Source organism: Pedobacter miscanthi (assembly GCF_003315595.1).
Classification (GTDB): Bacteria; Bacteroidota; Bacteroidia; order Sphingobacteriales; family Sphingobacteriaceae; genus Pedobacter; species Pedobacter miscanthi.
This window is the reverse complement of sequence record NZ_QNQU01000028.1, coordinates 1-57,671: the sequence shown is the minus strand read 5'-3', so window position 1 is coordinate 57,671 and position 57,671 is coordinate 1. Positions and strand designations below refer to the sequence as shown.

Annotated in this window: 44 protein-coding genes (1 of these 44 running past the window's edge); 28 read left to right on the top strand and 16 right to left on the bottom strand. The window is 39.1% G+C overall.

Translation table 11 applies throughout. The features are described from left to right. Positions 1-441: the 3' portion of a hypothetical protein gene (locus tag DRW42_RS24370; RefSeq protein WP_113951482.1), read on the top strand. Its footprint begins 426 nt before the window's first position; only the last 441 of its 867 coding nucleotides appear in the window; its start codon lies off the left edge, out of view; the stop codon is at positions 439-441. Positions 442-699: 258 nt separating this feature from the next. Here DRW42_RS24370 and DRW42_RS24365 read toward each other — a convergent pair whose 3' ends face one another. Both DRW42_RS24365 and DRW42_RS28880 read right to left on the bottom strand, forming a co-directional pair. Next, complete coding sequence (locus tag DRW42_RS24365; RefSeq protein ID WP_113951504.1) at positions 700-1,743, bottom strand: NAD(P)-dependent alcohol dehydrogenase; 1,044 nt, start codon at positions 1,741-1,743, stop codon at positions 700-702. A 146-nt stretch (positions 1,744-1,889) separates the two neighbouring features. Beyond that, positions 1,890-2,066 (bottom strand): hypothetical protein, encoded by a 177-nt coding sequence (locus tag DRW42_RS28880; protein WP_158544392.1) that lies wholly within the window; start codon positions 2,064-2,066, stop codon positions 1,890-1,892. 291 nt (positions 2,067-2,357) lie between these two features. Here DRW42_RS28880 and pyrE point away from each other — a divergent pair, with 291 nt between their 5' ends. The 7 genes from pyrE (at position 2,358) to DRW42_RS24330 (ending at position 12,600) form a co-directional block, all read left to right on the top strand. Further along, positions 2,358-3,023, top strand: a complete 666-nt coding sequence (pyrE, locus tag DRW42_RS24360) for an orotate phosphoribosyltransferase (protein WP_113951481.1) — start codon at positions 2,358-2,360, stop codon at positions 3,021-3,023. Between the two features lie 35 nt (positions 3,024-3,058). After that, positions 3,059-3,457 (top strand): SRPBCC family protein, encoded by a 399-nt coding sequence (locus DRW42_RS24355; protein ID WP_113951480.1) that lies wholly within the window; start codon positions 3,059-3,061, stop codon positions 3,455-3,457. A 141-nt stretch (positions 3,458-3,598) separates the two neighbouring features. Further along, a complete protein-coding gene (locus DRW42_RS24350) occupies positions 3,599-6,274 on the top strand; it encodes an alpha-L-rhamnosidase (protein WP_113951479.1) in 2,676 nt (891 codons plus the stop codon). 1,415 nt (positions 6,275-7,689) lie between these two features. After that, the gene (gene clpB / locus DRW42_RS24345; protein ID WP_113951478.1) at positions 7,690-10,290 is read left to right on the top strand and encodes an ATP-dependent chaperone ClpB; all 2,601 of its coding nucleotides are present in this window, start codon (positions 7,690-7,692) and stop codon (positions 10,288-10,290) included. A gap of 349 nt (positions 10,291-10,639) precedes the next feature. Continuing rightward, positions 10,640-11,293 (top strand): outer membrane beta-barrel protein, encoded by a 654-nt coding sequence (locus tag DRW42_RS24340; RefSeq protein WP_147243802.1) that lies wholly within the window; start codon positions 10,640-10,642, stop codon positions 11,291-11,293. Between the two features lie 11 nt (positions 11,294-11,304). After that, positions 11,305-11,802, top strand: a complete 498-nt coding sequence (locus DRW42_RS24335) for a hypothetical protein (protein WP_113951476.1) — start codon at positions 11,305-11,307, stop codon at positions 11,800-11,802. A gap of 150 nt (positions 11,803-11,952) precedes the next feature. After that, positions 11,953-12,600, top strand: coding sequence for a porin family protein (locus DRW42_RS24330; RefSeq protein WP_158544391.1), 648 nt, complete (start codon positions 11,953-11,955; stop codon positions 12,598-12,600). A 52-nt stretch (positions 12,601-12,652) separates the two neighbouring features. Here the strand turns inward: DRW42_RS24330 and DRW42_RS24325 are convergent, their stop codons facing one another. Beyond that, positions 12,653-13,855, bottom strand: a complete 1,203-nt coding sequence (locus tag DRW42_RS24325) for an MFS transporter (RefSeq protein WP_113951474.1) — start codon at positions 13,853-13,855, stop codon at positions 12,653-12,655. 103 nt (positions 13,856-13,958) lie between these two features. On the opposite strand from DRW42_RS24325, the gene DRW42_RS24320 reads away from it, so the two are divergent. Together DRW42_RS24320 and DRW42_RS24315 are read left to right on the top strand one after the other, a co-directional pair. Further along, positions 13,959-14,516, top strand: coding sequence for an NADPH-dependent FMN reductase (locus tag DRW42_RS24320; protein ID WP_113951473.1), 558 nt, complete (start codon positions 13,959-13,961; stop codon positions 14,514-14,516). Positions 14,517-14,835: 319 nt separating this feature from the next. Continuing rightward, positions 14,836-15,438 carry an outer membrane beta-barrel protein gene (locus DRW42_RS24315; RefSeq protein ID WP_113951472.1) on the top strand — a complete coding sequence of 201 codons (603 nt, stop codon included), beginning with the start codon at positions 14,836-14,838 and terminating at the stop codon, positions 15,436-15,438. Positions 15,439-15,519: 81 nt separating this feature from the next. Here the strand turns inward: DRW42_RS24315 and DRW42_RS24310 are convergent, their stop codons facing one another. Next, complete coding sequence (locus tag DRW42_RS24310; RefSeq protein ID WP_113951471.1) at positions 15,520-17,172, bottom strand: M28 family metallopeptidase; 1,653 nt, start codon at positions 17,170-17,172, stop codon at positions 15,520-15,522. A 318-nt stretch (positions 17,173-17,490) separates the two neighbouring features. Continuing rightward, on the bottom strand, positions 17,491-20,322 hold the full coding sequence (locus DRW42_RS24305) for a S8 family serine peptidase (RefSeq protein ID WP_113951470.1): 2,832 nt from the start codon (positions 20,320-20,322) through the stop codon (positions 17,491-17,493). Between the two features lie 122 nt (positions 20,323-20,444). On the opposite strand from DRW42_RS24305, the gene DRW42_RS24300 reads away from it, so the two are divergent. Continuing rightward, positions 20,445-21,281 carry a M57 family metalloprotease gene (locus DRW42_RS24300; RefSeq protein WP_113951469.1) on the top strand — a complete coding sequence of 279 codons (837 nt, stop codon included), beginning with the start codon at positions 20,445-20,447 and terminating at the stop codon, positions 21,279-21,281. Positions 21,282-21,535: 254 nt separating this feature from the next. Here the strand turns inward: DRW42_RS24300 and DRW42_RS24295 are convergent, their stop codons facing one another. Then, positions 21,536-22,216 (bottom strand): hypothetical protein, encoded by a 681-nt coding sequence (locus tag DRW42_RS24295; RefSeq protein WP_113951468.1) that lies wholly within the window; start codon positions 22,214-22,216, stop codon positions 21,536-21,538. Between the two features lie 283 nt (positions 22,217-22,499). On the opposite strand from DRW42_RS24295, the gene DRW42_RS24290 reads away from it, so the two are divergent. The 5 genes from DRW42_RS24290 (at position 22,500) to DRW42_RS24270 (ending at position 27,594) form a co-directional block, all read left to right on the top strand. After that, positions 22,500-24,122 carry an ABC-F family ATP-binding cassette domain-containing protein gene (locus DRW42_RS24290; RefSeq protein ID WP_113951467.1) on the top strand — a complete coding sequence of 541 codons (1,623 nt, stop codon included), beginning with the start codon at positions 22,500-22,502 and terminating at the stop codon, positions 24,120-24,122. A 168-nt stretch (positions 24,123-24,290) separates the two neighbouring features. Next, positions 24,291-24,986 (top strand): DUF4397 domain-containing protein, encoded by a 696-nt coding sequence (locus DRW42_RS24285; RefSeq protein WP_147243801.1) that lies wholly within the window; start codon positions 24,291-24,293, stop codon positions 24,984-24,986. Positions 24,987-25,107: 121 nt separating this feature from the next. Then, entirely contained in the window at positions 25,108-25,692 is a 585-nt protein-coding gene (locus DRW42_RS24280; protein ID WP_113951465.1) for an RNA polymerase sigma factor, read from the top strand. Then, positions 25,685-26,923, top strand: a complete 1,239-nt coding sequence (locus DRW42_RS24275; protein ID WP_113951464.1) for a hypothetical protein — start codon at positions 25,685-25,687, stop codon at positions 26,921-26,923. Before DRW42_RS24280 ends, DRW42_RS24275 begins: the two co-directional genes overlap by 8 nt. Positions 26,924-26,964: 41 nt before the next feature. Continuing rightward, positions 26,965-27,594 carry a Uma2 family endonuclease gene (locus DRW42_RS24270; RefSeq protein WP_113951463.1) on the top strand — a complete coding sequence of 210 codons (630 nt, stop codon included), beginning with the start codon at positions 26,965-26,967 and terminating at the stop codon, positions 27,592-27,594. Between the two features lie 69 nt (positions 27,595-27,663). Here the strand turns inward: DRW42_RS24270 and DRW42_RS24265 are convergent, their stop codons facing one another. After that, the gene (locus DRW42_RS24265) at positions 27,664-28,170 is read right to left on the bottom strand and encodes an FKBP-type peptidyl-prolyl cis-trans isomerase (protein WP_113951462.1); all 507 of its coding nucleotides are present in this window, start codon (positions 28,168-28,170) and stop codon (positions 27,664-27,666) included. 10 nt (positions 28,171-28,180) lie between these two features. Beyond that, positions 28,181-30,190, bottom strand: coding sequence for a thioredoxin domain-containing protein (locus DRW42_RS24260; RefSeq protein WP_113951461.1), 2,010 nt, complete (start codon positions 30,188-30,190; stop codon positions 28,181-28,183). Between the two features lie 127 nt (positions 30,191-30,317). Here DRW42_RS24260 and DRW42_RS24255 point away from each other — a divergent pair, with 127 nt between their 5' ends. Further along, a complete protein-coding gene (locus tag DRW42_RS24255) occupies positions 30,318-31,301 on the top strand; it encodes a PDDEXK nuclease domain-containing protein (protein WP_113951460.1) in 984 nt (327 codons plus the stop codon). Positions 31,302-31,346: 45 nt separating this feature from the next. Next, positions 31,347-32,444 (top strand): mandelate racemase/muconate lactonizing enzyme family protein, encoded by a 1,098-nt coding sequence (locus DRW42_RS24250; protein ID WP_113951459.1) that lies wholly within the window; start codon positions 31,347-31,349, stop codon positions 32,442-32,444. A gap of 593 nt (positions 32,445-33,037) precedes the next feature. On the opposite strand, the gene DRW42_RS24245 is transcribed toward DRW42_RS24250, so the two are convergent. Genes DRW42_RS24245 through DRW42_RS24235 form a run of 3 tightly spaced genes read right to left on the bottom strand, consistent with a single transcriptional unit; the run spans position 33,038 to position 36,002 of the window. Then, complete coding sequence (locus DRW42_RS24245; RefSeq protein WP_244215364.1) at positions 33,038-34,006, bottom strand: glycoside hydrolase family 25 protein; 969 nt, start codon at positions 34,004-34,006, stop codon at positions 33,038-33,040. Positions 34,007-34,055: 49 nt separating this feature from the next. Continuing rightward, positions 34,056-35,018 (bottom strand): SAM-dependent methyltransferase, encoded by a 963-nt coding sequence (locus DRW42_RS24240; RefSeq protein ID WP_113951457.1) that lies wholly within the window; start codon positions 35,016-35,018, stop codon positions 34,056-34,058. 21 nt (positions 35,019-35,039) lie between these two features. Beyond that, on the bottom strand, positions 35,040-36,002 hold the full coding sequence (locus DRW42_RS24235; protein WP_113951456.1) for a phytanoyl-CoA dioxygenase family protein: 963 nt from the start codon (positions 36,000-36,002) through the stop codon (positions 35,040-35,042). 144 nt (positions 36,003-36,146) lie between these two features. On the opposite strand from DRW42_RS24235, the gene DRW42_RS24230 reads away from it, so the two are divergent. Next, a complete protein-coding gene (locus DRW42_RS24230) occupies positions 36,147-37,394 on the top strand; it encodes an MFS transporter (RefSeq protein WP_113951455.1) in 1,248 nt (415 codons plus the stop codon). Between the two features lie 18 nt (positions 37,395-37,412). On the opposite strand, the gene DRW42_RS24225 is transcribed toward DRW42_RS24230, so the two are convergent. Together DRW42_RS24225 and DRW42_RS24220 are read right to left on the bottom strand one after the other, a co-directional pair. Then, positions 37,413-38,393 carry a glycoside hydrolase family 43 protein gene (locus DRW42_RS24225; RefSeq protein WP_113951454.1) on the bottom strand — a complete coding sequence of 327 codons (981 nt, stop codon included), beginning with the start codon at positions 38,391-38,393 and terminating at the stop codon, positions 37,413-37,415. 734 nt (positions 38,394-39,127) lie between these two features. Beyond that, on the bottom strand, positions 39,128-39,382 hold the full coding sequence (locus DRW42_RS24220) for a hypothetical protein (protein WP_113951453.1): 255 nt from the start codon (positions 39,380-39,382) through the stop codon (positions 39,128-39,130). 298 nt (positions 39,383-39,680) lie between these two features. Here DRW42_RS24220 and DRW42_RS24215 point away from each other — a divergent pair, with 298 nt between their 5' ends. Further along, positions 39,681-40,043, top strand: a complete 363-nt coding sequence (locus DRW42_RS24215) for a response regulator (protein WP_113951452.1) — start codon at positions 39,681-39,683, stop codon at positions 40,041-40,043. Here DRW42_RS24215 and DRW42_RS24210 read toward each other — a convergent pair. After that, positions 40,040-40,855, bottom strand: coding sequence for an alpha/beta hydrolase (locus DRW42_RS24210; RefSeq protein WP_113951451.1), 816 nt, complete (start codon positions 40,853-40,855; stop codon positions 40,040-40,042). The genes DRW42_RS24215 and DRW42_RS24210 overlap by 4 nt on opposite strands. Positions 40,856-41,030: 175 nt before the next feature. Here DRW42_RS24210 and DRW42_RS24205 point away from each other — a divergent pair, with 175 nt between their 5' ends. The 8 genes from DRW42_RS24205 (at position 41,031) to DRW42_RS24170 (ending at position 52,537) form a co-directional block, all read left to right on the top strand. After that, positions 41,031-42,119, top strand: a complete 1,089-nt coding sequence (locus tag DRW42_RS24205) for an AI-2E family transporter (RefSeq protein WP_113951503.1) — start codon at positions 41,031-41,033, stop codon at positions 42,117-42,119. A gap of 848 nt (positions 42,120-42,967) precedes the next feature. Continuing rightward, entirely contained in the window at positions 42,968-44,161 is a 1,194-nt protein-coding gene (locus DRW42_RS24200; protein ID WP_113951450.1) for an SGNH/GDSL hydrolase family protein, read from the top strand. A gap of 160 nt (positions 44,162-44,321) precedes the next feature. Further along, positions 44,322-44,837, top strand: coding sequence for a protease (locus tag DRW42_RS24195; RefSeq protein WP_113951449.1), 516 nt, complete (start codon positions 44,322-44,324; stop codon positions 44,835-44,837). Positions 44,838-45,023: 186 nt separating this feature from the next. After that, complete coding sequence (locus DRW42_RS24190; RefSeq protein WP_113951448.1) at positions 45,024-45,443, top strand: SRPBCC family protein; 420 nt, start codon at positions 45,024-45,026, stop codon at positions 45,441-45,443. A 324-nt stretch (positions 45,444-45,767) separates the two neighbouring features. Further along, positions 45,768-47,159, top strand: a complete 1,392-nt coding sequence (locus tag DRW42_RS24185; RefSeq protein WP_113951447.1) for a TolC family protein — start codon at positions 45,768-45,770, stop codon at positions 47,157-47,159. A 13-nt stretch (positions 47,160-47,172) separates the two neighbouring features. After that, a complete protein-coding gene (locus tag DRW42_RS24180) occupies positions 47,173-50,457 on the top strand; it encodes an efflux RND transporter permease subunit (RefSeq protein WP_113951446.1) in 3,285 nt (1,094 codons plus the stop codon). 14 nt (positions 50,458-50,471) lie between these two features. Then, complete coding sequence (locus DRW42_RS24175) at positions 50,472-51,572, top strand: efflux RND transporter periplasmic adaptor subunit (RefSeq protein ID WP_113951445.1); 1,101 nt, start codon at positions 50,472-50,474, stop codon at positions 51,570-51,572. Positions 51,573-51,595: 23 nt separating this feature from the next. Then, positions 51,596-52,537, top strand: coding sequence for a helix-turn-helix domain-containing protein (locus DRW42_RS24170; protein WP_113951444.1), 942 nt, complete (start codon positions 51,596-51,598; stop codon positions 52,535-52,537). A gap of 575 nt (positions 52,538-53,112) precedes the next feature. On the opposite strand, the gene DRW42_RS24165 is transcribed toward DRW42_RS24170, so the two are convergent. Both DRW42_RS24165 and DRW42_RS24160 read right to left on the bottom strand, forming a co-directional pair. Continuing rightward, a complete protein-coding gene (locus tag DRW42_RS24165) occupies positions 53,113-56,628 on the bottom strand; it encodes an ABC transporter permease/M1 family aminopeptidase (RefSeq protein WP_113951443.1) in 3,516 nt (1,171 codons plus the stop codon). Continuing rightward, positions 56,625-57,524, bottom strand: a complete 900-nt coding sequence (locus tag DRW42_RS24160) for an ABC transporter ATP-binding protein (RefSeq protein WP_113951442.1) — start codon at positions 57,522-57,524, stop codon at positions 56,625-56,627. The genes DRW42_RS24165 and DRW42_RS24160 overlap by 4 nt, the downstream gene beginning before the upstream one ends. Positions 57,525-57,671: the final 147 nt, after the last annotated feature.

The window sequence follows — 57,671 nt, the reverse complement described above, 5'->3', positions numbered from 1 at the left end:
GATCTTCAAAAATTAGAGCAACAACAAAATAACAGGGAAGTTCCTTTTAAAAGTAAGTTTTCGGCCTTTAATGAACAAATTGCTAATGCTGAGAAAGGTATAACCTTTAAAGTAACTGGTTTTTCAATCCTGGCAATTGTTGGTATTCCATTAATAATAGATTTATTTTTTACCAGGATGGGCCTTCCCGCTTTCGCTAAGAATACCAATAACATTATTTTCAACCATTACCTTTTCCTGATCACCTTAATACTGATGGAAATATTCCTTGCTGATAAGATCAGGAACAGGATTTCGAGGATGTTATCCATATCTTACCTTAAAGATTCATTGAATACACTGGATCACCTTTTTAGCGAAAATGAAAAACAGATTGCCAGAGTTGAAGCAGAACATCATATTCCACTGGCCGAATTTATCAAAGGAAAAGAAACACTATAGATTACTAGGGTAAATTTATTTAGTAGTCAATCTTTTTTACATATTTCAAGTCTGTCCGTCACCCTGAATTTATTTCAGGGTCTATCTTGCAAAAAGATGCTGAAATAAATTCAGCATGACGATCGCATCAATAAAAGTGGCTAAAAATGGCCATTACTAATAATTATTAATCAAACTTGTGGTCAACAGAGGTCTAAAAAAAGGGATTTAGAAACCTTCTGTTCCCAAATCCCCATCATTTTATTGGTTAAATATGAACTACAAAGTAGCCATATCAATTACGAACCTGTAACGTACATCACCTTTTTCCATACGTTCGTAGGCGTGGTGAATGTCTTTCATATCAATCAGTTCGATATCCGAAACGATATTGTTTTCTGCACAGAAATCCAACATTTCCTGAGTTTCGGCAATACCTCCGATACCCGATCCGGCAAGGCTTTTCCTACCTCCCAATAAACTGAAAGCTGCAATTTCTGCCGGTTTTGGTGGAACACCCACGCAGATGTGCGTACCATCTGTTCTCAATAGAGATAGATACATGTTAAAATCATGCTCAGCAGATACCGTATCCAAAATAAAATCGAATGTACCTTTAGCTGCTTTAACCTGTTCATGATCGGTGGTTACCACAAAATGATGCGCACCCAGTTTTTTGGCATCTTCTTCTTTTTTAGGCGAAGTGCTTAATACCGTAACTTCGGCACCAAACGCTACACCGAATTTCACTGCCATGTGGCCTAAACCACCTAAACCCAATACAGCCAGTTTATGGCCTTTTCCAACTTTCCAGTGCCTTAAAGGCGAATAAGTAGTAATACCAGCACATAAAAGTGGAGCAACAGCAGCAAGGTTCAGTTTATCAGATACATGCAGTACAAACTCTTCCCTAACTACTATTGTATCAGAATAGCCACCATAAGTTGGTGTTTTTCCGTCTCTTTCTAAACCATTGTATGTTTGCGTATTGCCTTCTAAACAGTACTGTTCAAGATCGCGTTTGCAGTTTTCGCACTCCTGGCACGAATCTACCATACAACCTGTACCGGCCAGATCGCCCACCTTGAATTTCTTAACATGGTCGCCAACTTTTACTACCCTGCCCACAATCTCATGACCCGGAACCATTGGGAATATCCCGGGGAACCAATCGTTTTTAATCTGGTGCAGATCTGAGTGACAAACCCCACAGAAAAGTATTTCGAACTGCACATCGTGGGGTCCCACTTCCCGGCGCTCAAAATTCCAGGGTGCAAGATCCGTTTCGGCATTTTGTGCCGCATATCCTTTTGTTGCTATCATAAAATTTATATTAATTAGTACCATAACAAATGTAAACAGTGCTTTGTTACGATTGCTTACGCAAATCAAATAATTCATTGCAAAATTCAAACAATGAATACCATCACAATATAAATTTTACCCGTTAGCAATAGGTTAATGTGCCGTTAAGAAAATAAACCGTGGGTAATTTGTTCAACGGCATCATCCGCATAAAAAAAGATGGTAAAAAAGCTTGGAGCCTGTGTAATGGCTAAAATATCTTCCCGTTTAATGTGGTTTTCGTTGATAAAGCGGGTAAGGCGTTCGTGCGAAGAGAAATAATCAGATTTTAAAACTATCATAACTATGAAATATAAATTATGACGGCCAACTTTATCAATTGTTACATCACCGAAAGCTTAAAGCCAATGATAAGTTAATTATAGTCTGTTTTTAGCGCAATTATTCTTTATCCTGCTGATTTACAGCAAGTGGTAAGAAATACCTTTTAGCATCCATCAAAATTTCCGATATTTGTAGTATTGGATTGTCGAAACCAAATCCCGATTTCTACAATTTTCTTTTCCCCGATGTAAAACAAAGGGGTTTAATAAACGTTATGACAAACACAAATAAATCTGTAATTTTGAGCCATGTATAATAAAAGTGATATTGAATTAAAGGTAGCGGAATTTTTATTACAGATAAAAGCAATCAAATTACAGCCAAACAACCCTTTTACATGGGCGTCAGGCTGGAAATCGCCTATTTATTGCGATAACAGGATTACCCTTTCCCACCCTCAGGTTAGAACTTACATCCGTCAGAAACTTGCCCAGGCTATACAGGAAGAATTTGGCTCTGTAGATGTGATTGCTGGTGTTGCAACTGCCGGTATCCCTCAAGGTGTTTTGGTAGCACAGGAACTTGGTTTACCATTTATTTATGTAAGGGCCAAAGCCAAAGAACACGGTACCGGAAGTTTAATCGAAGGCGAAGTGATAGAAGGTCAGCGTGTAGTGGTAATAGAAGATCTAATCTCCACCGGAAAAAGCAGCTTACAGGCTGTTGAAGCTTTAAGGGCTGCAGGTTTGTCAGTTGCCGGTTTAGCTGCTATATTTACATATGGTTTCGAAAAAGCAGACGAAAATTTTGCTGCTGCAAAATGCCGTTACCTTACCTTATCAAATTATGCTGCTTTAATTGATTATGCTGCCGAGCACAGCATTATTGCCAAAAGCGATATGGAATTACTGGGTAAATGGCGTTTAAACCCTTCAGAATGGGGACAGGGACAAGTTTTGAGTTCAGAATCCTAAGTTTGGAGTAAAAACAAAATCTATAAAAATATATAATGACTGTTATTGAAAGCACAGTAGAAGTAAATAAACCCGTTGCCGAGGTTTATGCTTTTCTAACCAATATGAACAATCATCAGCAATTGATGCCAGAAAATATTTACAACTGGGAATCAACTGAAGATGATGCAAGGTTTACCATCCAGAATATGGCTAAATTGGCCATCAAAATCTCTAACCGGGTGGAAAACCAGGAAATAACAGCAATTCCTAGTGAGAAAGCCCCTTTTGATGTAGAGTTAAAATGGACGGTTGCAGATAACGGAAACGGAACAACCACTGCTAAACACATTATTTCAGCAGACCTGAATATGATGATGAAAATGCTCGCATCAGGCCCTTTGCAAAAACTGGCTGATCATCAGACAGAAAAACTGAAAGAAATATTAGGTTAAAAAAAAATTCACCGATTTGAGTGATGACACCGATAAATGAGACGAGTTAAAGCTCGTCTTTTTTTATGCGTAAAAATTCCAGTGAGGTTCTTTTATCAGCATATTATTTTAATACCTTAGTTTTTGGATAAGCCCTAAACTATGAACCAAAGATTTTTACAAATTACCACTTTACTTTTTGCCCTTTCTCCACTTTCCAAATCTTTTGCCCAATCGGGTACCGCTTTAAAAACCGAATATTTGGTTAACCCTATTGGCCTGGATAGCACAAACCCTCGTTTTACCTGGCAAATGGACGATGCCGGCCAGGGTGCCAAACAAAGCGCTTACCGTATTCTGGTTGATACAGATTCTGCCTCATTAATAAAAGCTAACGCAAAACTATGGAATACAGGCTGGGTGAAGTCAGATCAAAATCTGATCGTTTATTCTGGCCAACTACTAAAACCTTTTACCAAGTACTATTGGCGGGTAGATATCGCAAATGGAAATAATAAAAAATCAAATAAAGCCAACATCGCCAGTTTTGAAACAGGCATGATGAAAATGGAAAACTGGCAGGGCTCATGGATTTCGGATACCGAAAACACCAAACTTAAACCTGCCCCCTATTTCCGCAATACCTTTAACGCCAATAAAAAAATTAAATCGGCAAGGGCCTACATCGCTGCAGCGGGATTATATGAACTTTCAATTAACGGAAAGAAAATCGGCAACCACCGCATGGATCCGATGTATACCCGCTTCGATAGAAGAACATTGTACTTAACTTACGATGTAACAAATGCCATTAACCAGGGAAAAAATGCCATCGGCGTACTATTGGGCAATGGCTGGTACAACCACCAATCTATCGCTGTTTGGTATTTCGACCGTGCTCCATGGCGTAACAGACCCACTTTTTGTCTCGATATACGTCTAACTTACGAAGATGGTACCACCGAAACCATTAAATCGGGCAAGGACTGGAAAACTGCTTTAAGTCCTATTATTTTCAACAGCATTTATACGGCCGAACATTACGACGCACGACTGGAAAAAACAGGCTGGAATACTCCTAACTTTGATGATAAAGGCTGGAAAGACGTGATGTTCCGCTCTGCACCATCCAAAAATATTGTGGCACAGGCATTACATCCAATCCGCGATGTAGAAGAAATTGCCAGTAAAAGCATCAGAAAATTTAATGATACCACTTACCTGTTCGATTTGGGCAGGAATATCTCGGGGGTAAGCAAAATCACTGTAAATGGCCCTGCCGGAACAGTGATTAAACTAAAACACGGCGAGCGTTTATACCCTAACGGACATGTAGATATCTCGAACATCGATGCCCATTACCGCCCAACGGATAATACAGATCCTTTTCAGACCGATATTTTAATTTTAAATGGAAAAGGTGCGCAAAGTTTTATGCCACATTTTAACTATAAAGGTTTTCAATATGTGGAGGTAACCAGCTCTGCCCCTATTCAATTGCAAAAAGAAGATTTGGTAGGTTATTTTATGCACAGCGACGTGCCGGTTGTGGGCGATGTTAAATCGTCGGAACCGATTATCAATAAAATCTATTATGCCACCAATAATTCGTACCTGTCCAATCTTTTCGGTTACCCAACGGATTGTCCGCAAAGAGAGAAAAACGGCTGGACAGGTGATGCGCAGATTGCCATAGAAACAGGTTTGTATGGCTTTGATGGTATTACGATTTACGAAAAATGGCTGGCCGACCATCGTGATGAACAACAGCCAAACGGTGTGCTGCCTTCTATTATCCCTACCGATGGCTGGGGTTACGAATGGGGAAACGGACCTGATTGGACGAGCACCATAGCCATCATCCCATGGAATGTGTACCTGTTTTATGGTGATCAAAAATTGCTTGCTGATTGTTACGAAAATATCAGGAAATACGTAAACCATATTGATGAAACCTACCCTACGGGTTTAACTACCTGGGGCCTGGGCGATTGGATCCCGGTGAAATCAAAATCTCCGGTAGAGCTTACTTCTACCTGTTATTATTATGCAGATGTGATGATTTTAGCCAAAGCAGCAAAAATATTAGGTAAAAATGATGATTATATAAAATATACAGCGCTCGCTAAAAAAATAAAAGATGCTTTTAATGCCAAATACCTGAACAAAGAAAAAGGGATTTATAACACCGGCATACAAACTGAAATGAGTGTTCCGCTTTACTGGAAAATTGTTCCCGAAGAATCAGTTGCCCTGGTTGCCAAAAATTTAGCCAAGCGTGTAGAAGCTGATGGTTTCCATTTAGATGTTGGTTTGTTGGGCACCAAAGCCATTTTAAATGCTTTAAGCGAAAATGGTTACAGCGATGTTGCCTATAAAGTTGCCGCCCAGAAAACTTATCCAAGCTGGGGCTGGTGGATGGAAAACGGAGCGACTACTTTGTACGAAAACTGGCCGATTGATGCCAAATCAGACATCTCGATGAACCACATCATGTTCGGTGAAATCGGAGCATGGTTATATAAATCGCCCGGAGGAATTAAACCTGATGAAAAACATCCGGGCTTTAAACATATCATCCTTAATCCACATATTATGGAAGGTCTGGATAATTTCGAAGCGAGCCACATTGGCCCTTATGGAAAAATTACCAGCGCCTGGAAAAGGATTAATAACGGGATCAGGTATGATATTACCATTCCGGCCAACTCTACAGCTAGCATTAATTTGCCGGTAAATTCCGGCGTAAGTATTTCTGTTAATGGTAAAACTACTGGTGGTAACAAAATAGATTTAGCGGCTGGTAAGTACGTTATTGAGCAAAAAGTTGGGAAATAATTAAGATGCTACTATCTAGACCTCGCAGGTTTCAAAAACCTGCGAGGTCTGAAATAGAAAATGCTAGCGCACGTTTCCAAACGAGTGCATAAATAGTGAAACGATTCTATCGTTTGAAACGATAAATTATTCAACGCTCGTTAGAAACAAGCGTTAGCTAAAATCAGGTACAATATTACCATTCCGGCCAACTCTACTGCCAGCATTAATTTACTGGTAAATTCCGTCGCAAGTATTTCTGTTAATGGTAAAATTACTGGTAGTACTAAAATAGATTTAGCGGCAGGTAAGTATGTAATTAAGCAAAAAGTTGGGAAATAATTAACTTGCTACTGTCCAGACCTCGCAGGTTTCAAAACCTGCGAGGTCTGAAATAGAAAAATGCTTGCGCTCGTTTCCAAACGAGTGCATAAATAGTGAAACGATAAATTATTCAACGCTCATTAGAAACGAGCGTTAGCTAAAACGATATTACCATTCCGGCCAACTCTACTGCCACCATAAATTTAACGGTAAATTCCGGCGCAAGTATTTCTGTCAATGGTAAAATTACTGGTGGTAACAAAATAAATTTAGCGGCAGGTAAGCATATAATTGAGCAAAAAGTTGGGAAATAATTAAGATGCCACTGTCCAGACCTCGCAGGTTTCAAAAATCTGGGAAGTCTGAAATAAAAAATGCTTGCGCTCGTTTCCAAACGAGCGCATAAATAGCGAAACGATTCTATCGTTTGAAACGATAAATTATTCAACGCTCGTTAGAAACGAGCGTTAGCTAAAACGATATTACCATTCCGGCCAACTCTACTGCCAGCATTAGTTTACCGGTAAATTCCGTCTCAAGTATTTCTGTTAATGGTAAACCTGGTAGTAAAAAAATAGATTTAGCGGCTGGTCAGTATGTTATTGAGCAAAAAGTTAGGAAATAATTCAGATGCCACTGTCCAGACCTCGCAGGTTTCAAAAACCTGCGAGGTCTACCTAAATAAGGAAATCTATCGAGATAGATCTCTCCCCGCCTGTACGGGCAGGCATTTCGCTGTGCTTCAGTCGAGAGGATGGATTTATTTTTAAACCTGCGAGGTCTACTTGCGATACTCCCGCGTTAGGGATTGTAAGGGTTCAGTACCGATCCTTCATCGGTACCGGAGCGAAGCGCAGCCCTGAAAAGCCTGACCCTTTCCCGATTTTTCATCGGGAAAGGGTAACGCCCTAATCAGTTAACAGTTACCAATTATCAATACAAACCCCGCACGTTTCGAAAACCTGAGAGGCTCAACACTTACGACACGACAAATTTTCAGCACAAAATACTATAAATCAGTAATTTAGTCATTAAAAATAAAATCTTACCGACAAAATTTCCGATTCTAAAATCAAAATAACAGTGGCATTTGTTTTGACTTAAAAGGGAATATGAACTTCAACAATTTTACCATAAAAGCCCAGGAAGCAGTTCAACAGGCTTCTGAAATAGCCCAAGGCAATCAGCAACAGGCTATTGAAACGGCACACCTGCTTAAAGGTTTGCTTACTGTTGATGAAAACGTGGTTTCTTATGTTTTAAAGAAACTGAACGTTAACCTGAATACACTAAATCAAAACTTAGATGCAGAGATTGCCAAATTCCCGAAAGTGAGCGGAAGCAATGTCTATCTGTCATCAAATGCCAATAGCGTTTTACAGAAAGCGCAAACATTTTTAAAAGAATTTAAAGATGAATTTGTATCCGTAGAACATTTGTTATTGGGCATATTAGCCGTTAATGATAGCACTGCGAAATTACTAAAAGAACAGGGTGTTAATGAAAAGGACCTTAAAAAAGCCATTACAGAGTTACGTGGCGATAACCGCGTAACCGATCAGAATGCCGAAGCAACTTACCAGGCTTTAAGCAAATATGCCCGTAACCTGAACGAGTATGCCGAGAGCGGAAAACTGGATCCGGTAATCGGCCGTGATGAGGAAATCCGCCGCGTGATTCAGATTTTATCGCGCAGAACCAAGAACAACCCGATTTTGATCGGTGAGCCTGGTGTGGGTAAAACGGCTATTGCAGAAGGTATTGCTTTCAGGATTATTAAAGGCGACGTGCCCGAAAACCTGAAAAGTAAAGTGGTGTACTCGCTTGATATGGGTGCATTAATTGCAGGTGCAAAATACAAAGGCGAATTCGAAGAGCGTTTAAAAGCTGTAGTTAAAGAGGTTACACAAAGTGATGGGGATATTATCCTGTTTATTGATGAGATCCATACTTTGGTGGGTGCCGGTGGTGGCGAAGGCGCAATGGATGCCGCAAACATCTTAAAACCTGCCCTGGCCCGTGGAGAATTACGTGCTATTGGCGCAACTACTTTGGATGAATACCAGAAATACCTTGAAAAAGATAAAGCCTTGGAGCGCCGTTTCCAGAAGGTGATGGTTGAAGAACCTGATACCCAGGATGCGATTTCGATCCTCCGCGGATTAAAAGAGCGTTACGAAACCCACCACAAAGTGCGGATTAAAGACGAAGCCATCATTGCAGCTGTAGAAATGAGTCAGCGGTATATTTCTGATCGTTTTTTACCGGATAAAGCCATCGATTTAATGGATGAGGCTGCATCGAAATTACGCATGGAAATGGACAGTGTACCAGAACATGTTGATGCTTTAGACCGCGAGATTATGCGTTTGGAAATTGAACGCGAAGCCATTAAACGTGAAAAAGACGATAGAAAAGTTAAAGAACTTTCGGAAGAAATTGCCAATTTATCGGCAGAGCGCGACGAATTTAAAGCGAAATGGCAGGGTGAAAAAGACCTGGTAGATGCAGTTAACAATGAATTAGAGCAGATTGAGCATTATAAATTAGAGGCCGAACAGGCTGAACGTGCCGGAGATTATGGCAAAGTTGCTGAAATCCGTTACGGAAAAATTAAAGAAGCTCAGGATAAAGTGGAAAAACTTAAAGCCGATCTTGAAAGTCAGCAGACCGATAGCCGAATGCTTAAAGAGGAAGTTACGGCCGATGATATTGCAGGTGTGGTGGGCCGTTGGACAGGCATTCCGGTTACCAAACTGATTGCCAGTGAACGTGAAAAGCTGCTTCATTTAGAAGAAGAACTACACCAGCGTGTTGCCGGACAGGATGAAGCAATTGAAGCCATTTCTGACGCCATCCGTCGCTCTCGTGCAGGTTTGCAGGATAAACGCAAACCAATTGGCTCTTTCATCTTTTTAGGTACAACCGGAGTGGGTAAAACCGAATTGGCAAAGGCTTTAGCAGAATTTCTGTTCAACGATGAAAATGCTTTAACCCGTATTGATATGAGCGAATACCAGGAACGCCACGCCGTATCGCGATTGATTGGAGCGCCTCCGGGATATGTAGGTTACGATGAAGGCGGACAGTTAACAGAAGCCGTTAGGCGCAAACCCTATTCGGTGGTATTGCTTGATGAGATTGAAAAAGCACATCCGGATGTATTTAATATCCTGTTACAGGTGTTGGATGATGGCCGTTTAACCGATAATAAAGGCAGGACGGTGAATTTTAAAAATACCATCATCATCATGACATCAAACATCGGAGCGCATTTGATTCAGGATAATTTTAAAAATTTAAGCGATGAAAACCGCGACGAAGTAATTGCTAAAACCAAAAACGAATTGTTCGAGGTGTTAAAACAAACCATCCGTCCGGAGTTTTTAAACAGGATTGATGAGCTGATTATGTTTACCCCGTTAAACCGCAGCGAAATCAGAAACATTGTGAGCTTGCAGTTTAAACATGTACAGCAAACCCTGGCCGAAATGGGCATAGAAATGGAAGCCAGCGACGAAGCTTTAGATTGGTTGGCACAATTGGGTTACGATCCACAGTTTGGCGCGAGACCGCTAAAAAGGGTTATCCAAAAAAGAATCTTAAACGAACTGTCGAAAGAGATATTGGCGGGTAAGATAGATAAAGACAGCAAAATTAAGCTGGATATGTTCGACCACAATTTTGTGTTCCTGAACCAAAAAGCGGATTAAAACATAACACTTAAATTAAATCCCATCCCGATTATACCGGGATGGGATTTTTTTGTTTAATCCATCTACAAATGGTCGTTATCTCGACTGAAACGTTACGAATATTCGGGAGAGAGATCTGCCGCGAGATAGATTTAGCTTCGCTGAGCACTTCGTGGTTCCCGGCTGCGTTGTACTCCGCTCGAAATGACCGCTCAAGTTAGTCTGGATTTGTAATTCGGATCCCCGAACTGTGGATTTATAATCCACTTACAAAATACTTTATTTACGTAACTAACATGCTAGTTCATTTTCTTGTTTTTTAATTCAATAATGATTATTATTGATTACACACAAAAACACAAATAAAATGAAACCTAAATTAATCATTATGGCGCTTCTGTGCGCCGTTAGTTGGCGCAGCTATGCCCAAACTGAAAAAGGTTCCGGCTTTGTAGGCGGAAGCGTGAGTTTTGGAACCTCTAAACAAAACAATTCATCACCCAGCTTAAACACATTTACCTTAACGCCAAGAGGGGGCTATTTTCTTGCCAACAATTTTGCCATAGGCTTGGAAATTCCTTTAAATCTTTCAAAACTCCGTGGCGAAAGTTATATCGCATGGAATGATGAATACGGATATTACGAAGAACAGCGGGGAGTAAAAGAATTTAGTTTTGGCATCTCCCCTTTCGTTCGTAAATATGTGGATATTAAAGATCGTTTTAAGTTTTTTATGCAAGCTAACCTATTGCTGCAGATCAATACTTTTAACAGGATTGATGAAGAAGGTTATCTGATCCGTACCGATGCCAAAATAAAAGGATGGGGTGCAAGTATAAGTCCTGGTTTTAGTTATTTCATATCTAAACATGCGGCTTTAGAGTTTTCATTACCGGTGGTATCTTTCTTTCATCAAAATTATTATGCTGCAGAATCGCTTTACAATTATGATAAAACCAATAACCTGAGGTTAGCACTGCAAAACTTTACCCCAACATTTACTTTTAATTATCACTTTTAACAGCTCATAAAATGAAAAATATATTTACCAAAATATTAAGCTTAACCAGCATAATCTTAATATTACTTTTAAGTTTATCAAACCAGGCATATGCTCAGCGCTTTCGTGGTAAAATAGAATATTACAGCAGCGTATTCCCATCCGAAGATGGAAAAATAAAAACAATAGATAATACTAGAATTGAATATTATAATTCGGTTTTTAAATCAGAAGATGGTAAAGTAAAATCAATTGGCGATACAAGGGTAGAATATTACAACAGTGTATTCCCTTCTGAGGATGGAAAAATTAAAGCCATTGGTGATATTAGAATTGAATATTATAATTCCGTTTTTAAATCGGAAGATGGAAAAATTAAGTCAATTGGAAACATCAGGTTCGAGTACAATAACGCCGGCTCTCAAAAAAGTGATGGCAAAGTAAAATCGATCATTAACGAAAACGATGACCGAAAATCAGAAGACGCGTTGGATACCTATTACTTTATTGAAAGACTCAATTGCCAATAATTATCAATCGAATAAGCATTAAAATGTATGCTAACGTTTAGTCTAGATTTTTATCTACTGATCTTCAATGGTTTAAACATAAATCAACTAAAAAAGTAGTTATTCCCAAATTTTTATTTTATTATTGAACACACAAAAACATAAATGAACATGAAAAAACAACTATTAACGCTCGTAGCCGTATGGGCTATTGCGATGACTGCTAATGCGCAAACAAAAGGAACAAATGCATTAAGCTTTGGCGTAAACTCAAACACAAACAAACTATCCGGAAACAACTACGAAAACAAGGTAAAAAGTAACACTTTTACGCTAGGTTATGGGTATTTTTTTAAGGATAACAATAAGATTGGATTAGACCTAACTTATGGCCTAAGTAAAAACACTTATTCTAGCGGGAATACAAACGGCAATAATCAGGAGCAAAAAAGCTATGGTGGAAACTTAAGCTATCAGCACTATTTTCCTCTTGTAAAAACTTTATATGCTTATGCCGGTGGAAAAGCGGGTTATGCATACTCGAAAAATAATACCTCATTTAACAATACTAATTCCCAAGTATTAGATTATACCAGTAACCAATATGCCGTTGGTGCTTATGGCGGTATTACCTGGTTTGTTTCTAAAAGATTTGCCTTCGAAACCAGTTTATTATCGGCAGATATTATTTACACCAAAACAGAGCAAAATGAAGTCAATGCCAATAACTTTTTTACTAAAAGCGAATCTACTTCCTTCAATTTAAGCAGTCAGGGTTTTATCAATAACCTTGGTTTTAAGATTTATATCCTTTTTTAACCCCTCAATTTAAAATTTTAGCCCATCCTTTATAAAAGAGGATGGGCTTTTTTTATTTCTTCTTTGTTTCAATATTAGGCAGAAAACCTGTCAACAAACCAATCAAAGGCAGAAATGCACAAACATTAAATACATATTCTATACTCGTAGAATCGGCCAGTTTCCCCAATAATGCCGATCCGATACCGCCCATGCCAAAGGCAAATCCAAAAAATAAACCTGCAACCAAACCTACCTTACCCGGGATCAGCTCCTGTGCATAAACCAAAATCGCTGAAAACGCTGATGCCAAAATCATCCCGATGGGCACAATCAGTACACCAATCCAGAACAAGCTCGCGTGAGGTAACAATAACGCAAAAGGTGCTGTACCCAATATCGACGCCCATATTACATATTTCCGGCCTATTTTATCACCAATAGGGCCGCCCAATAGCGTACCTGCTGCTACAGAAAATAAAAACACAAATAAATAAATCTGCGAAGTTTGCACCGAAACATGGAATTTATCAATCAGATAAAAGGTAAAATAGTTGGTTAAACTCGCCATATAGAAATATTTGGAGAAGATTAACAATAATAAAATACATACTGAAAAGATTACTTTACCCCTCGAAAATTGATTTACAACCGTTTGAATATTTGCTTTTTTGCTCCTCGAAAGCATAAAGCCTTTGTACCAGTTACCTACATAAGTTAAAATAATAATCGCCAGGAGTGCAATAACCGAAAACCAGATTACGCTGAACTGTCCGTAGGGAACAATGATCCAGGCGGCGAGCAACGGTCCTAAAGAACTTCCGGCATTGCCGCCCAACTGAAAAACAGACTGGGCCAGCCCTCTCTTTCCGCCCGATGCAGCGTGTGCCATCCTCGAGGCTTCGGGGTGAAAAATAGAAGAACCAATGCCAATAAAAGCAACCGAAAGCAGCATGGTATAAAAATGTGCCGATTGTGAGAGCGAAATCAAACCGATCAGCGTAAAACCCATGCCTATTGCCAGCGAATATGGCTGGGGCTTTTTGTCCGTATACAAACCCACAAATGGCTGTAATAAGGAAGCCGCCAACTGAAAAGTTAGTGTAATTAAACCAATTTGCGAAAAACTTAAATGATAACTGGTTTTAATAATCGGGTAAATAGCGGGAATTAAAGATTGTATGGTATCATTTAAAAGGTGTGAAAAACTTAAGGCAAAAAGTATCGGGAAAACGGTTTTTTCAATAATGGAAGTGGTAGATGTATTTTCGGTCATAACGGATAGCTTATAGCTCAAAAATAACGATAATAAATTTTTAAACTGTACTTGTTGTCCTTGCAAAAGCCAAACATTTTTATCATGTTACCGTTTTATAGCTATGGAAAAGAACAGAAAAATTGTTGGTTTGTGCGGAAGCCTTAGAAAAGGCTCTTATAATGCGATGTTGCTCAAAATTGCAGGTAGTTTAATCCCTGAAGGAATCGAATTTGAAATTGTAGATTATGATGACATCCCGGTTTATAATGCAGACCATGATTTACCTGAAACAGAAGAACGGCCTGCAAGTGTAGTCAGATTTAGGGATGCTTTGGCCGCTGCCGACGCTTTTATTATTGCTTCTCCCGAATATAACTATTCTATTCCCGGCGGACTGAAAAATGCTATCGACTGGGCCAGCCGTGGAAAAGATTCGCCATTAATGCATAAACCGGTAGCCGTAATGGGCGCAACGCAAGGCCAGTGGGGAACCGTTAGGATGCAAACTGCTTTTTTACCTGTTTTCACCTTCTTGAATATGAATCCGGTATTACAACCCGAGGTGTTGATAGCGCAGGCCCAAAATAAATTTGATGATGATGGAAACCTTAACGACGAAAGAACCATTGGCATTATCCAAAAGAAAATAGAAAACCTGATTTCGGCATGTAAGGTTTAACTAAAATTTAAGAGACGGTTTAACAAAACCCTGCCATTTCTGCTACCTAAAAATCTGACATTTATACAAAAAAAGTCAGATTGTCAATTTGTCATGCCTAAAAAATTAATCGATCGATTGATTTTCAGTCACACGAAAATAATATTGACTTAACATTAAATTTACATCAGTTTGTGAGCGAACGAGTTAGCCAAAAACTGATTTTTTGATGACGTAGACAATGTTTTTTGGCACAAGTGTTGACTTTTAGGCGAATATAGTCAGACATTAAAATAGTAAAAATTGACTATATTTTAATAACAAATAAATAATAAAAAAGATGAAAAAACTATTATTATCTTTAGTAGCAGTAGCAGGTTTAGTTTATGGTGCAAAAGCACAAACTGAAAAAGGAAATTTTATGTTAGGTGGTAATGTAGGTGTAAACTCTACAAAAGTTGATGGCGCTCCAAAAGCAGATTTCAACTTTAGCGTATTACCGAGTGTTGGATATTTTATCAGCAATAATTTTGCAATTGGTACTGGTGTTGGTTACGAGTACGATAAAAAAGTAAGCAGCAGAACCCAGAATGGTGCATTTAAAGTTGCTCCATTTGGTCGTTACTATGTTGGTTTATCAGATCAATTTAAATTCTTCGGACAATTATCTGTGCCTTTGGCTTTCGGTACTTTAAAAGCTACTGATGTAAACGGCGATAACGCAGTTAAAGTGGGTACTACAACTAACATTGGTGTAGAACTTGCTCCAGGTTTTGCTTTCTTCCCAACCAAAAAAATCGGTATCGAACTTTCTGTTAAAGGTTTAAGCTACGACAACTATAGCGTTAAATCTGAAGCAACTGGCGCTAAAGTTAAAACCAATACTTTTGGCTTAAACGCTGATACTTTTGCACCAAGATTAGGTGTTCAGTTCTACTTTTAATTAAGTATCCGAAAGGAAAAAACTTAATAAATGACTTTTTTTCAAGGAGCGTCCCGGTTATAAATCGGGACGCTTTTTGTTTTATTTCTTTTCTCTGATGGCTTTAAATTCGGATTCTTCTTTCCATTTCGGGAACGAATCTTCGTTACTGATGCGGTAACCCATATCAAAAAGCATACGCACATCTTCGATAATGCCTGATAAATCCCAGGTTTTGGCATCGAAATTATCCTGTGGTGAATGATAACGGAATTTGGTAAAATCAGCTACCTGGTTTAATCCCCATGCTCTGCCATTTTTGATGTTATCTACACCCGAGCCGGTAAATAAGGACGGCACACCTACTTTTGCCAGGTTAAAATGATCAGAACGATAATATAAACCTGATGATGGAACCGGATCCGGTACAATTACCCGTCCTTGCTTTTTGGCAGATTCTGCAGCATAATCTTCCAGTTCAGATTGGCCAAAACCGTATACCACAATATCTTTTGTTTTACCCGCAATACCCATCATATCCATGTTGATGTTGGCTACAGTTTTAGCTAAAGGAAAAGCAGGATGTTTGGCATAAAACTCTGATCCCAGCAAACCCTGCTCTTCTGCCGTGTAAGAAATAAACAAAATGGTGCGACCAGGAGCTTTGGGTAACTTTTTAAATGCTGAGGCAATTTCGAACAAAGCAGCAACTCCGGTGGCGTTATCAACCGCGCCATTGTAGATTGAATCGCCCTGTATTTTTTCACCCACACCTAAATGATCCCAGTGGGCCGAATAAATGATGGCCTCATCTTTACGTTTATCACCGGGTATTTTTGCCAATACATTATAGGTAACCGATTTTTTGATGGTGTTTTTAACCTTTAACGATGTGGTAATATTTAAATCTACAGCTTTAAAACCTTTTTTGCGGGCACTTAAAGCCAGTTGATCAAAAGATTTTCCATCCATTGCAAAAAGTGCTTTGGCTTTATCCAAAGTAATCCACCCTTCTACCACAGCCCGGTTCATGCCATTGTCTTCACTTTGCAGGGTAAGTTTCGATTTCGACCAGCCACTGCGTACCACCGTCCAGGGGTAAGCTGCAGGTTCGGTATCGTGCACAATGATAATTCCCGTTGCACCCTGCCGGGCAGCTTCTTCAAACTTATAAGTCCAGCGGCCATAATAAGTCATGTTTTTGCCTTTAAACAAAGTAGAATCTGCAAAACCCGGATCGTTGATCAATACCACGACGGTTTTTCCTTTGACATCCAGATTGGCATAATCGTTCCAGCCATATTCGGGTGCTACAATGCCATAGCCGGCAAAAACCAGTGGCGAATTACTAATGCTGACTTCGTTTTGTACCCTTCTGGTACCAGCAACAAAATCAGTTAAATAATTTAAGGTTAGCGAAGCTGTTTTTCCCGTCAGCACCATTTTATCTTCAGGTACCGATTTAATTTCGACCATGGGTACTTCCTGAAAGAAACTGTTGCCATTACCGGGTTCCAAACCCAATTTTTCGAACTGTGTTTTTAAATAGTTGATGGTTTTGGTTTCGCCATTGGTAAATGGTTTTCTTCCCTCCAGGCTATCGGCTGCAATAACTGATAAATATTGTGTTAAACTCGAATCGTTAATGGCTTTTTTTGCTAAAGAATCGGCACCAGCACCCTCACTCTTAGCACCTTGTTTACAGGAACCAAAGAAAAGTAGTGCACAACTGGAAAATAGTATGATTTTTTTCATTTATAAGGGATTGGTTTAAATAACTGACCGCATTAGCTGAAAAATACAAAGAAAATGGGAATTTATACATTTACGTTAGAAACATTCCAATCTGCTTCCCGCTGATTATGCAGATTTACCCAGAATAAATTCATACTTGTCAAACCAATCTCTGCGTTGATCATCTTAAATCTGCGGGAGAAAAAGATGAGCAACCGTTCCTACTGGTCACGCAGATTTACGCAGAAAGCGCCGTCATCTCCGCAGTGGAGAGATCGATCCCGAGACAGATCTCTCCACTACGTTGTACTTCGCTCGAGATGACGACATCAAGAGAAATTACAGCTTCTTTTTTATCAGCTTAAATTTCTTTAATTGCTGGCCGTTTTTAACAATAACTCCTATATATACTCCTGTAGACAGTGCATTAAGGGCAAATTTATTCGAACTTGTAGCTTTTTCTTCAAAAACTTTTTGTCCAAGTATATTAAAGATAGACAGGCTATAATCTTCAAAGGATCCACTCAGAACGGTTAAATAATCACTTACCGGATTTGGATAAACAGAAAACTGATCTCCCTTAAGAAATACTACCGAAACAAGGTCGCTATGTACCTGTCCGTTAGCCGTTTCGAAGGTTACGCGGTAAAATTGGATACCTTCTTTTGGTTTATCATCGAAAATGAAATAATCGAGCTGATTGGTAACCGGTTTAGTCTGTTGTAAAACACTAAAGGTATTCACACCCGTTTGTTTTTCCCAGATGATATTTTTCAGGTCCAAAGTACTGCCAATGCTTAAATCTACCCTTATTTTATCATCATCGGCTAATGAAGCAAATAAACTCCTCACGTAACAGGCCACTCCCTGTTGGGTATAATCGATGGTGTAACTTTTTAAGCCTGTAAAACCAGTGCCATTGGCAGCCACAGCAAAGTATTTACTGGCAATTTTACCGATATCGATTTTGGTAATGGTATCGGTTAATGTTAATACAGGCGCTAATACATTATTTACAATATTATAAACCGTATAATCTTTGGCACCTGGCTGGGGATTCCAGTTCAACACAACCCCATCATTACACACATAACCAACTTTAACTGTTCTGGGGCTCGAAATCACAAAAGACTGGCTTAATATCGTATTGCCGGCAACTTCCATCTTGATCATGGCTTTTGAAAAGCGGTCTGGGCCACTCCACCTGTAAAAACCTTTGGCAAGGTCTACATTTTGGCTGATGGCCTCCCATGTTGCTCCGTCATTGTAGCTCACCGATAAATTTCCGTTTGTGGCCGGATAAGTATTCTCCCAGCGGATATAATTATCCTCATTGGCAAAAAAATAGCCATTCTGATCAGGACTGATGAAAGAAAAAGTATTCTTTAATGTATAATGATAAGCCAGTGCAAAAGCCTGATCGCTTCCCTGCGAAATCCGGTTACCTTTAATATGAACATTGTAAATTCCGGCAGCAGGATTATCGAGCGTAACCTGCTGAACCGTGTTAATCTGGTCAACCTTACGTACAGCGGGTTTTGAAAGTGAATCTAAATTAGGATAACTGCTTAACACCCATGGAAGCGTTAAATTCCCCGATGGATTTTCGAGGCTTAAGTCCAATCCATTAACCAAACTTTGCGCTGCGTTTACCGCTGCCGGCGGATCGTTCCAGGTAATGGTAAGCTTTACTCCGGCTACATTAGCAGGAATAGTTAAAGGCACAATCAGGTCCTGATTTTTGGCGACACGATATACCGACACACGGTTTTCATCCAATGTTTTTAAAGCCTGCGTCACATTTAACCTGCCATAACCATACACAAAATCAACCTGCGGCGTTCCCAAATCGTCTGCTGAATTAATTAAAGCAGCCCTGATCAATGCTGCTGACGGCGATTTTTTATATTTCTGCAAATAAAACTGTTCGAGCAAAGCGATTGAGCCGCTGGTTATCGCTGCAGAACCCGAAGTTCCGTCTTCACCCAGCGCAACAAGTTCAGGTTTTACACGTCCATCATAGGCCGGACCTTTACTGCTCAGGTTTTCAGAAATGTTTTCCCTGTTTATACCCCCTATTACCAATAAGTTTTTGGCTTGTTTAAAATTACCGGTTAAATTGGCCCTGGCTGTTATTCCCTGATAAAGCCCAACAGAAGGTGTAGATGTACCAATATTCCCCGCTGAAAAAACATGGATTATGGTATCGCTTTCAAAAATCTGTTTATCATAGGCCGCAGCTTCTATTCCATAATCATTATCGATACTGGTACCATACGAATGATTCTGGATCCTGATCTGCAATCGGCCTAAATCACTGGCCAGGTCGGGCATCAGGTTATCAAAATCAGAATAAGCCAGCTTGGCTTTAGGAGCAGCGCCCAGACCTCTTATAAATGAATTACCACTACCCAGTGCCAGGGTACCCATGGTAGTGGCATGACTGGTTGCTGTACCTCCAACAACTGCACCTGGAATAGTTTTCCCCAATAGATCGAGATCGTTCTGATCGTAAATTTTTTCTTTAAAGGAAAGGTTTATGCCTGTGCCATCAATGCCGGGAAAAAGCGTATGGGCATTCGAAATCTGGTTTAAACTAAGATCGAGGCCGTTGATAACCAATTCTTCTTTCGCAACAGGTACAACATCTGCGTATAAAATATCCTCATGTTCCAATAGTGCAATTAAATCATCAGGCAAAACAGCTACGGTGTAAATATTATTGACTCGATCTATTGATTTTACGGGCAAACCCTTAATCAAACCGGGCTGTTCAGCTATATTTTTAAAAACTAATCTTACTACAAGAGGATCGCGCTTTTTACCTGTCTTATTCAGCACATTCATTAGTCTATCGCTAACCTTCCACAAGCCATTAGCCTGTTCCTGATTTACAATGCTATTGGAAAGGTTTGAAAGTGCAGATTTTTGCACAATAAAGTAATCTCCTGAAAGTCTTTTCTTAGGATTTAACAGCCTGATTTCTGAAGCATTTAGCACATGGTTAAACCTGACCAAAACTGGCTGGTCGGCTACAACTTTAGTAAAACCGGGAGATTTAGAAATATATTTTTCAAACTTTTTTTCTATTCCTACAGGTTGTATCTGCGCGTTTAAACAAACTACAGACAGACAAAAACATATAACTAAAAATACAGTATTGACTTTCAAATATTATTTTATTATAAAATTTTGACTACATCGATTATCTTCCCTAAATTAGGATTTATTAGGTAATCCACAAACATTATTAACTAACTTATTCAATTAAAACAAAATCAAACCTAAACAAGATGAAAACATCCCAATTTTTATCGATTGCTACCGCATGTCTTTTATTCACAACTCTATACTCATGTAAGAGTAATAATACAGAGAATGCAGTAGAAAACAAAACTGATATTTCAGCAGAAAAATTATCACAGATCAAATCATTAGGCTTTAGTACAGATAATATCCGTAAGATAGACGAAGGATACCTGGTAGAAGGCGACATCCTTTTAACAGACGATAACTTAACTGAACCTTCTACAGGTGCAAATTTAAATATTGCCGAAACCGAGCAGTACCGTACCACAAGCGTTGTAAAATCTTTACCACGCGTAGTTACAGTATCAGTAACCAATTTACCACAAGTATATAGCGATGCGGTAAACACGATGATTTCGAGGTACAACTCATTGGGTTTACGCCTTACTTTTCAAAGAGCAAGCGCTGGTGCAAAAGGAAATATTGACATTGTTGGCTTTAACGAAGGTCCAAGCGGTGGCTTTATTACATTAGGCTCATCAGGCTTCCCTACTTCATCAGGCGCACCTTATAGCCAGGTAAAAATGAACACCAATGCTGCAGCTTATGGCACTAACCCTAACCTGTTGTACTTAGCTTCTGTTCTTCAACACGAAGTTGGCCATTGCATTGGTTTCCGTCACACCGATTACATGAACCGTGCTTTTAGCTGTGGTGCTAGTGGTGCAGGAAATGAAGGTCAATCAAATGTTGGTGCAGTTAGGATTCCGGGAACCCCTTCAAATCCTGATGCTGCTTCATTTATGCTTGCTTGCTCGAATGGTGGTAACCGTACCTTCAATGCAAACGACGTAATTGCCATTAACTATCTTTACAAATAAGATCAAAACACCCAAGGATTACCTAAAAACCTAAGATCAAGACCTCCCTAAGTAAAATTCGGGAGGTTTTTTATTGGAATTTTCTAAACATTTTTCGCCACGGATGCGCGGATCTGCACGGAGCTATTGGTATATAAAAATAGTACCTGTTATTATATTACCGGGGAAAAGATCGTATCTCATGCGACTAATAAGTTTTTTAACAGAAAGTTCCCGCCGATATTCAGAGATCTGCGGGAATTGAGCAATCGTTTTTAATACTCCGGAACATAAGATTTTCTTCCCAAAATATCGGTTTTAAAAAGCCCGATTTTTTTACCGCTGGCATCTTCTATCACCGTATTGCCATGGATATCTTTTTTATATTTCGCCAATACATCACCATGTTCATCCACGACAACGGTATTGCCGAAAAAATCTTTTTTCTGTTTCCCGATCGTTTTTCCATCACGATCTTCTATAATGATATTGCCCGAAAAATCCGTTTTAAAAACATATAAGGTTTCACCACGATCATTCTCAAACACAGTATTACCACTAATATCTGTTTTCTGCTTAATAGTAACTTCGCTTTTCCCGTCTCCCGGCACTAAACCATATAAAGGCTTAGGTACCAGGCTTTCCCCCCTTTCGATCTCCAGTACGGTATTGCCTGAAAAATCTTTCTTCTGGGTAGCTACCGTTTTTCCACCTTCGTTTTCTAAAACAGTGTTGCCGAAAAAGTCTTTCTTTTGTTTGGCTATGGTTTTACCATCTTTATCAACAACTATGGTATTGCCAAAAAAATCTTTTTTCTGTTTTCCAACGGTATTATCGCGCTCATCAACCAATATGGTGTCTCCATAAATGTCTACTTTATATTTATACTGTGAACTTTGGCTGTAAGCCACGACGGAAATTGAAGACATCATGATGCCTAGTGTTAATTTTTTCATATTGATTTCATTTTGTGTGTATCACTAAAATATGAAAATATAACGATAAAAGTAGTTGAATCAATTATTTTACAATAGCAGGTATTCAGCAAGGGTAAAGCGGTTAATTGTTTAAATCGGTTAACTGATCATCTATTTCCAACAATAGAACAATCAAACAATATAGCAATCGAACTTCCAACCTTAAACCTTTCAACAATGAAACAATTGAAACAATCGAACCCCTACTTCTTTCCTACCCTCAACCTTTTTCCCTATCTTTGCGCCTTATTTCAATTACAGCATGATTTCAGTTTCTAATTTATCATTACGATACGGCAAACGCACATTATTTGAAGATGTTAACTTAAAATTTACCCAGGGCAACTGCTATGGGGTAATTGGGGCTAACGGAGCAGGTAAATCTACTTTCCTTAAAATTTTATCGGGAGAGGTAAGCCAAACTTCAGGAAGTGTGGCTTTTACGCCGGGCGAGAGAATGGCCGTTTTAAAACAGAACCACTACGAATTTGATGAATTTTCGGTATTGGAAACGGTAATGATCGGACATAAAGAGCTTTACGCCATTATGAAAGAGAAAGATGCCATTTACATGAAAGAAGATTTTACCGAGAAAGATGGCGAGCGTGCCGGAGAGCTTGAAAATCTTTTTGCAGAAATGGACGGCTGGAATATGGAAAGCAATGCAGCCACCATGCTAAGCAACCTGGGCATTACAGAAGATAATCACTATAAATTGCTGAAAGAGCTTGATAACACGCAAAAAGTACGTGTGTTATTGGCACAGGCTTTATTTGGCAATCCTGATATTTTACTGCTGGATGAGCCTACCAACGATTTGGATATTGAAACCATTGCCTGGCTGGAAAACTTTTTGGCCGATTACCAGAATATCGTATTGGTAGTATCGCACGACAGGCACTTTCTGGATGCGGTTTGTACACATATTGTGGATATCGACTTCGCCAAAATGAGCATTTACACCGGTAACTATACTTTCTGGTACGAATCTAGTCAGTTAGCGTTAAAACAGCGCAGCGACCAGAATAAGAAAATGGAAGACAAAGTGAAGGAGTTACAGGAATTTATCCGCCGTTTTAGTGCCAATGCCTCTAAATCGAAACAGGCAACCTCACGTAAAAAAGCTTTAGATAAGATCGATATTACTGAAATTAAAGCATCAAGCAGAAAATACCCTGCAATTATCTTTAACAATACGGGCCGTGAGGCTGGTGACCAGATTTTACAGGTAGATGCTCTGGGTAAATCCGGAAATGATGGTGTTTTATTTGATAAAGTTACCTTTATGGTAAATAAAGGCGATAAAATTGCCGTTTTATCACAAAACAGTTTGGCCACCGCTGCATTTTATGATGTATTAACCGGTAGGGACACTGATCATAAAGGAGAATTTAAATGGGGTGTTACCATCAGTACTGCCGATATCCCGAACGATAACTCGGAATATTTTGCAGGAAAAGATGAAAACCTGGTTGATTGGTTACGCGAATATTCGGGTACGGATGCAGATGAGCAATTTGTGCGCAGTTTCCTGGGCAGGATGTTATTCTCAGGCGAAGAAGTACTTAAAAATGTAAAAGTGCTTTCAGGAGGCGAGAAAATGCGTTGTATGTTCTCGCGTATGATGTTGCAACAGGCCAATCTATTAATGTTTGACGAGCCTACCAACCACCTTGATCTTGAATCCATTGAGGCATTAAACAACGGCATGAAGGATTTTAAAGGTACTATCCTATTTACCTCGCGAGATCACCAGTTAACAGAAACGGTTGCCAACCGTATTATCGAAATTACGCCAAAAGGCACCATAGATAAACTAATGACTTACGACGAGTACATTAATAATAGCGATGTTGCTAAACTCCGCGAAGAAATGTACGCGTAGTTTTTCAGTTAAAAACAATTTTAAGAGCCACATGCTAAAAACATGTGGCTTTTTTTTATAAAAAATAATAGTGCCTGTAGCGTTTTCATTCCGTTAATCGTTTTACAAGAAAAAAGCGTTAATGGCCATTAACCAATTTTGTTCATAAAAATTGATTTAAACATTAAAATGAAAACGAATTTGAAAAATTTTAGCACTACGGCAAAAATTATACTCTCTCTATTTGCGATTACCTTAACTATAACGGCCTGTAAAAAAGACTATAGCGGAGATCCGATAGAAGCTGCAGGTATTGGTTTTGTACATGCATCACCCGGCACCGGCGCTTTGGATTTTATCCTGGATAACCAAAAAATCAATAGCTTTACCTACACCAAAGACCTTGGATACTATGCGGCCTATCCCGGCACAAGATTGGTTGGTGTGGCTAAAAAAGACACTTTAAAATATTTAACCAATGCTACCACTGCCTTAAAACCAGGTTTTTTCTATTCGGTATTTGTTGTTGATACTTTAAAATCGACCAAACTTTTAATCCTCGAAGATGATTTAAAAGCACCTGATGCAGATAAGGCGAAAGTGCGTTTTGTGAACTTAAGCCCTGGCACTGCAACTTACGATTTAGCGGTTGCCGGAACAGAAGCCCCTTTATTTACCGCAAAAGCATTTAAAGAATTTACCACTTTTACCAACATTGCTCCGAACGATAGTTACACCTTTCAACTAAAGCAAAGCGGAACAGTTAAAGTGAGTTTACCTTCTATTAAAATTGAAAAAGGAAAAATTTACACCATCTGGGCCAAAGGTTTAACCAGCAAAACCGACAGCACGGGATTAGGTTTATCGGTTATGACAAATAAATAAAACATTACTCTACCTGTGATAATGAAAATTGACACCACTCAAAAATTTGGGTGGTGTTATTTTCTTAAATTTGCAAGCTAATCAACCATGATAAAACTTTAATAAATAGTCCTTTACAAGGGTGACAAAAAAAATACTCAGTTTTGAGGAAATTTTAAAAGGCTGTGTAAAAAACGACAATAGCTGTAAAGAAATGATGTATAAATCATTTTATGGCTATTTAATGGGCATTATTTTAAGGTATACCAAGAATCCTTCAGACAGTGAAGAGCTTGTAAATGATAGTTTTATCAAGATTTTTAAGCATGTTGGAGGATTTAAGGCCCCAAAAAATCCGGAAGAATTGCAACGATCGTTCAAGGGCTGGATTGCGCAGATCGCCTCGAGAACAGCAATAGATAAAATACGGAGTTCGAAAGCACAGTTTTATGTTGATGACCTTGCAGAAAGCGAACATCCGGTTACACAGGTTTCGGTTGCTTCTGATCTCCATGTTAATGATATTTTAAATTTATTAAATCACCTACCAGATACACAGCGACTGGTATTTAACTTATATGAAATTGAGGGCTTTGCACACGATGAGATATCGAAAATGCTGAATATACCCGAAAGTTCGAGTCGTGTTTATTTAACCCGTTCTAAAAATAAGTTACGTACCCTTTATTTAAATACGATGGTCAATTCATACGAGAAAAATGGATAAGGAATTAATTGAGCATATTGCCACACAACTCCAAAACCATGAGGAAGTATATCCTGATGGCGCCTGGGAGCGCTTTTCTGAAAAAGGAAATACCAAGCGGACGATTGCGTACTGGCCGCTGTGGGCTGCTGCTGCCCTGATTTTAGTTTTCGGAGGTGTATTTTTGGCTACAAATAACAAAAACCAGAAAGTTAATGTTGCCGTAAACAAAGCAAAAACACAACAAAACTTACCTGCTGATGTTCATGCAAATATTACAATAGCACCAAAAACGAACATTTCTCCTGCTGATCATTTAAATAATGCTACAATTGCAGTAAATAATACTCCTGTTAACACCAATAGCTCTACCCCATTAACCAATAAAGCTAATCCTGTATTTATCGAACAAAACCGGGAATATACTCTTACAAGTTCTTCAGCAGATTTAAGCCCTGTAAATCCTAACCTGCTTGACAATAAATTGGCGGGCAACAATATTTCTACTTATAGCTCTAAAAATTTCGAAATTTTAACTGAAAAGAAAAAGCCTTCAACGAGGGAGAAAATAACATTCGAAGAACTTTTGGCACAGGATAGCCGCGCAAATCAGCTAAAACCCAGCGCTAAAACCAACGAAAATTCTAAATGGAAACCTGATGTATATGTTGCCCCTGCAATGGGTAATGATAATAAGGTAAATATGAATTATGGCTTTTCTTTGTCTTATGCCATTGCCAATAAATTATCCATAAGTTCTGGCGTTTCTTATGCTTCTATCAGTACCACAGAGTCGTTAGGTGCTTCCGCTCCTCAAACTTTGTCGGGCCGTAACCTCGAATCGGTTGATGCAAAGGTACGGGGTATTAATGTTCCGTTGGAATTGAAATATAACATTACCGATAAATTGTATACCGGTGTTGGTGTTTCGGCACTGGCTGTGTTAAACAACTCGCAACAGAACAACTATATTGTTAATCAGGTACAAAGTTTTGCTGCTCCGGTTGTAAATGGTTATGCCGATTCGAAAACATTTATTGTTCAGGAAAAAAAGACCGAGCCACAGCCTGAAAACAGTATTGATCCTGATAAATACATCGGTTTCTACAATTTCTCTTTAGGTTACAAGCAGAAAATATCCAAAAAGAACAATATTGCCATTGAGCCATTTTTGAGGTTGCCAATGAAAACATTTTCAAAGGAAAACCTTAACCTTACCAATGGCGGACTACGTTTGAAAATCGATTTTTAGGGAGAAAATCAGATATTTATTATATTTGGTTAAATGCCAATATGAAAAATATGAAACCATATCCAACTGAAGATGAGCTACCTCCGATTACAATGGTTAATGAGGTAGATTTTTCTGCTCATTACAGTTATGCTGATTATATGCGTTTCGAATTTGAGGAGCGCCTGGAAATCATCAAAGGGCGTATTTTCAAAATGAGCCCTACTCCTTCACGTATCCATCAGGGTGTTTTAACCAATATTTTTGGCCCCATCTATAGCATATTAAGAGGGAAACCATGTCATGTTTATACTGCGCCATTCGACGTTCGTTTAGCCAAGAAAACCAAAAGCGACAAAGAAATTTTCACTGTGGTACAGCCAGATATTGTAGTGGTTTGCGATCAGGACAAGCTGGATAAACGTGGTTGCATTGGCGCACCGGATATTGTGGTCGAAATATTATCACCGGGCAATTGTAAAAAGGAACTCATCAACAAATATGAGGTGTATGAAGAAGCAGGCGTTAAAGAATACTGGATCGTGAGTCCTGTGTATAAAACTTTTTTCAGGTATATTTTAGATGATCAGGGTAAATTTCAATCAACAAAACTGCTCACAGAAGGCGAAGAGGTAACTACACCGATTTTGCCAGGGTTTAAACTCATTTTAGAAGAAGTATTTCAGGATTGATAAATGGTATAAAACAAAAAGAGCCAAGTTTAAAAACTTAGCTCCTTTAAAATCATTTATATCTGTTGATTAGTGACCTGAGTGACCATCAGCACCGTGTGCATGGCCATGAGCCAATTCATCTTGAGTAGCTTCGCGTACATTCAAAATTACACCGCTGAACAATAAGTTTTTACCAGCCATTGGGTGATTTAAATCAACTGAAATGGTTTCATCATGTACAGCAGTAACACCAGCTCTGAACTGGTTACCATTGTTATCCTGTAAAGGAATTACATCACCAACATTTGGCAACTCGCCACCAGCTTCAGTAAACATCGTTTTTGGAAGGTCGGCAAAAGCACCCGGATCAATATCGCCATAACCATCTGCAGCAGATAGCTCGAAGCCATACTCATCACCAGTTTTTAAACCGGTTAAATGCTCTTCAAATTTAGGCAACATCATGCCAACGCCATATAAAAATACTAAAGGATTTTGTTCGTCAGCTTTTTCTACAAAAACTTGTTGTCCTTCTTCGTTAGTAGTATGCAATTCGTAAGTTAACGCTACTACAGAGTTTGGTGAAATATTCATTTAAATTAATTTATTGTAAATACTCTAATGCGTCCTCAACAGTGTTAACCGGCAACTGGCATACTTTATTTCGGCAAATATAAACTTTTGTTTCATTGCTTTGCTTACCTTTTAACAGTGGTAAGTTACTTTTTGTTCCGCCCAATGTAATTTTGTTCGGAATATAATGGCCGCTTAATTCTAATTTAACCACATCGGTTTCTAAACCCGTAATGGCAATTTCGTTGATGCCATAAATTTCGTTCAGCAATTGAATGGCCCAGTTAGAATAGGCCGAGCCGTAGGTTTTAATTTTCGGCTGTACCGCAGCAAGCATTGCCGCCGCTTTTTCGGTATAAAGATCAATATCGAAAAGTAAAGCCAGTTTTGCCAGGTTCTGCGCCATGGTAGAGTTTGAAGCCGGAATTACATTGTCCATTACTTCGTGTTTTCGGGCAATTAAATCTTCACTTTCGGCAGAGGTATAAAAGAACATTGGCGAATCTGCATCACTAAAATTTGCAATTACATAATCAGTCAGTAATTTTGCTTCATCCAACCATTTTTCGTCAAAATCGTATTCGTACAAGGCAATTAAAGCTTCAATAAAGAAAGCATAATCATCCAAAAATCCGGTTATTGATGCTTTTCCATTTTTATAATTGCGGTATAATCTGCCTTTTTCTGATTTGAGGTTGTTTAAGATAAAGCTTGCCGCAGCAGATGCTCTTTCGTAATACAAATTATGGTTTAAAATCGTAGCGGCATCGGCAAGGGCTTTAATCATCATGCCATTCCACGCGGTTAAACATTTATCATCCAAACCCGGACGAACCCTTTTGCTCCGCACAGCCATTAATTTTGCTTTGGCCGATTTTATCTTATCATAAAGCACCTCAGCTTCGATATCGAATTTGGCGAGTAATTCATCATCACTTATGGTTTTTCGCAAAATATTGGTTTGTTCCTCTTCCCAGTTCCCCTCTTCGGTAACGTTATAATAAGCGCCTAATAATTGAGCATCTTCACCTAAAACCTGATCAAATTCAGCCTTATCCCAAACATAAAATTTACCTTCAACCCCTTCGCTATCTGCATCTAACGCCGAATAAAACAAGCCATCGGCCGAAGTCATTTCATCAAAAACCCAGTTTATGGTTTCTACAGCAGTTTGTTTAAAAGAATTGAATTTGGTGCATTGATAAGCTTCTGCGTATAAACTGATCAGTTGTGCATTATCGTAAAGCATTTTTTCGAAATGCGGTACATGCCATTTATCATCAACCGAATAACGTGCAAAACCTCCGCCAATCTGGTCATAAATACCTCCCCTGCTCATTTCTTCAAGCGTATGGCAAACGGCAGTAAAAACCGATTCATCATCTTTTAAAAAGCCATAACGCAATAAAAACACCCAGTTATTGGGCAAAGGAAATTTTGGGGCACGGTTATATCCGCCATACCCAATATCGAAATGGCGTTTCCAGGGTTCGATTATTTCGGTAAGGTGTTCATTTGTGTATGCTTCTGTTTGGGGCGCAGCGATTATTTTTTCGCTGTCTTTAATGCCCGAAGTTAAACGTTCGGCGTATTGAATAGCTTTATCTGGTTCGTTTGCCCAAAGTGCAGCTACATTTTCGAGAATATTGATCCAGTCGTTTTTCCTGAAATAGGTTCCGCCGTAAATCGGGCGTTGGTCAGGCAAACAGATACAGTTTAGTGGCCAACCACCACTACCGGTCATCAACTGGATGGCATACATATAAATCTGGTCAATATCCGGGCGTTCCTCACGATCAACCTTGATACAAACGAAATGCCTGTTCATCACTTCGGCAACCTCATGGTTTTCGAAACTTTCGCGCTCCATTACGTGGCACCAATGGCAGGCCGAATAGCCTATACTCACTAATATTAATTTGTTTTCTGCTTTAGCCTTTTCTAACGCCTCCTGCCCCCATTCATACCAGTTAACCGGATTATGGGCATGCTGCAATAAATATGGAGATGAGGCGTGGATTAAACTATTGGTTTCAGACATGGCTGGTGATGTAAAATGTAAGCGGGAAAATGGAATTTTAATTTGAGGCGTAAATCTATTAATAATCTACAAACCTGTTTCTATTTAGTTTTTGTTTTTATACTTTAGTTGGAAATCTACTTAATGAATGGAATTGACCACTAACGGGTTATTTAATGACATAAGGGAGGTTATTAATCAAGCTCGCTTAAAAGTATTCCGTGCTGCAAATTCGGCGCTGCTGGAATCGTATTGGCAAATTGGAAAGCTTATTATTGAAAATGAACAGCAGGGAAAAATCCGCGCAGATTATGGAAAGGCAACTTTGAAAAACCTTTCTGTTCAATTAACTCTAGAGTTTGGAAAGGGGTTTGATGAAAGAAATTTGAATAATATGCGCTCCTTTTATACTGCATTTCCAATTTGGTACGCATTGCGTACTGAATTGAGCTGGACGCATTACCGGCTTCTATCACGATTAGATTCTGACAAAAAAAGGCAATTCTACATTAATGGATCTATAACATCTAATTGGAACAGCAGACAACTACAGAGACAGATTAATTCCCTATCGTATGAAAGGGCTATAACGGAACCTAAAGAAATAAAAATCCAACCCAATATTCAGGATTATATTAAAGACCCTTATATTTTTGAATTTTTAGGATTGAATCCTGATATTAAAAACACAGAGAAAAGTTTAGAACCTGCGATTATAAATCATCTTCAAAAATTTTTATTGGAATTTGGAAAAGGTTTTGCTTTCGTTGCCCGCCAACAGCACATTGTTACAGATACATCTGACTTTTACATCGATCTTGTATTCTACAACTACATTTTAAAATGTTTTGTGATTATAGATCTTAAAACCACAAGTTTAAGTCATCAGGATATTGGCCAAATTGATATGTATGTTAGGATGTTCGATGATTTAAAAAGAAACGAGGGCGACAATCCAACCATTGGTTTGTTACTTTGTACCGAAAAAGATGAAACAATTGTAAAATATTCCGTTTTAAGTGATAAAAACCACCTGTTCGCCAGTAAATATCTATTGTATTTACCTAAAGAAGAAGAATTAAAGGCAATGATAGAACAAGACAGGCAACGTTTCGAATTAGACAATCCATAAACCTTACACCTTTTACCCCCAAGCTTAAACCTTCAACCGTAAAAAATGAAAATCACCCACACCGAAATATACCGCTTCAGTATCCCAATGGAGCCCTTTGTAATTGCAACAGGAACCATGCATTTTGCGCAAAATGTACTGATCAGGATTTTTACCGATGCGGGTATCCACGGCACCGGCGAATGCTCTGCTTTCCCGATGATTGTGGGCGAAACGCAGGAAACCTGTATTGCCATGGCTAAAGATTTCGCGGCGATTTTAAAAGGCAAAGATCCTCTGGAGATTCCTGAAAGGATGAACGATTTACTGGGTTATGCCGATCATAACAACACCATTAAAAGTGCTTTTGATATGGCATTATTTGATATTGCCGCCAAGAATGCCGGATTACCGCTTTATAAATTCCTGGGTGGACAAAAACGGACCATCGAAACTGATATGACGATTGGGATTGATACACCCGAAGGAATGGCTGCTACGGCTTTGAAATATAAAAGCCAGGGATGCCGGATTATTAAAATTAAGCTGGGCAAAAAGGTACACGATGATATAGAAAGGGTAAAACACATCCGCGAAGCGGTGGGCGAAGAACTAACGCTGCGTTTGGATGCCAACCAAGGCTGGAGTTTTGATGATGCTTTATTTGCCCTAGGCGAACTGGAAAAATACAACATCGAATTTTGCGAACAACCCATGCGGACCTGGTATGATGATAAACTGCCCGAACTGAATGTAAATTCGCCAATTAAACTAATGGCCGACGAAAGCTGTTATAACCACCACGATGCCCGAAAACTGATTAACAACCAGTCTACCACTTACTTAAATATTAAATTTTCGAAATCAGGCGGAATTTTAGAAGCACAAAAAATACATGAAGAAGCCTTACAAAGAGGCGTAAAATGTATGATCGGCAGTATGCTCGAAAGCAGGCTTGCTTTAAGTGCCAACCTTCATTTTGCATTGGCAAGCCCGAATGTAGAATTTTTCGATCTTGATACGGCCTTATTGGGCCATTTAGTTGATCCTGTGGTTGGCGGATTAACGTATAACGGATACTTTTTGGATGTTCCTGAAGAAATCGGAATTGGTGCTGAAGCTGATGAGTTTTTCTTAGAAAAATGTGATCAATGGGTGGTTTAGTTCATTAGTCATTTGTTTATTCGTTTTCCTGTCTGGTGCCGAATCAGGCTACCGTCGGATTTTATTGAGATGTGCAGTTATTAAGGGGTGGAATGGATACTGAAATAAGTTCAGGATAACGGGATTCATGGTAACAGTTAACCGATTTTAAAAATTAACCACCACAGCTAATGATCAATATCCAAATTGCAATGATCAAACAGGAGCTATCGATTTAACAATAAACAATCTAGCAGTTTAAGTTACAATTAACCGGTTTAAACAATCAACCACCACAGCCAATGATCAATATCCAAATTGCAATGATCAAACAGGAGCTATCGATTTAACAATAAAACAATCTAGCAGTTTAAGTTACAATTAACCGGTTTAAACAATTAACCACCGCAGCTAATGATCAATATCCAAATTGCAATGATCAAACAGGAGCTATCGATTTAACAATAAAACAATCTAGCAATTTAAATTACAGTTAACCGGTTTAAACAATCAACCGCCATAGCTAATGATCAATATCCAAATTGCAATGATCAAACAGGAGCTATCGATTTAACAATAAAACAATCTAGCAATTTAACCTAACAATTGACCCTCTAGTGAACCAATATCTTGCTAAGCGCCGTACTATCTCCATTAAAAGCATTAAAATCGACCACATGGCCAATACCGTTAATTTTTGCTTTATCAGAATGTTGCCAAAATTTCCAGCGGCTGTTATCCAATCGTAACTTCGGCTGATAATAATGAGCAATCCACAGGGGATAATCATCAAAAAAATCAGTTAAATAATCCTTGTAAAATTTAAGTCCGGTGTAAATAATTGGTCTAACTTTGGTTTTTAGCTCTACATAATTAAGGAAATCAGAGAGTTCTGCCCTCATTTTTAAAGGAGAAACGCCATCGAGTGTTTCAATATCAACTACCGGAGGTAAATCCCCTTTCTCGATGTTTACCACTTGCAAAAAGAACTTTGCCTGTGTTTTTCCATCTTTTTTAGGTCTTAAAAAATGATAGGCTCCGCAGATAATACCTGCTTTTGGTGCTTCGCGCCAGTTGCGTTGAAAATACGGATCAACCAGCAATAAACCTTCTGTGGCCTTGATAAATGCAAAACTGATGTTCACATCATCCTCTTTCATTTCTTTTACCTTCTGCCAGTTTATTTTGCCCTGGTAATAAGAAACATCTATTCCGTGAATGGTATATTTTTTTGGGATTTTGATATTAAAACTCTCGTATGTGCGGTAATTCGGATCCTGGCCCCAGTCTTTAATCCAGCGCCATGTACCTACAAAACTCCTCAACACATAACCATAATAGAGCGGCGAAAGTAAAACCAATAATACCCCTACAAGAAATAATTTAAGCTGAATAGATAAAACACTTTTCTTTTTTTTATTGGCTGCAGGCTTTCGGGTAACAGTTTTTTTTACGCCAGGTTTTCTGGTTACGGGTGCTTTAGGGATTCTTTTCTCGGGCGGCATATTTGTTCTGATGCAGCAAAGTTGATGAAAAAGTAGGGAAATAAAAATCTGTTCGGAAATAAGTTGGCCGTTTAACATTAAAAACGATCAACTTAATTCTAAAGCATGCATTATTCGCTTCTATACGTTAATAAATCAGGAATCCGGGCATTTCCTTTAGTGTATACCTGAATTTTAAGCTTTCAGGGTTTAGTTTCTCGGTTTTTAATCTTTCCAGTAAGTTTAGAGAACAATCGTTAAAACCTAAAAAATTATCTTTATATACTTTAATTTCAGTAGAAAAATATAACTGCTCATCTTTTTCGACATTATTTTCAACAATTACTTCATCAAATTGCCAGTTAGTTCCGTTGGTTTGATTAACAAGTTTTTGCCTTAGAGAAGTATTAAACACCATCAGGCTCTTTATGAGCTTCGGCTTGATGTCACTTTTTTGCAAGGTGCTTAAACCAACACTTATTTCTTCCGGTAAAAAAATCACATCTGAGGGCAACTGTTTTGCAAAGTTAAGCATAATGGCAACTTGTGGCTCTTTTATAAGTGCCCTGCTCATGGTTTCGCTTAAAACGATATCAATATCTGTATCTTCAACCTGATAAAGGGTTGCATCTGCGATTTCGCACTTTTTTATATATTCTCTTACACCAAATGCATCCAGTATTTCCTGCAGCAGGTTAAAAGTTTGCGGGTTAATCTCCAATAAAGTAAACTGAACTTCTGAGGGGCTAAAATGCATCATAACCGGTAATGCCAAAGCTGCAAAGGGTCCTGTACCTGCATATATAACCTGAACCGGTTTAGGTTTTTGGTCTAATTTTTCCTTGATTGCAAGGTATAAACTCCTTACAAAGCGCTGCGTCCTTAAAACCTCTTTAACACATTGCGCCGCCCAGAATGTACCTATAGCTTGCCCCATTTCGCTTTGCACATGTTTTCGATGCTGCTCGTCATTACTATCAATGTTTACGATTTTTGATAACAAAGCTGCATAATCGGTTATGGCGGGAGCAAGTGTGTGGTGAAAGTCTCCAGGTTTTAAAATCTCTTCGCTAATGCGTCTTAATTCTTCCCTTAGTTCTATTATTTGCATTTATATGATTATTGAAGGTGGTTAATAGCGATTAAAGCTTAAATACTGCACATACCTGGGCAAATCCGAACAATTGGGTGTAGCTGCATGCGGAATAGCCTGCAACCACAAAATCAAATCCCCTTGTTTACCGGTAACCGGAATGGAAAGATTCTGTTCTTTTAGCTCTTCAATCAAGATTTTTGGATCTTTATGCTGCAGTTCTGCTTCTATTTTATGGTGATAACCGGGTATAAGGCTAAAAGGACCACGGTTTACGGGTACATCATTTAAATAAAGTAAACCCTGTATGTAATATTGGGGACCAATGTTAAAATCGATATCCCAATGCAGCGGACTCCCCTTAAAGGTAAAATTTCCGTTTACGGGTGGATTAAAACTTACCTTTTCGCAATTTGGCAATAAGGCATCTAAGCCATACAAACTTGCAAAAACAGCTTTTAAGCGCTCATCATTTCGGATATGATCAAGTGTTTCGTGCTGATAAAGCTGAAGCATTAGTCCCTGAAGAAGCTGATGATCGTTGTACCAGGTTTGGGGATTCGATATATCAACGCCAAGTGTTTCGTTAATCAGCCCGGTTACCGCATTACAGCGTTCCGCATCAATTAACCCTTCTATTTTTATATAGCCGTTTTCCTCCCAAAACCGGTGTTGTGCTTCGCTTAAAATACTAACAAAAGAAGTATTTGCAGCATTCCCCTCACCCTGATACCATTGGTTAAATTTTAAACTGGCCTGTTGATAAAAATCAGCACCTTTTAGTCCGATAATCCAGTTTTTAAAATGTTCATCGCCCCGGCATTCGCTATATAAAAAGTGATAGGTTTCGAACAATCCGATTTGAAAGATATTGAGAAAAATTTTCTCCTGCTGGGGATATTGCTCATCAACATTTTTGTTGGGAGATTTTGGATCATGATATCCCCTGACAATCGTTAAGAATGGGCAATCAGTTAGTTGTTGAGCGTTTTCGATAAACATAGCGGTAATTTATGGAGAACAATTCTAATAAAAATTATTGGCCTATGGAATATGGATTCATTCATTTTATTTCAAAACTATTACTAAGAGAGGAGTGGTATTCGCTTCTGCATTTCCTATTTTTGAAATCCTACACCACCATCTATGTTTACCGCTATTTACCATACATACAAAACCTCTTTCAGTGGATTAAGCAGGGAAACCTGGCTACTGAGCTTTGTGATCCTATTTAACAGGTTCGGAAGCATGTCTGTGCCGTTTATGGGGCTATTTGTTACCCAAAGTTTACACAGATCGGTAACAGATGCAGGCTTGATTATCATTTTGTTCGGCGTAGGCTCTGTTCTTGGTTCGGCAACTGGCGGTAAATTAACCGATATGATCGGTTTCCGACCGGTACAGGTACTGTCTTCGGTAGTAAGTGGCCTGTTGTTTATTTTATTCTCTACCTTAACCCATTTTTACAGCCTTTGTATTTTAGCAGTTATAATCAGTTTTTTCTCTGAAGCATTCCGTCCGGCCAATTTTACGGCAGTTGCCCATTACGCCGCAGAAGGTACCGTAACAAGATCGTACTCGTTAAACCGGCTGGCAACAAATATGGGCTGGTCTGTAGGCATTAGTTTTGCAGGTATAATTGCCTCTATCAATTACAGGTTGCTTTTTATTGTAGAAGGGGTGGTAAGCATTATTGTGGGCCTATTAATCTTAACATTTTTGCCACAGGTAAAAGGATTCATTAAAAAAGCGAAGGAAACAGCCAGTAGTATGGTTATTTTGAAGCCATGGAACGATGCTTTTTATGTAAAATTTATCCTATTAACCACCATATTTATTACCTGCGCTTTTTTAATGTTCAGGATTGTACCGGTATTTTTTAAACAGGAATGGCATATTGATGAATTTGCTATCGGCATTATTATCGGCATCAATGGAGCGGTAATAGCCCTTTTCGAAATGGTGATGATCAATAAAATTGAAGCCAAAAGATCACCCATGTTTTTTATCATCATCGGTGCTGTTCTGTTTGCCTGTTCTTATGTGATATTAAGTGCCCCGGTAAGTTTTCACGTGGTAATGGCCATACTCACTATTGTTGTTTTTACCATTGGAGAAATGTTAACCCTACCTTTTATCAATACCATCGTAATTAGCAGGAGTAACGAGCACAACAGGGGCCTGTATGCAGCGGGTTATACCTTAAGCTGGTCGTTTGCGCAGCTTGCCGGACCCTATGTTGGTTTTTTGGTGGCAGAAAACCTGGGTTATAACTGGCTTTGGTTAGGACTTGCCTGCATGCTTTTATTATGTACCTGGGGATTTAACAGCCTTAATAAAAAGCAGGCCAAAAAGGTTTTGGAAGAAAGTGAAATGCTGCTGGAAACGGAATAACATTTCCAGCAGCATTAATTATTTTACTTTTTGTGCTTTAACACCTTCGTTTGTAATTTTTACAGGAAGAATGTTTCCATCTGCATCAAATTTCATTTCATCAATACAGGTTACACGATGATTTCCATCAGTTTCGGTTAAAGGCCTGCGGTGATAAACAATATAATACTGCCCTTTTTTCTCGTTGATAATTACGGAATGGTGACCTGCTCCTGTAGCAATTGCCGGATCCTGTTTTAAGATTTTTCCTACCCGTTTAAAAGGACCAAATGGCGAATCGCCCACAGCATAAGCTACAGAATAATCAGGACCTGTCCAGCCGCCCTCGCTCCACATAAAATAGTATTTACCATTCCTGATAAACATATATGGCCCTTCTACATAATTATCGGGTGTAATTTCTTTAAAGGTAGTTCCATCTTCAAAAGGTACAAAACCATTAAAATCTTTATTCAATTTGGCAATGTTGCAATGTTTCCAGCCACCATAAATTAAATAATACTGGCCATCTTTATCTTTAAACACAAACTGATCGATAGGTTGCGCACCATTGTAAAATTTATCAACCAGTGGCTTACCCAAATGATCTTTATAAGGACCTTCAGGTTTATCGGCAACCGCTACCCCGATCCCTCCTTTTTCATTATCGTTCTGAATATCGTTGGCACCGAAAAAGAGGTAATATTTTTTATCTTTTTGCACAATTGAAGGTGCCCACATGGCTTTATTAGCCCATTTTACAGCTGCAGTATCCAAAATATGAGGATGTTTTTTCCATTTCACCAAATCGTCTGATGAAAAGGCATCCAAAAATACCTGTTCTTTGTACCTGGCCGAATATGTTGGATAAACCCAATACTTATTGTTAAAAATAGCAGCATCAGGATCTGCGTACCAACCTTGAAAAATCGGATTTCCGGATTGGTTAATCGTTTTAGTATCCTGAGCAAAAGAAGCGAGCCCGGATAAAAGTAAAAGAGATGAGATGAGGTGTTTCATGGCAGCAATTTAGAAAAAAATCTGCGCTTTAAAAATTTAACAGCCCGATGTAATAGTTAATGCCATCTTAATGAATACTATTACGGAAAATTTACCCTTGATTTTTGTTTCCCGCAGATTTAGCAGAAAAATAGCGCAGATTTTAAGAACAGGCCACTGTTAATAAGCCTGACAGATTTTGCTTAGCAGAGCCATCGGGTTTTAAACTTATTGATGTTTTTTTTAGAATTTAGTTCAGGCATGAGAACAGACCTTTGTTAATAAACCCGACAGAGCGGATAGCCCACAGTGAAGCGCAGCGAAACGAGGACTATAAGCGATGGCGGGACAACAGCACCTATGAAATACAGACCGTACATTTTCAAAAAAAAACAAAAAAATCCCTGCTTATAAATAGGCCGGGACTGGTATTTCAACTTCGCTTTAGAACAATAAATAGGCTCTTTAATGGTCGCTAATATCTTTCTTGCCAAAGAGCCTCAAAAAACACATAAAGATTTCTCTATTAAATTACGCTGATATACTTTAATAAAGATGGCCATCCTCTCAATCGAAATGCAGTGAAGCGCCCGCCAACATTGGGAAGGGAGCGATTTACCTCAAGATAGATTTAGCTTCGCTGAGCCTTCGGGTTCTCGGCTGCGTTGCACTCCGCTCGAAATGAAGGTACTGGAAGGAAACAAAAAAGGCTTCCATTACCATAATGAAAGCTTTTTCTTCAAAAAAATATCTGATTAACTCAATATAATCTGATAGTTTACATTTACTCTTTTCGGATAATTGCTTTCCTCATTATTTAAGGATACAAATGCGGCATTTCCGTGAACCTGGTTTTTTAAAGCATGTTCGTAATGCGCCTGGATAGTTTTCTGATCATCGTGCTGAAGACTTTTTGTCGTTTCGGCTAAAAGATTTCTGTCGTTCAGGTTTTCCGGTAATAACGTGATATCGCAATTCCCTTCACTGATTTCTTTGACTAAGTATTTCATTTTTGGTTTTAAATCTTCGTTTCCTGCTTTATGAATAACATTTCGAGAACGGCCAAAAATATACTAAGTCTTTATTTTTCATGTAATCTAAAAGTTAATTTTTTCGCCCAAATGATGTATTAATTTCAGTGCATCACGTATGATTGAAACCACAGCTTATCCCAGGCTTCAACAGCAGAGCCGGCATGGTAATTATAAATGATTATAAAAAAATCGAAACTTTTTAACTAAAGTCTTTGTTAACAATACAGAACCTACTTATTTACAATAGGTTAGTCTGCATTTATAAGATAAGGAAATGAAAAAGATATTGGTAGTCGATGATAACAGGGAGATACTGGAGGTAATAGAACTGATCTTAGGAACAGAGGGCTACGAAGTTAATGGTTTATGGGATGCTACCAAACTAAACCAGCGCGTTGCTGATTTTAAACCTGATTTAATTTTACTTGATGTGATGCTGGGGGTTTTAGATGGCCGCGACCTTTGCAATCTGCTCAAAAAAAATAAATCTACAGATCATATACCGGTAATTATGATATCAGCCAGTCATAATTTAGGCGATATGAACGACCGCTATTGCCATCCAAATGATTTTATAGCCAAACCCTTCGATATCAACAACCTGATTGATAAAGTGGGTACACACCTTGTTGCCTAAGGTTTCTGGAAGAAATTATTCATAAATGCCCCTTGAAATTTTATCGCATTTGACCAATATTCCCAGTTATGTGCGCCTGGCCTTGTAGTAAAATCGTGCGGAATATTATTGTATATCAGTTCATCATGCAGGCGTACATTAGCCTTATAAAAAAAATCATCTACACCACAATCGATAATTAGGGCTAATGATTTAGGTTTGATCAGGTAAATCAGATCAATTACGCTATGCTGTTTCCAACGTTCAGGAAATTCGTCTTCTGCCCCTAACCTTTTTGGGATATTCCACCCGTTCGGGAAAGGTTTAATATCCACACCACCGCTCATGCTGCCTGCTGCACCAAAAATATCCTGGTGTTTAATGGCCAGGTAAAGTGCCCCATGTCCGCCCATACTTAAACCCGTTATTGCCCTCCCCTTTTTCTCGGCAATGGTTTTATAATGCTCATCTATATAACCTACCAGCTCTTTGGCAACATAAGTTTCGTACTTCCATTCGGGATCAACCGGACTATCGAAATACCAGCTGGTAACATTTCCATCCGGGCATACAATGATAAACTGATACATATCGGCCAGATTTTTAATGGCCGGTACATTTTTAATCCAGTCGGCATAATTGCCACCTGCGCCATGCAGCAGGTACATTACCGGAAAAGATTTACCTGTTTTATAACTATCGGGTTTAATTACCACTGCCTTAATATTTTTTTTCATCGATTTGCTATAAGTTAAGGCGGTGTCTACTTCGGCAGCCCGGGTAATTGTGGCAAATAAGAATAAAAAGATGGTAACTAAAAAGCAGTTTTTCATTGGGGATTTTTAATGTTATCAGATAATACGATGCTAAATTTATAAAATAACTCAACATTCTTTGCCATTTCAAATCATTGAAATAAAAAAGATACCTGATTGCCATTAAAAGAAAATTCAAACTTTAAAACAATTTTGTTACATTATGGTTGTTGAACGGACGAACCTACAGAATATGAATAAAACCTACCCATTTTACATCAAAGCTCCTGTAATCCTGCTGGGATTGGTAATTGCAGTTTTTATGCTGAGCGTACTAAGAGATATTTTAGTGCCACTGGCCTTTGCGACCTTAATTGCCATTCTGCTTAATCCGCTTACCAACCGTTTCGAAAGAAAAATGCCAAGAATATTGAGCATCATCCTTTCTATGCTGATTGGTTTAATTGTTGTAATTGGCGTGTTTTATTTTCTGTCATCCCAGGTGGCACACTTTTTTGATGACCTGGATAGCATTAAACATAAATTATCGCAATTGCTCGGGGAAATAAAAAACTGGCTGCAAACAAGCTTTGGTATTTCTACCCAAAAGCAGATGCAGATGGTTAATGATGCTGCAAACGGCAGCAAAGCCTTGATTGGCCAAACCATTAATGGACTAATGGGCGTTTTAAGCGTTATTTTCCTGATTCCCGTTTATACTTTTTTAATATTACTGTATAAAACACTTATCCTGAACTTTATTTACGAAGTATTTTCAGAAGAGAACAAACAAAAGGTTGCCGAAATTTTGGGCGAAACCAAAGCAGCCATTCAAAGCTATATTGTTGGTTTGCTGATCGAAACTTCCATTGTTGCAATAATGAATTCTGCAGCGCTGCTTATATTGGGTGTGCCAAATGCCATTTTAATTGGCGTTATCGGTGCCATATTAAACCTTTTGCCTTATATAGGTGGCATTATTGCCATTGCCTTGCCAGTATTAATGGCCACCCTAACTAAAGATGGTTTTACCACTCAATTATTAATTATTGGCGCTTATGCTTTAATCCAGTTTATTGATAATAATATTCTGGTGCCGCGTATTGTTTCGAGCAAAGTACAGATCAATGCTTTGATTTCTATTGTAATCGTATTAATGGGTGCCGCACTCTGGGGCATACCCGGTATGTTCCTGTCCATTCCTTTTATTGCCGTGCTAAAAATCATTTTCGACCGCATAGACGGATTAAAACCCTGGGGTAAATTACTGGGCGATACCATACCTACCGAGCATATGGGGCAGATGAAAAGGTTTAGGAGGAAGAAGAGCATTACGGCTTAAAAGTGATGATATTCTATTTTTGAAAATGATGGTTCGGTAATTCTTCGGAGGCAGCAGCCCCGTTATCCGCTTTATCCCGATAGAAAACCTGTGAAACAAGCAAGCACTAAAACATAACATAAAGCAGTACTTAAATCGGGATGCACGCTCCTACCGGGTTTATTAACAGAGGCTGTTGCCCAAAGTTGTAAGCACTCAAAAAGATCAGAATCATTTATAATCGCCTGGCCGGTCATCTTCATACAGGCCAGGCCATCCAGACCCGATTGAAGTGAACACGAAGTAAAACGGAAAGAAGCCTCAATAGTAGCCGTAAATTGCTCTTTTAATGATGTTGCAGTTTATGAATCTCCGTTCTAACTGCTCGATAGATTTAGCTTCGCTGAGCACTACGTGGTTCTCGACTTCGTTGCACCCGAGCTATCCTATCGTGTGGACACAAATACAAATATTTTTTTCCCGCTCCTATGCCGCGGGGCATGGTACTTTGGAGCGCCAAAGTACCCAAAGCGCTTCGTCAATCCAGCAATGTGCGCTCACACAAGGCCCATGCACATCAAAAAAACAGCGGCACCTTGTTTTGTGCAGCAACTACTTAGTTAACGGTTCGTCTAAAACAGCACAAAACCACTGCATTTCATGTTTGGAGGTGCTAATTGTTCTATTTTGCAACTGTTTTTTTGATTCCCCTGCACTTGGGATTGACTGGCGTTCTTCGGTAAAACCTCTTTGTTTTTTAAAGCAAGCTAGTATAGCGTCTTAAAAAGATGTGTCCACATGGTAGGATAGCTATCGGGTCCGCTCGAAATGATGATTTGTTTTATTACATTTGAGCTACACGAATTACGATGAAACTAACCTCTTTTCTTTGCTTAACGCTATTGGCAACAGCCTTAATTTCTAAAAGTTTTGCGCAAAACAAACTGCAATCCGCTTCATTTATCACTTTTAATGGCTACAGTAGCACTTTCGCTGAAAAAATTGACAAAAAAGAGCCCGTAACTATTGCCTTTTTAGGTGGCTCCATTACTAATATGGAAGGCTGGCGAGGCCTGGTGTGCAATTATTTAACTAAAACCTATCCACAAAACCAGTTTAAATTTATCAATGCAGGCATCCCGTCATTAGGCAGTTTACCACATGCCTTCCGGCTTCAGCGCGATGTACTCGATAGCGGAAAAATAGACCTCTTATTTTTAGAATCGGCTGTTAACGACCATGTAAACAAAACTGCCGAGCAAACACAGCGCCGTGCTTTAGAAGGCATCATCAGATATACACTTTCCAAAAACTCAAAAACCAATATCGTATTAATGGCTTTTGCCGAAGAAGATAAAAACAAAGATTTCGATAACGGTAAAATCCCAACCGAAGTAAAAGTACACAGCGATCTGGCCGAATATTATCATTTACCTTTTATAAACCTGGCTTTAGAGGTTGATAAACGTATTGCAAACAAAGAATTTACCTGGGCGGGCGATTTTAAAGACGTTCACCCCTCACCTTTCGGTCAGCAGGTTTATTTTAATACGATTAAAACTTTTTTAGAGGAAAACCAGAAAAATACGGAGAGAAAAGCGAATACGAGCCTTCCGAAAATCATCGATAAATTTGCATACACCAAAGGTCAGTATGTAAATATTACTGCTGCCGAGAATTTAAATACTTTTAGCATTAACAAAAACTGGAAACCAACCGATGGACTGGAGGCAAGGCCAGGTTTTGTAAACATCCCTGTATTGGAGAGCAGTACAAGAAACAGCACCTTCGATTTAGTTTTTAAAGGTAACGCCGTAGGTATTGCTGTTTTATCTGGTTCAGACTCGGGCATATTACATTACCGTATTGATGGTGGTGAAGAAAAAACAATTGATTTATATACGCCCTGGAGCGCCAGTTTACATCTGCCCTGGTATTTGTTATTGGGCGATCAACTAAGTGGTGGCGAACATAAATTGAGTGTACGTGTAAGCGATTACCACAATCCAAAATCTACTGGTTATACCTGCCGGATTGCCCATTTCCTGGTAAACGCTAATTAACTGCTAGTCCGTATTTTTTTGGTCCGCATTTGCAATCCGGACCGCTCGAACTGCAGATTTGTAATCTGCCTCAACATTTTCAACTTGCAGATTACTTAATCGTTTTAGTTTAAAGCAAACAATATGGTTCTTCATTTGCTTATTAACAAAAAAACTTCTCATGAAAAACATCAGATTAATTATCCCCGCCCTTTTAGTATTGTTTTCTGCCTGTAGCGAAGCCACCAGAAATACGGCAAAAAGCGAAAGCACAACCGAAACCAGCATGCCTGGCAAAACCGATTCACTTGAGGCCAGAATTAAGGTAAATGGTAATGTTGCGCCCGGCGACCCCTTATTATTGAGGTTTGTGGTGTATAACAATACCGATTCTACCAAAAGTTTCTGCATCTGGCATACCCCTTTTGAACCTTTAATGAGCAATTATTTAAGTATCACCAATGAAAAAGGTGAAGAAGCGCAATACAAAGGTCCAATGGCTAAAAGGGTAATGCTTCCTCCGGCAACCAGTTATTCGAAAGTAAATGCCGGTGATAGTTTAGTGGCAAATGCTGATCTGCTTAAAGCTTACGACCTGAAAAAAGGATCAACTTACAAAGTTTTTTACAACGGAGGGAATATGAGTGGATTGGCATCTAAAGACACGGTGACTTTCATTTATACTGATTTACATTAAGCAATTGGTATGTTGGTTAAGGGTTGGTACAGAATAGAAAATATTTATATGTGTTTATCCTGTTCATCAGTGGTTAGTAATTAGTTTTTATAACAGTGGTATTTACCCCTCTTTTTGTCGCAATTACTCTCTTTGGCTTGTAAAAGTTGCCATAACTTTATCATATAAAATTTAAACTTAAAGAAAATGGAAAATACAGCAACAATCACCGTAGAAACAACAGTAAATGCACCAGTAGAAAAAGTTTGGGAATTCTGGAATAATCCGGATCACATTACCAAATGGAGTTTTGCTTCGCCAGAATGGCATACACCTTACTCAGAAAATGATTTAAAAGTAGGGGGTAAATTTAAGAGCACCATGGCTGCAAAAGATGGGAGCATGAGTTTCGATTTCGGTGGAACTTATACCGCGGTTGATACCAACAAAAAAATTGAATATAGTTTGGAAGATGGCAGAAAAGTGAGTATCGTTTTTGAAGCGTTGAGCGAACAAACCAGGGTAATTGAAACTTTCGATCCCGAATCGACTAACCCGATCGAAATGCAGCGCGGCGGATGGCAGGCCATTTTGGATAACTTCAAAACCTATACTGAAGAGGGGTAGACAAAAAAGTTGTCATTGCGAGGAGGAACGACGAAGCAATCTTAAAGCGGATGCTAATATCGATCGTTGTAAGATTGCTTCCTAGGCTGAAAAAGCCTCATCGCAATGACGACTTATTTTTAAAGTAAAAATGGCTTATTGTAATCCTTTTGTCTTATTTTAAGGCATAATCTCAAATTGGATCCCGCTACATTGGTAAAAAGGGTGTTTTTATAGGTCATTAAGTAACATTTCGATTATTATTTGATTCGCATAATTTTTGATTTGAACCAAATACTTTGATATTGCTGCCATAATTTACATTTGCCGTGTAAATTATACACTATGTCTCGTACATCTTTATTTTATTCTTCACTACTATTATTTATTAGTTTATCTGCTGGTGTTAGTGCTCAAACGCTTAGCCTTAAACAAGCTGTTAACACCGCAATTACCAATTATGGCACTATTAAGGCCAAAAACAATTATGCAGATGCATCAAAATCCTCTATCCAGCAGGCCAAAAGAGAATATCTGCCCAATTTCAGTTTAAGCGCCCAACAAGATTACGGAACCATTAACGGACAAAATGGTCCGCAGTATGGTTTAGGTGGTTTAGGAACAGCTTCGTCTGGCCCAGCTTTAGACAAACAGAACTGGAATGCTGCTTTCGGCGGACTTTACCTGGCGAATATTAACTGGGATTTTTTCACGTTTGGAAGAATCAGGGATAGGATAAAAGTAGCCAATGCAGCTTACCAAAGGGATAAAAATGACCTGGAGCAGGAAAAATTCCAACAGGAAATCCGTGTTTCGGCCGCTTACTTAAACTTGTTGGCCGCGCAAAGGTTAACTAAATCGCAACAGAAAAATCTCGACCGCGCCATTACTTTTCAAAACACGGCCATCATCAGGGCAAAAAACGGACTTATTGCAGGTGTAGATTCTTCATTTGCTAAAGCAGAAGTTTCGAACGCCAAAATCGCATTAACGAAAGCAAAAGACCTTGAGCAGGAACAGGCCAACCGTTTGGGTGTTTTGATGGGCTTAACCGCCACCTCTTACGACCTGGATACCGCATCTATTGCCCGCATTCCCGGAAACCTGTTAGAAGATACTGTGGTTAAAAGTTCACATCCCCTCTTAAAGTTTTACCAAAACCGCGTTGATGTAAGCGATCAGCAGGTCAACTATTTCAAAAAACTTTACTATCCAACCTTTACTTTTTTTGGTGTAATGCAAGGCAGGGGATCGGGTTTTGGCCCGGGTTATGCCCTCGATCAGAGTGCTTATTCTACCAGTTATGCTGATGGCATTAACCCTACAAGGGGAAACTATTTGATTGGCATAGGAATGACCTGGAATTTATCTACTTTACTTAAAAATCGCCCACAGGTACGTGCACAACAATACATTAGTCAGGGTTTAAAAGAAGAGTATAACCTGGTCGATCAGCAGTTAAGGGCACAACTGGCCCTTGCCGAAACCAAACTCAACAATGCGCTGGCCAATTATAAGGAAGCGCCTATACAGGTTAAAGCTGCCTCTGATGCCTACTTACAGAAAAATACCCTCTACAAAAACGGTTTAACCACTTTGGTTGACCTTACACAGGCACTTTTTACGTTAAACCGTGCCGAAACCGACAGGGATATTGCTTTTACTAACGTTTGGCAGGCTTTGCTGTTAAAATCGGCAGCTTTGGGCAACTACGACATATTTATCAATGAATTTTAATCTGGCTATATAAATGAATTTAATACGTTTCGCACTCCGCAAACCCATATCCATCTTAGTTTTAGTAGCAGGGCTGTTCTTTTTCGGTATTGGAGCCATCAACCAGATCAAGGTTGATATCCTGCCACAGATGAACCTTCCGGTTATTTATATTGCCCACCCTTTTGGTGGTTACACACCAGATCAAATGGAGGCTTATTTCGGTAAGCAATACGTTAACATCCTGCTTTTTGCAAACGGTATCAAAAGTATCGAAACCAAAAATACACAGGGTTTAATGCTGATGAAATTAACCTATTACGAAGGTACCAACATGGCGCAGGCCGCGGCTGAGCTGAGTGCGCTGTCTACCAGGGCACAGGCCATTTTCCCGCCGGGTTCGCAACCTCCTTTCGTAATCCGTTTTGATGCTTCATCACTACCTGTTGGTCAGCTGGTATTAAGCAGCCCTATCCGCACCAATAACGAACTGCAGGATCTGGCAAATACCTATGTGCGCCCTAGTTTCTCGGCAATCCCGGGTTTACTTTCTCCTGCGCCTTTTGGAGGTAGCCCGCGTACGATCGAGATCAATGTTAATCCATCATTGCTTCGTTCGCACAATTTAACGGTCGATCAGGTGGTAGAGGCCATCAGGTTAAACAACCAGACAGCACCTTCAGGAAACGTGAGGATTGGTGATAAAAACTACCTTACCCCTACTAATTATACCATCAAAAAAGTTAAAGATTTCGAAAATATCCCATTGTTTAAGGGCAGTGTACAAAATCTTCAGCTCCGCGATGTAGCAACCGTTAAAGATGGTGCTGACCTGGTTCAGGGGTATGCCCTTGTTAATGGTAAACGTTCAGTATATTTGAGTATTGCCAAATCAGGCGATGCTTCTACCTGGGATGTGGTTAAAAACTTAAAGAAAAACCTGCCTAATATCCAGAATACTTTACCCGAAGATGTTAAGCTATCGTATGAGTTCGACCAATCGGTATATGTAATCAACTCTGTAAAAAGTTTAATCAGTGAGGGGGCAATCGGTGCCATTTTAACCGGTTTAATGGTGTTGCTTTTCCTGGGCGATAAACGTGCAGCGCTGATTGTAATACTTACCATTCCAACTTCCATCATTTCGGGGGTATTGTTCCTTAAATTATTCGGACAAACGATTAACATCATGACTTTGAGTGGATTGGCTTTAGCCATCGGCATCCTGGTCGATGAATCAACGGTAACGATAGAAAACATCCACCAGCATTTTGATATGGGCAAACCCAAGGCGCTTGCGATATGGGATGCCTGTAAGGAAATCGCTTTCCCTAAATTACTGATCCTTTTCTGTATTCTTGCTGTGTTTGCACCAGCATTCACCATGACAGGTATTCCGGGTGCTTTGTTTTTGCCACTGGCGCTTGCAATCGGTTTTTCGATGGTGGTTTCGTTCCTGCTATCGCAAACATTTGTACCAATTATGGCCAACTGGCTGATGATTGCACATCCTAAAAAAGGAGCTGCACATCATCCGGGCATTACACAGGATGAGGCTGATTTTAAAGCAACAGGAATCAACATCGAAACAGAAAACGATACCCTGAACCAAAAAAGGGTTCTGGTTGAACGTGAAGATTTTAGCGGCGATGGCAAAATCGGCTTTTTCGACAAATTCAGAAACCGTTTTATGCGTTTTCTCGACAGGATATTGCCTTACCGAAAATCAGTGGTTTTAATTTATTTAGTTGTAATTATAGGTTTGGCCGCCTTGTTATTAGCCAATATTGGTCGTGATGTTTTACCACGTGTAAATTCAAGTCAGTTCCAGCTTCGTTTGCGTGCACCTGATGGAACCCGTTTAGAGCGTACGGAAGAAAAAGCTAACGTGGTACTGGCCGAACTTAAAAAAATGGTTGGCGCAGAACATGTGGGTATTTCTTCTGTGTATGTAGGTCAGCACCCTTCGCAGTTCTCCGTAAACCCGATTTATCAATACATGGCTGGTCCGCATGAGGCCGTTTTCCAGGTCAGTTTAAAAGATTTTGAAGAAGACATGGACGATTTTAAAGATCAGTTCAGGGATAAAATCAAAAAACTTTTACCAGATGTTAAACTTTCGTTCGAGCCTATCGAATTAACCGATAAAGTATTGAGCCAGGGCTCTCCTACCCCTGTTGAAGTACGTATTGCGGGTAAAAACAAAAAGCTGAATGAAAAATATGCCAATAAAATACTTGCAGAGCTGAAGCAGATCCCTTATATGCGTGATGTTCAGATTGCGCAGCCGATCAAATATCCGTCTTTGAATATCGATATCGACAGAACACGTGCGGCACAGATCGGGGTAGATATGGCCGATATTTCGAGATCATTGATTGCTTCAACTTCATCATCACGTTATACAGATAAAAATATCTGGCTGGATGAAAAAGCAGCCTTACCTTATAACGTTCAGGTGCAGGTACCGCTAAACCAGATGAGCAGCAAGGATGATATCGGAGAAATACCTTTGTTAAAAAATGCTGCCCGCCCGGTATTGAGCGATGTGGCTAAAATCACCCCTGATACCACTGCCGGTGAAAATGATAACATTGGTGCCATGCCTTTCTTATCGGTAACGGCAAACCTTTACCACACCGATCTGGGCACAGCATCAAAAGACGTAGATAAAGCCATTAAAAACCTTGGCGAACTGCCGAGGGGATTAAATGTTAGCCCAATTGGATTGAGCAGGGTATTAAATGATACCTTAGATAGCTTACAATCGGGTTTATTTGTGGCGATTGTGGTTATTTTCCTGATGTTATCCGCCAATTTCCAATCGTTTAAAGTTCCATTGGTAATTTTAACCACGGTACCAGCTGTAATTTTGGGTTCATTGCTGTTGTTAACCCTTACCGGATCTACCTTAAACCTTCAATCATATATGGGTATCATCATGTCGGTCGGGGTATCTATTGCCAATGCTGTGCTCTTGATTACCAATGCAGAACAGTTAAGGAAGCATAACGGCAATGCCTTACAATCGGCACGCGAGGCAGCAGCTTTACGTTTACGCCCGATCATTATGACCAGTATTGCCATGGTTGCAGGTATGTTGCCAATGGCTATCGGCCATGGCGAAGGTGGCGGAGCAGTTTCGCCGCTGGGCAGGGCAGTTATCGGTGGTTTGATATTTTCAACTTTCGCGGTATTGATTATATTGCCATTGGTATTTGCATGGGTTCAGGGCAAACAAACTACCGATTCGATGTCGCTCGATCCGGAAGATAAAGACAGCATCCACTACATTAAAGGTTTAGAAGAAAACGAATAAATTTATCATCACAAATGAATACGAAGATATTTTCAACAGGATTATTGAGTGCAGGATTTTTAATGCTTACGGCCATGTATGGCTGTGGGTCTTCAGAATCAAAAGCTCCGGCAAAAAAAGAGAAAGAAGCGGCAATAGCAACTTTCGATCTTAAAAAAGAAAAATTATCGACCCAATTGAACTTACCGGGCGAACTGATCGCTTTTCAACAGGTAGATTTATATGCCAAGGTGAGCAGTTTTGTTAAAACCTTAAATGCAGATATCGGTTCGGAAGTAAAAAAAGGTCAGTTGTTAATGACTTTAGAAGCTCCGGAAATGACTTCGCAACTGGCTGCAACACAATCAAGGATAAAAGCACAGGAAGCCATTTATACCGCAAGTAAAGCCAATTATAACCGTTTGTACGAAACCAGCAAAACTCCCGGAACCATTTCTACCAACGACCTCGATCAGGCGCTGGCTAAAAAGAACTCCGATCTGGCTCAGCTCGAAGCCGCAAAAGCCGCTTATAAAGAAGTAGGATCGGTTCAGGATTATTTAACCATCAGGGCACCTTTCAGCGGTGTTATTTCGGCCAGGAATGTAAATTTGGGTGCTTACGTTGGTCCAACAGGAAAAGGTTCTGATTTACCTTTGTTTACCTTACAGGATCAGAAAAACCTGCGTTTGGCTGTATCTATTCCTGAAGTGTATACCGGCTATTTAAAAGCTGGTGATGAGATCAGTTTCACCGTAAAATCTTTACCAAACCAAACATTTAAAGCCAAAGCAAAACGTTTATCGGGTGCTTTAGACCTGCGTTTACGCTCAGAACGTGTGGAGATGGATGTACCAAATGCCTCGAAAGTTTTGTTGCCGGGTATGGTTGCAGAACTGAATATACCTTTACCAGCCAACGCCAGCACGTTTGCCATTGCTAAAAAAGCCTTATTGGATACCAGTGAAGGACTATTTGTATTAAAAGTAACTGATAACAAAGCGGTTAAGGTAGCTGTAAAAAAAGGCAGGGAAACCGACGATAAAGTTGAAATTTTCGGCGATTTAACAGAAGGTGACAAATTAGTGGCAGAACCTACCGAGGAAATGCATGAAGGAATGGTGATTAAACCATAACTTTACGTTACTAAGGATTAATTATGTTATCAAAAAATCAGGAGCTTTCTACCCTTCAAAAAAAAGAAACTTTAGAGGATTTTTATAATAGGCTGAAAATTACGCGGCCAGAGATCCCTACGCCAAGCTTAGGGATGATCAATGATTTAGGGCACTTTAATGTTTTTAACAGAAGTACCGTTTGTACCAATATCCCTTCGGCTTTTAGCCGGAGGGACTTTTATAAAATCTCCCTGATCATTGGGAACGGGATTTTGCACTACCCTGATGCACAGATTGAAATTAAAGGCAGGGCTTTATTGTTTACCAACCCCAATATCCCCTATTCGTGGGAAAGTACTTCTCCAAAACCAGCTGGTTTTTTCTGCCTCTTTACTGAAAATTTTATCCATAACCGCAACGAAACCCTACGCGATTCGTTATTATGGCGCATAAACGACAGTCCGGTAATCCATATCGATGAAGAGCAGGAAATTACCCTGAGGGATATTTTCTGCAAAATGATGAAAGAAATGGATGGCGATTACATCCATAAATATGATTTGTTAAGGAACTATGTGCAGCTCATTGTTCACGAAGGTTTAAAGGTAAAACCCCAGGATGTTCTTTTTAAACAGAATACCGCATCTGCACGATTAACAGCTTTGTTTCTCGAATTATTGGAAAGGCAATTTCCGATCGGCTCTACCGAACATATTTTGGAGTTAAAAACAGCCCACGATTTTGCCTGCCGTTTATTGGTACATGTAAATCACCTCAACCATGCGGTAAAAGAGGTAACAGGTAAAACAACTTCAGAGCACATTTCGAGAAGGATTGCAACCGAAGCCGTGGCTTTACTAAAACATACCGAGTGGAACATTGCACAGATTGCTTATTGCCTGGGTTTCGAATATCCGGCCAATTTTAATATCTTTTTCAAACGCCAGATGCAGTGCACCCCAAGGGTATTTAGGGTTAATTAATATAACATCTTGTCTTAACTTCTCATCTTGGTCTTAGCGTCCCGCTAAGACTCTAACTAAGATTCGTCACCCTGAATTCATTTCAGGGTCTATCTTGGAAGAAAGATACTGAAATAAATTCCGCTAACGCTCGTTTCTAACGAGCGTTGAATAGTATATCGTTTACAACGATAATCGAAACTATTTGTGCACTTGTTTATTGTTTTAAAATACAGAATGTCGTAGCGCGACGCTACGACTATAGAGGGATCTATCTAGATAGATTTCTCGACTTCGTTGCACTCCGCTCGAAATGACGCCAATGTAAATAATTGATAATTAGGCTATTTTTTTTACCATATAAGACATTTTAGGGCATATAAGTTACATGATCCTTATATTCCTTATATGGTCAAACCGAATCTAACGCTACAAAAAGAAATATCCAATAGCTTAGATATTCTCAGGTGTATAAGGTGGTTAACCATTTCCGTTGAACAGTATATCGTTTACAACGATAATCGAGCAACTATTTGTGCACTTGTTTGGAAACGAACGCAAGCATGAATGACGAAATGAACGGAACGACGCCTCTTTTACTCCACAACCACAACATGATCACTCCTATCTGCATCTAACAAATACCCATAAGGATCAACAGCTATCGTTTTTGGTTTACAACCGGCAATAATTGAAATTTTGCTTTTTTTCTGCCTGATGTTATACTTCCTAAAATAAATCGGTTTTGTCTTTACATCCCAATCCTTTTCCAGCTGGTTAAAACAGGCCAAATCTATTTCCAGATCAGGCAGTTGTTTATTGCCATCACTTAACCTTTCAGCAGCTATTTCTAAATCTATTTTATATTTACCATTTTCCAGGGTTTTACAAGTAAGTACTTTGATGCCTAAATCGTAAGTCACCACCTGGTTAAAACAATCATTTATAAACTTTTTTTGTTCAGGCGAAGCTTGTTTTAACAGCGCATTTACAAAATCAGTAGCAGTAGCTTTAGATTTTGGATATTCGTGATCTGCAATAAGTTGCTGCAATACCGAATTAAACTGCTTCTCGCCTATCAATTCTTTTATTGCGTACATGATCAATCCACCTTTTTGGTAATGCACATAAGGCTGATCTAAGGTTTTAGCCAATGGCAATTCCTTTGCATTATTGTTCCTGTTCAAAAAATAGAGATTATTATCGTAGGCCAGGTATTTGCGCAGGTACATTTTACCAAACCGCTTTTCAATCAGCACATTTTCAGTGTATTTAGCCAGTGCTTCGGTAAGCATGGCATAACCCGGTCCATCCATTGGCGACAGCTTATTTGCCCACCACTGGTGCGCAGTTTCGTGAGCTGCAATGGCATAACTCTGATCGATAGTATTATTACTATAATTACCCAGAAAATTAATGTTCTCGGCACTAAAAACCACGCCTGGGTAAGCTGTGGCCGCCCCTTTGTATTGTGGAATTTCGGCGATGGTGAATTGTTTTAAAGGGTATTGGGCAAAATTTTCAGTACCATAATCCAATGCATCTTTTACGGCATTAAACATGCTTTTAAGGTTATATTCCTGTCCTGGCTGATAATAAATACGCAGATCTACTCCTTTATGTTTTTCTTCTTTAACCGAATATCTTGCACTGCTCAATGCAAACATAAAATTGATTGGTTGAACTGTTTTATATTTAAAATACCTGCGTTTTTCCGAAAGCCACTCTTTTTGTAACTCACCAACCGTAATCACTTTTTGATCAGCTTCGGTAGAAATGGTGGTTTCTAAATCAATTAATTCGTAAGTGCGATTGTATGTGGGAGGCGTAGCAATTTCGGGCAAACCTGCTTTTTTACGCTCTGGCTTATTATCACTTTCAAAACTATAACAGTAACCAAAATGGGGGACAAATTTCTCCAGTTCGATGTAGGTTCCGTTTTTTACAATAGCATTTTCCTTATTTATAGGGACAAATCCTGATCGGATTACCTCCATAGAAAAACTCATGTTGATCTCTTCATGGGGTAGTAATGGTTTTCTCAAATCAATAAATTGCTGACCAAAGCGTTCATCCGTTTCTTTGTTTCGGCCACCAATAATGTTTACAGAAAAAGAAGTTACTTCAGGATCGATATAAATCCAGATTTTGGAAACAGGGAGTTCTGTTTCATTTTTCAGCAGATAAGTGCCGGTTACTGTATATTTTCCTTCATTTGGATATAAATCTACCTTCGTTTTAACCGATTTGATAACCGGTTGAGGCAAATTTGCTAATGATTTATATTTCTTTTCATAAGTTAAACGCCACTCCAGTTGTGCCTGTTTATTCTGATATTTCCCGATAGTATTGGTTTGATGGTAAATAAACGCAGCAGCGGAAATCCAGATCAGCAATGCAGAAATGGCCATCCAATTATGTCGTTTAAATGTTTTAACGACGGATTTAAACCCGTTACCGGCTTTTATTTCAACCATATTTTGCCACATTCCGATAGTTAAAAGGGCAATTACAACAGCGAAAGCTGACCAATATAACATGTACCAGTTAAATGCCGTGGCATAATAACCGAAACCGTTGAAATAAGAATGCAACAGATCGGGCACCGTAGCAAAACGGAGCAGGTAATGTTCAATTCCGAACCTTTCGGCATACAAAATCAAAAACACCACAATCATACCCAATACCATCCCCAGGTATTTGTTGCTGCTTAAATTCTGTATAAACATCATCAGCACCACAAAAAGCAACATTGGCAACGCACTATAATAGTATAAAGTTAAATAAAGAGGCAGTTCGATCTGGAAATAACCGTGCGTAACCTGTAGAACAATACCGATCCCAATGTTTAAAGTAATCAGCGTAAATACCAAAAGAAAAAGACTTCCACATTTTGCCATCCAGATGACTGAATTTTGAACAGGGGTACTATAAATTAACGCATGGATATTGACCGTTTTTTCTCTGCTGATGCTTTCTGCTGTGTAAAATAAGATCAGGATCAATCCAAATTTCATGGAACGCATTTCTTCGATGATCATACCGGTTGCGGGATAACTGTGGATGCCATAAACACCGCTAAACAACTGATCTTTTAATTCGACCCCGTACAGAAACACCCACAATAAAAGCATCACCATAATGGGGATATTTTTAAACAGGAAAATCATTTCAAGCTTAAATTGTATTTTTAAAGTAGCGAAATAATAGCTTAAACCATTTGATGAAACCGGCAAAAGGCGATATGGGATAAATGCGACCTGCTCTGATTTAACAGTTTTTACCTTCACCTGCCGCTCGTGCTGCGATCCGAATTTGAAGAGCCTGTAAGAAATTATAGTGATTAATGCGGTAATGCCGATCCATAACATCCTGTTGAACAGAAATGTTCCTTCTAAAGGAAATAGGTTTTGATTGCGTTGCAGATCCGTCCAGGTTCTGGTTTCACCAAAAAAGGATGCTAAGGCAAAAGGATCTAAAAGTAAAGGCAAAACGTTAGGTGTACCAGCTTTCATGGTAGAAGTAGCCAGCAAAGGTGAGTTGCCAAATATTGATGCCAGCATGTATAAAATGTAAAGCAGCACACCAGCCACATAAATGGCCCTGACACTTTTGCTTAATACAGCTGTACAGAATAATGTTCCGGTAGCAAACCATACATTTGGCAGTGCGAAAATGAAAAGTGGCTGTAAAAAGTAGGTAATATTTAAGGGACCTAAACGATCTGCATCGATAAAAAAAGAACCTATAAAGATCCCAATCGGTACAAGGATATACAAACTGAAAACGGCCAGGAATAAACCAAAAAACCTTACTCCAAAATAAGTTAGTTTGTTAATTGATGTAGTAAAAATAACCGACTCCATCCGGTACATGGCATCCCTTAATACCACATTTGCACTAAATATGGTACCCGAAAATATAGAAAACAGCGAAAGTAACGCCGTGATATTGGTAATTACATAAGGCGAATTTTTATGAACCTCTGCCGAACCAAAGCCACCTTTAACTGCACAGAAATAGCCCAATATAAAAAACAGAAGTGCAGCAACTTTATAAGATACCTGCCCGAAATGATATTTCAGTTCGAATTTGAGTAAACTACCGATCATAACCTTGCCTCCAGATTCTGATTTACCGAACCAAATAAAGATGAAAAATAAACCTCTTCCAAACCTGGATAAACCGCTTCAAAACCTCCAGCCGGACTTTGATCAGCCAATACAAACAAATTCAGTTTACCTGATATGATTTTAGTCGAAATCACATTATAAAGCGCAGCATAATGTGACAAATCAGCTTTTTCAATTACCTTACGCCAGATTTTTCCATCCAGTTTCTGCGTTAAGTCTGCCGGTTTGCCCTGTAAAATCAATTTACCATTGGCCATTACAGCCATTTCAGAGCAAAGATCGTTTACATCTTCAACTATATGGGTGGATAGAATCACCACCCGGTCGGCACCGATTTCGCTCAGCAGGTCATGAAAGCGGTTCCGTTCCTGCGGATCGAGACCAGCAGTAGGTTCGTCTACAATAATCAATTGCGGGTTGCCTAATAAAGCCTGTGCAATGCCAAAACGCTGACGCATACCACCAGAAAAAGTACCTACTGATCTTTTCCTTACTTCGAAGAGGTTGGTTTGTTGTAAAAGTGAAAGCACCTGCTCTTTTCGCTCCTTTTTGTTTTGCAGGCCTTTTAAAACCGCTAAGTGGTTTAAAAGATCTAAAGCCGAAATTTTGGGATAAACACCAAAATCCTGAGGCAAATAACCCAGTTTATTCCGCATTTCCTGCGGATTTTGCAGCACATCATTCCCGTCAAATAAAATCTGCCCTGCATCTGGTAGCTGCAGGGTAGCAAGTGTACGCATCAATGATGATTTACCCGCACCATTTGGTCCCAATAAACCAAACATACCATTACCGATGTTCAATGTAATATCATCAAGGGCTTTCACCCCGTTCTGATAAGTTTTTGTAAGTTGCTGTATTTTAAGCCGTACCATTTTATTTTAAATAAGATGGAAGCAAATTATAGCGATTAATCTGATCTGTTAAATTTAAGTGATGAAAGAAGCTGAAATGATGATGAATGGAAATAACAGGTATGAAATTACTTTCATCATGAAAAACATAGCTTTCATCATGTAAAT

Excerpts from the sequence above, each read along its gene's own strand:
- DRW42_RS24365 (WP_113951504.1), bottom strand. The coding sequence starts at position 1,743 with ATGATAGCAACAAAAGGATATGCGGCACAAAATGCCGAAACGGATCTT.
- DRW42_RS28880 (WP_158544392.1), bottom strand. The coding sequence starts at position 2,066 with ATGATAGTTTTAAAATCTGATTATTTCTCTTCGCACGAACGCCTTACC.
- pyrE (WP_113951481.1), top strand. The coding sequence starts at position 2,358 with ATGTATAATAAAAGTGATATTGAATTAAAGGTAGCGGAATTTTTATTA.
- DRW42_RS24355 (WP_113951480.1), top strand. The coding sequence starts at position 3,059 with ATGACTGTTATTGAAAGCACAGTAGAAGTAAATAAACCCGTTGCCGAG.
- DRW42_RS24350 (WP_113951479.1), top strand. The coding sequence starts at position 3,599 with ATGAACCAAAGATTTTTACAAATTACCACTTTACTTTTTGCCCTTTCT.
- clpB (WP_113951478.1), top strand. The coding sequence starts at position 7,690 with ATGAACTTCAACAATTTTACCATAAAAGCCCAGGAAGCAGTTCAACAG.
- DRW42_RS24340 (WP_147243802.1), top strand. The coding sequence starts at position 10,640 with ATGAAACCTAAATTAATCATTATGGCGCTTCTGTGCGCCGTTAGTTGG.
- DRW42_RS24335 (WP_113951476.1), top strand. The coding sequence starts at position 11,305 with ATGAAAAATATATTTACCAAAATATTAAGCTTAACCAGCATAATCTTA.
- DRW42_RS24330 (WP_158544391.1), top strand. The coding sequence starts at position 11,953 with ATGAAAAAACAACTATTAACGCTCGTAGCCGTATGGGCTATTGCGATG.
- DRW42_RS24325 (WP_113951474.1), bottom strand. The coding sequence starts at position 13,855 with ATGACCGAAAATACATCTACCACTTCCATTATTGAAAAAACCGTTTTC.
- DRW42_RS24320 (WP_113951473.1), top strand. The coding sequence starts at position 13,959 with ATGGAAAAGAACAGAAAAATTGTTGGTTTGTGCGGAAGCCTTAGAAAA.
- DRW42_RS24315 (WP_113951472.1), top strand. The coding sequence starts at position 14,836 with ATGAAAAAACTATTATTATCTTTAGTAGCAGTAGCAGGTTTAGTTTAT.
- DRW42_RS24310 (WP_113951471.1), bottom strand. The coding sequence starts at position 17,172 with ATGAAAAAAATCATACTATTTTCCAGTTGTGCACTACTTTTCTTTGGT.
- DRW42_RS24300 (WP_113951469.1), top strand. The coding sequence starts at position 20,445 with ATGAAAACATCCCAATTTTTATCGATTGCTACCGCATGTCTTTTATTC.
- DRW42_RS24295 (WP_113951468.1), bottom strand. The coding sequence starts at position 22,216 with ATGAAAAAATTAACACTAGGCATCATGATGTCTTCAATTTCCGTCGTG.
- DRW42_RS24290 (WP_113951467.1), top strand. The coding sequence starts at position 22,500 with ATGATTTCAGTTTCTAATTTATCATTACGATACGGCAAACGCACATTA.
- DRW42_RS24285 (WP_147243801.1), top strand. The coding sequence starts at position 24,291 with ATGAAAACGAATTTGAAAAATTTTAGCACTACGGCAAAAATTATACTC.
- DRW42_RS24275 (WP_113951464.1), top strand. The coding sequence starts at position 25,685 with ATGGATAAGGAATTAATTGAGCATATTGCCACACAACTCCAAAACCAT.
- DRW42_RS24270 (WP_113951463.1), top strand. The coding sequence starts at position 26,965 with ATGAAAAATATGAAACCATATCCAACTGAAGATGAGCTACCTCCGATT.
- DRW42_RS24265 (WP_113951462.1), bottom strand. The coding sequence starts at position 28,170 with ATGAATATTTCACCAAACTCTGTAGTAGCGTTAACTTACGAATTGCAT.
- DRW42_RS24260 (WP_113951461.1), bottom strand. The coding sequence starts at position 30,190 with ATGTCTGAAACCAATAGTTTAATCCACGCCTCATCTCCATATTTATTG.
- DRW42_RS24255 (WP_113951460.1), top strand. The coding sequence starts at position 30,318 with ATGGAATTGACCACTAACGGGTTATTTAATGACATAAGGGAGGTTATT.
- DRW42_RS24250 (WP_113951459.1), top strand. The coding sequence starts at position 31,347 with ATGAAAATCACCCACACCGAAATATACCGCTTCAGTATCCCAATGGAG.
- DRW42_RS24245 (WP_244215364.1), bottom strand. The coding sequence starts at position 34,006 with ATGTTAAACGGCCAACTTATTTCCGAACAGATTTTTATTTCCCTACTT.
- DRW42_RS24240 (WP_113951457.1), bottom strand. The coding sequence starts at position 35,018 with ATGCAAATAATAGAACTAAGGGAAGAATTAAGACGCATTAGCGAAGAG.
- DRW42_RS24235 (WP_113951456.1), bottom strand. The coding sequence starts at position 36,002 with ATGTTTATCGAAAACGCTCAACAACTAACTGATTGCCCATTCTTAACG.
- DRW42_RS24230 (WP_113951455.1), top strand. The coding sequence starts at position 36,147 with ATGTTTACCGCTATTTACCATACATACAAAACCTCTTTCAGTGGATTA.
- DRW42_RS24225 (WP_113951454.1), bottom strand. The coding sequence starts at position 38,393 with ATGAAACACCTCATCTCATCTCTTTTACTTTTATCCGGGCTCGCTTCT.
- DRW42_RS24220 (WP_113951453.1), bottom strand. The coding sequence starts at position 39,382 with ATGAAATACTTAGTCAAAGAAATCAGTGAAGGGAATTGCGATATCACG.
- DRW42_RS24215 (WP_113951452.1), top strand. The coding sequence starts at position 39,681 with ATGAAAAAGATATTGGTAGTCGATGATAACAGGGAGATACTGGAGGTA.
- DRW42_RS24210 (WP_113951451.1), bottom strand. The coding sequence starts at position 40,855 with ATGAAAAACTGCTTTTTAGTTACCATCTTTTTATTCTTATTTGCCACA.
- DRW42_RS24205 (WP_113951503.1), top strand. The coding sequence starts at position 41,031 with ATGAATAAAACCTACCCATTTTACATCAAAGCTCCTGTAATCCTGCTG.
- DRW42_RS24200 (WP_113951450.1), top strand. The coding sequence starts at position 42,968 with ATGAAACTAACCTCTTTTCTTTGCTTAACGCTATTGGCAACAGCCTTA.
- DRW42_RS24195 (WP_113951449.1), top strand. The coding sequence starts at position 44,322 with ATGAAAAACATCAGATTAATTATCCCCGCCCTTTTAGTATTGTTTTCT.
- DRW42_RS24190 (WP_113951448.1), top strand. The coding sequence starts at position 45,024 with ATGGAAAATACAGCAACAATCACCGTAGAAACAACAGTAAATGCACCA.
- DRW42_RS24185 (WP_113951447.1), top strand. The coding sequence starts at position 45,768 with ATGTCTCGTACATCTTTATTTTATTCTTCACTACTATTATTTATTAGT.
- DRW42_RS24180 (WP_113951446.1), top strand. The coding sequence starts at position 47,173 with ATGAATTTAATACGTTTCGCACTCCGCAAACCCATATCCATCTTAGTT.
- DRW42_RS24175 (WP_113951445.1), top strand. The coding sequence starts at position 50,472 with ATGAATACGAAGATATTTTCAACAGGATTATTGAGTGCAGGATTTTTA.
- DRW42_RS24170 (WP_113951444.1), top strand. The coding sequence starts at position 51,596 with ATGTTATCAAAAAATCAGGAGCTTTCTACCCTTCAAAAAAAAGAAACT.
- DRW42_RS24165 (WP_113951443.1), bottom strand. The coding sequence starts at position 56,628 with ATGATCGGTAGTTTACTCAAATTCGAACTGAAATATCATTTCGGGCAG.
- DRW42_RS24160 (WP_113951442.1), bottom strand. The coding sequence starts at position 57,524 with ATGGTACGGCTTAAAATACAGCAACTTACAAAAACTTATCAGAACGGG.